The following is a 57,500-nucleotide window of genomic DNA, read 5'->3' as shown; positions in this document are numbered from 1 at the left end:
CCGCGTAGGATGAGGGGTTCCCAGGCAGCTCCGAGCTGCCAGTAACACCCTCACCCCAGCCCTCTCCCAGAGGGAGAGGGGGTTGTTCTGTGTGGCCTTAGCCTGGTTTGCCCGGCGCACGCCAGGAGTTCACGTATTCGGGCACGTCCACCGCGGCGGCAGCCTCGGCCACCTCCAGCGCGCGGCGGGTGTCGATCATCACCGCCACTTCCTCGGCGAAGGTGGCCGGGTCTTCCTGGGCCTTCTTCAGTGCCTTGGGGTGCGGGCCGTGGGGGAAGCCGCAGGGATGCAGCGTGACCATGCCGGCCTCAATGTTGTCGCGACTGAAGAAGTTGCCGCGGTGGTAGAACAGCACCTCGTCGTAGTCGTCGTTGTTGTGGAAGAACGGCACCTTGAGCGCGCCGGGGTCGCTCTCGACCGGGCGCGGGGTGAAGGTGCAGACCACGAAGCCGTTGGCGACGAAGGTGGTGTGGGCCGATGGCGGCAGGTGGTAGCGGTGGCTCATCAATGGGCGGATGTCGCGCCAGTTCAGGCGCACCACTGTGTTGTCGCCATGCCAGCCCACCGCATCCAGCGGATTGAACGGATAGGTGACGGTGCTGATCTGGTTGCGCCGCTTGATACGCACCTGCCAGGTCTGCTCGTCCTGCTGGGCCTTGAAGGCGTCGTCGATATGCGGGTGGTCGAGCACCGCCGGGTCGAAGATTGCCTGCGGGCCGAGCAGGCCCTTGTCCGGCAGCTGGTAGGCGCCGTCGGTATTTTCGATCAGCAGGAAGTGGCTGGGCGCCGTCGGCTCGATGCGCCAGGCAGTGCCACGCGGGATCAGCAGGTAGTCGCCGTCGCGGTATTCCAGGTGGCCGAAGTCGCAGTAGAAGTGCCCGGCGCCGTCATGCACGAACAGCAGCTCGTCGCCGTCGCTGTTGCGCACCAGGTGGCGCATGGCGCCGTGGGTCTTCCACACGCGCAGCTTCATATCGGCGTTGTGCAGGGTCAGTGGCGCTTCCAATGGGCAGTCGCGCTCGCTGGCGATCCGGTTGAAGTTGAAGGCGTGCGGGCGCAGCGGCCCTTCCCAGTCGACCCAGCCGGTGGGCGGGTGCTTGTGGTGCAGGTGGGTCACCGGGCCGAAGAAGCCCTCGCGGCCCATCTCCCGCTCGTAGGTGCCCTCGGGGAAATCGCAGTGGGCCTGGCGCGAGTGCTCGCCCTCGCGCAGGGGGAAGCTGATCCATTTGCGGCTCATCGCATCACTCCTCGGAGATCACACCACGACGCAACTGATCCTCTTCAATCGATTCAAACAGCGCCTTGAAGTTACCTTCGCCGAAGCCCTGGTTGCCCTTGCGCTGGATGATCTCGAAGAAAATCGGGCCAATCACGGTATTGGTGAAGATCTGCAGCAGGATGCCGTCGTCGCCCGGAGCGCCATCGATCAGGATATTCAGGTCGCGCAGGGTGGCGGTGGGCTCGCCATGGCCGGCCACGCGGCTGTCGACCTTCTCGTAGTAGGTGTCCGGCGTGGTCATGAAATCCACACCGTTGGCGCGCAACTTACGCACCGTCTCGTAGATATCATCGGTGCTCATGGCGATGTGCTGGATGCCTTCGCCGTGGTACTCGCGGATGAATTCCTCGATCTGCGACTTGTCGTCGGCCGACTCGTTGATCGGGATGCGGATCTTGCCGCAGGGCGCGGTCATGGCGCGGGAGAACAGGCCGGTGAGCTTGCCTTCGATGTCGAAGTAGCGAATCTCGCGGAAGTTGGCGATGCGCTCGTAGAAGCCGGACCAGACGTCCATCTGCCCGCGCTTGACGTTGTGGGTCAGGTGGTCGATCTGCTGCAGGCCGACGGCGTTGTCGCCCGGCTTGCGGCCTTCGATGTACTCGAAGTCGACGTCGTAGATGGTCTTGTCGCCGTAGCGGTCGACCAGATACAGCAGCGAGCCGCCGATGCCCTCGACGCAGGGGATGTTCAGCTCGCCGAAGTTGGCGTGGCTGCCGACCAGCTTGGCGCCCTGCTCCTTCACGTAGGCGGCGGCCTGGGCGGCGTTCTTCACCCGGAAGGCCATGGCGCAGGCGCTCGGCCCGTGCTTTTCGCCGAAGGCGCGCACATGGCCGGTGGGGCTGCCGTTGAGCACGAAGTTGATGTCGTTCTGCTGGAACAGCCAGACCTGCTTGGAGCGGTGCTTGGCCGTTTCGGTGAAGCCCATGGCGCTGAACAGCTGGCGCAGCTGCTCGATGCCCTCGGGCGTCGGCGCGGTGAATTCGACGAACTCGAAACCGTCGGTTCCGATGGGGTTGTGCTGCTCGATCTTGGCCACGGCGTTCATCCGGCCTCCCTGATTGTTGTTGTGGGCAGTCGCCCGCCGTCGCGGCGGTGCGGTTGGATTGCCCTCATCACAGCGCCTGCCCCGATGCCGAGCAAGCTGTCTATCTGGCTTGGAGGCGGGCCTGCCGCCGGAGGTTCGGCAAGTTTTCCTTACACGCTTTCGGCTCGCCGGAGTCGCTGCCCACAACCCCTGCCTGGCGTAACGTTTTCTTGCCAAGGTGGTTCAGTCTGCTGCCAGTCCCGCGGTGAGTTGTAGCGCCGGCGTGGCCAGCAGGCTGTCGAACGGCTGCGGTTTGCCCAGGTGGTAGCCCTGGGCGAAGTCCACGCCGAGTTCGCGCAGGGCCTCCAGCACCTCGGCCGTCTCGACGAACTCGGCGATGGTGCGCTTGCCCATGACGTGGCCGATCTGGTTGATCATCTCGACCATGGCCCGGTCGATGGAGTCGTCGAGCAGGTCGCGGACGAAACTGCCATCGATCTTCAGGTAGTCCACCGGCAGGTGCTTGAGGTACATGAACGAGGACATGCCGGCGCAGAAGTCGTCCAGCGAGAAACGGCAGCCGAGGGCCTTCAGCTCGTTGATGAAGTGGGTGGCATCGGCGAGGTTGGCGATGGCCGCCGTCTCGGTGATCTCGAAGCAGATGGCCTGGGGCAACACCGGCTGGCTGGCCAGCTGCTCACGGATGAAGTTGAGGAAATCGCGGTCGCCGATGCTGGCGCCGGACAGGTTGATTGCGCAGTGCAGCGCAGGCGCATGCGGGTGCTCGGCATGAAAGCGCGCCAGAGCCGCCAGGGTGTGGTGCACCACCCAGCGGTCGATCTGCGGCATCAGGCCGTAGCGCTCGGCGGCCGGGATGAAGGTGCCGGGAGCGATCAGCTCGCCCGCCTCGTCCTGCAGGCGCAGGAGGATTTCCACATGACCGCCGTCCTCGCCGCTGCGCAGCGGCACTATGGGCTGGGCGTAGAGGCGGAAGCGGTTCTCCTCCAGGGCCCGGTGGATGCGCTGCACCCAGCTCATCTCACCGACCCGCTGGGACAGTTCGGAATCGTCCGGCTGGTAGGCGTGCACCCGGTTGCGCCCGCGCTCCTTGGCCGAATAACAGGCCAGGTCGGCGGTGCGCAGCAGCTCCACCAGACTGGTCTGCCCCGGCGGAATCTGTACCAGGCCGATGCTGGCGCTGACCGAGAACAGCCGCCCACCCCAGACGAAGCGCAGTTCCTGCACCGCCTTGCGCAACGCCTCGGCCACGCGCAGGGCGGCCTCGGCCGGGCAGTTTTCCAGGATCACGCCGAACTCGTCACCGCCCAGGCGGGCCAGGGTGTCGCCCTCGCGCAGGTGCAGTTGCAGCTCCTGGCAGACCTTGCGCAGCAGCTCGTCGCCAGCAGCGTGGCCGCAGGTGTCGTTGACCAGCTTGAACTGGTCCAGGTCGATGAACATCAGCGCATGCCGGCCCGCCTGGCGCAGCATGCGCGCCAGCAGCTGGGCCAGGCGGTATTCGAACTCGCGGCGGTTGGCCAGGCCGGTCAGGGCATCGTGGCTGGCCTGCCAGGACAGGCTGGCGACGAACTGGCGCTCGCGGGTCATGTCGTGCAACACCATGACCACACCGCTGACCAGGCCACGTTCCTGAATCGGCGCGCCGACTAGGTTGACCGCCACCTTGCTGCCGTCCGGGCGCACCACCAGCTTGGCGTAGTCGCCATCCTCCTGGCCGGCGAGGATCTGCTGTACCGGCGAGACGACATTGGCCTCGGAATGCTCGTCGACGATGGAGAACAGCTGATCGAAGGCGCGCCCCTCGGCCTGGGCCAGGGCACAGCCGGTGAGCTGCTCGGCGGCGGCGTTCATGTAGGCGATGCGGCCGTCGCGGTCGAGGCTGATCACCGCATCACCGATGGAGGCGAGGATGGTCTGGGCGCGCTGCTTGACCGCTGCCAGGGCCTGATCGACCTCCGCGCGCTGGATCAGCAGGTGCCGCGTGCGCAGCACCGCCAGGCTGATCAGCAACACCCCGGTGCACAGATTGCCCAGCACCAGCAGCCACAGCACCGCCCGCGAGGCCTCGCCGAGAATCTGCGAGAACTGCTCGGCGGCGCGGGTGGCGCCGAGGTTGACGCCTTCGATCTGCCCGCGCCAGAAGGTGCGCTGCACATCCGACGCCGCATCGAGCAGGATCTGCTGCTCGATCTCGCCGGCCAGCAGGGTCAGCTCGAACACATAGCGATCGCCGCGCTCCCACTGCTCGATGGCGCGCCGCAGGTAGCTGAGCTGGTTGAAGTTCTTGTACAGCCAGATCATCCCCTCGATATCGTCCGGATGATTCTTGCCTTGCAGGAGGCCGCTCCGGGCCCGCTCCAGATCGGGCTCCGGCTGGTCCATGGCCACGCGGAAGTCGTTATCGCCGAGCGGTACATCGATGGCCTCGTGGTACAGGCGCAGGTGGCGGTCGGCGCCGCTCTGCACATAGAGCTCGAGGTAGTGGATGGCGTCCTTGAGGCCCTTGGACCACAGGCTCTCGCCGGCCACGTAGCTGCGCACCGCCGAGTGCAGGTAAAGACTGCCGCCGGCCAGCAGCGACTGCAGCAGCACCACCAGCACGAAGGGCCAGACCAGGCGCAGCAACTGCGAAGCGATGCGCGCCCGCGGGGCGCCCGTCTCCTGACTCATCGATCCCTGTCTCCCCGGGGGCGAAGCTGGCGGGCATGCCAGGACCGCAATATGGGTACTGGCGTACCAGTCAGGTATAGATGGCTTTCTGCCGGGTCGCAGAGCCCTCAGCTTTCTGCACTAGATGGCGCCGAGCGGTGCCTCACGCGCTGACGAACTGCATGTTGGCGTCGTTGAGCTGATCGGCCACCACGCCGAGCACGAACACCCGGCTCTGGCTGTCCAGGGTGATCAGCGTGCCGCTGTTGCCGGCGCTGGACTGATAGTCGGCGATACGCAGCGAATCGAAGCTGCTGCGCTGGCCGACGAACACCAGCAGGTCTTCCTGCGGATTGAAGTCCAGCACGCTGTCCAGACCGAAGTTCCGCCGTTCATAGTCCTGCGCGGCATCCCCCGGCCCGCTGAGGCGCAGATCCATGGTGAACTCGAAGCGATCACTGCCCGCTCCGCCGGTGAGCAGGTCGCGACTATCGGCCACGCCGGCGGCAGCTATTCCGCCATTGAGCAGGTCGTTGCCGTCGCCGCCGTACAGCCTGTCGGCACCCGCCCCGCCGTACAGGTCGTCATCGCCATCCCGGCCGACCAGGCGGTTGTCGCCGCCGTCGCCATCCAGGGTATCGGCATGCTCGCTGCCGGAGAGGTATTCGATGCCGACCAGCACATCGCCGTCGGCCTCGCTGTCGTCCACCAGTGCCGATAGCGGCCCCAGTTGCACGCGCACGCCCGAAGCGGCCGCGCCGTAGTCGGCGGAGTCCTCGCCTAGGCCGCCTTCCAGGTAGTCGGCGCCTTCGCCGCCGCGCAGGATGTCGTTGCCCCAGCCTCCATACAGGCGATCGTCGCCGGCATTGCCGGACAGCACGTCGTAGCCACCCACCAGCTGCGAGTCGCCATGGATGGCGTCGTTGCCGCTGCCACCGCTGATGCGATCGGCACCGCCCTCCCCGTGCAGCTCGTCATCACCGCCACCACCGCTGATCACGTCGTTGTCATAGCCACCGCGCAACCAATCGCGCCCATTGCTACCCGTCAGGTGGTCTGCGCCGAAGCCGCCCCAGGCGTAGCCGGCCGCCTGCAGCAGCAGGGAATCGTCGCCACCACGGCCATACAGCAGGGGCAATTCGCCATTGCCCGTCAGCGTGTCGTTGCCGTCGCCACCGATGACCTGGTCGACCAGCTGGCCATCCGGTACCCAGGCGCCGTACAGGAACATCTGCTTGTCATCGTCGTCGCGGAAGAAGAAGCCGCCGACATCGGCCTGGTCCATCCAGAAGTTCGGCCCGTCCGGATCATCCTGGGAGAACAGGAAGGCCTGGGCATCGGCCAGCGGAACATCCAGGCCCTGGCTGGTCAGCATCAGCGTCGGGGCAGCCCAGGGTGTGAAGTCGGCCTCGTCGAGGCCTCCCACTCGCGGCACCGGCAGAGAGAAATCCACTCCCGCGCTGGCATCCAGGGTCAGGGTGCCGCGCCCCGCGCCATCCAGCGCGGCCAGGTAGGCGACCAGCGCGGCGCCGCTAAGCGCCAGGTGGCCCTCGACCAGCTCTCCCGGGCTGAAGCCGTAGGCGGCGGGATCCATATACTTGTAGCCGTTGCTGTCGCGAAGGCTATCCTCGACCAGACCGTAGAAGGTCCAGCCCATGCTGCTGTCGGTAGGCATAGCGAGCTCCTTGCAGTGATCAACCTGACCGGGCTGGCGCATGATCCGTAATGCGCCCGGGTGGAATCCTTCATGCACGCCTGAAAGCGCAGGGCCAAAGCCCTCGCCAGCGCATTGGACCGATCTCACAGGCAGAAGCTCGGCGTGTTCCGACGGAAGGTGGGCGGGCATCTGATACGGTTTTTCTCGATAAACCTGAGTCTGTTATCCAAACCGCCCGACGCGCACAGTTCGCTCAGCCTGATTAGAAGCCCGAGAGGCCCACCATGAGCGAGCGCATACCGGCGCAGATCATCGACACCATCGACCCGCGCCAACCCCTCCGCCTGACCCCGGCCCAGGCCGGCGGGCCGATCCACACCCGCAGTTTCAGCGGCCGCTTCCGCAACCTGCGCCTGTATGGCGCGGGCCTGCTGTTCCTGATCTTCTTCGGCACCGCCTGGCTGGACTGGGACGGTCGCCAGGCCGTGCTGTGGAACCTGGCCGAGCACCGCTACTACATCTTCGGCGCCACCTTCTGGCCACAGGACTTCATCCTGCTCTCGGCGCTGCTGATCATCTGCGCCTTCGGCCTGTTCACCATCACCGTGTTCGCCGGCCGCGTCTGGTGCGGCTACAGCTGCCCGCAGAGCGTGTGGACCTGGGTGTTCATGTGGGTGGAGAAGGTCACCGAGGGCGAACGCAACCAGCGCATCAAGCTCGACGCCGCGCCCTGGGGCCCGGCCAAGCTGCTACGGCGCGGTGCCAAGCACGGCCTGTGGCTGGCGGTGAGCCTGCTCACCGCGCTGACCTTCGTCGGCTACTTCACACCGATCCGCCCACTGGCGCTGGAACTGTTCGGCGGCCAGCTGGAAGGCGCCGCGCTGTTCTGGATCCTGTTCTTCACCGCCGCCACCTACCTCAACGCCGGCTGGCTGCGCGAGAAGGTCTGCGTGTACATGTGCCCCTACGCGCGCTTCCAGGGGGTGATGTTCGACAAGGACACCCTGATCGTCTCCTACGACGCCGCCCGCGGCGAAGGCCGTGGCCCGCGCAGGAAGGACAGCGACTACCAGGCCGAAGGCCTCGGCGACTGCATCGACTGCACCATGTGCGTGCAGGTCTGCCCCACCGGCATCGACATCCGCGACGGCCTGCAGGTGGACTGCATCGGCTGCGCCGCCTGTATCGACGCCTGCGACAGCATCATGGACAAGATGGGCTACGCCCGCGGCCTGATCCGCTACGGCTCCGAGCGCGAGATGCAGGGCGGTCGCACCCGCCTGCTGCGGCCGCGCCTGGTCGGTTACGCGGCGGCCCTGCTGCTGATGATCGGCGCCTTCGCCTGGGCTCTGCAGGCCCGCTCGCTGGTGTCGCTGGACGTGGCCAAGGACCGCGGCATGTACCGCGAGAACGCCAGCGGCCAGATCGAGAACGTCTACCGCCTCAAGCTGATCAACAAGACCCAGCAGGCGCAGCGCTACCACCTGCGCCTGGTCGACGGCCAGCCGTTCAGCCTCGGCGGCCCCGGCGACCTCAGCCTGGCCGCCGGCGAGATACTCGAAGTGCCGGTCAGCGTGGCCCTGGTCCACGAGCCGCTGGCCAGCAGCCCGGCGCCGGTGCAGTTCGAGGTGGTCAACCAGGCCGATGCCAGCGAGCGCAAAGTGGCGAGCAGCACATTTATCGCGCCGAGCGGGCGCTGATGGCCGAGGCCCGCTCACTGCCCGTAGACTGTGGCGCACCTGCGGCCACAGTCACGGACAAGATGAAGCGCTACGAGCAATTCGCCGACCAGATCGCCGGGCTGATCCGCTCCGGCGTGCTCGCCCCCGGCGAGCGGGTGCCCTCGGTGCGCCATGCCAGCCGCACCTACGGAGTCAGCCCGTCCACCGTGTTCCAGGCCTATTACCTGCTGGAGGATCGCGGCCTGATCCAGGCCCGCGCGCGGTCCGGCTACTTCGTCCGCGAGCTGGCCCGCCACCCGCTGGCCGAGCCGCAGGTAAGCGCCACGCCGGCCACCAGCACCGAGGTGGATGTCAGCGAGCTGGTGTTCTCGGTGCTCGGCTCGCTGAAGGACCCGCACACCGTGCCCTTCGGCTCCGCCTTTCCCAGCCCGGAACTGTTCCCCCTGCCGCGCCTGGCCCGCTCCATGGCCCACGCCCTGCGCGACATGCCGAGCCACGCGGTGATTGCCGACATGACCGCCGGCAACCCCGACCTGCGCCGGCAGATCGCCCTGCGCTACATGGTCGCCGGCGTGCGCCTGCCGCTGGAGGAACTGGTGATCACCAATGGCGCGCTGGAAGCATTGAACCTGTGCCTGCAGAGTGTGACCCAGCCGGGCGACCTGGTAGCCATCGAGTCGCCGGCCTTCTACGCCACTCTGCAGGTGCTGGAGCGCCTCAAGCTCAAGGCGGTGGAGATTCCCGTGCACCCGCGCGAGGGCATCGACCTCGGCGTGCTGGCCGAGCGTCTGCAGCAACTGCAGATCAAGGCCTGCTGGTTCATGAGCAGCCTTCAAAACCCCATAGGCGCCAGCCTCGCCGAAGCCAGGAAGGCCGAGCTGTATGGGCTGCTGCAGCGGCACCAGGTGCCGATGATCGAAGACGACGTATACGCCGAGCTGTACTACGGCGCACAACCCCCGCGCCCGGTGAAGAGCCTGGACGATGACGGCCTGGTGATGCACTGCGGCTCCTTCTCCAAAAGCCTGGCGCCGGGCTACCGGGTGGGCTGGGTGGCCGGCGGGCGCTATGCGGAGCAGATCAGCCGGCTCAAGCTGATGACCACCATCTCGCCCTCGGTGCCGGCCCAGGCGGCCATCGCCGACTACCTGCAGCACGGCGGCTACGACCGTCACCTGCGCAAGCTGCGCATCGCCCTGGAGACCCAGCAGGCGGCGATGCTGGCCTCCGCCGCGCGGCACTTCCCGGCGGAAACCCGGGTCACCCGCCCCAGCGGCGGCTACTTCCTGTGGTTCGAGTTTCCCGAGCGGGTCGACTCGCTGCAGCTGTTCCAGCTCGCCCTGGCCCAGGGCATCAGCCTGGCGCCGGGGCCGATCTTCTCCGCCACCCGACGCTTCCGCCATTGCGCGCGACTGAACCATGGCCACCCCTGGGATGCCCAAAGCGAGAGGGCGATGGAAGTGCTCGGGCGCATCCTCGCCTCGTTCTAGAGCCCGGCGGCTATGCTGCGGATAGGCAGCGGGCCCGCCATCGGCGATACTGGCAACGCGCCATCAATACAAGGAAAGACCGCATGAGCAGCGACACCGAAGCCGTCAGCACCGACGCGCTCCTCACCGACCAGCAACGCATCGAGAAGCTGGAGAAGGCCGGCAAGCTCAATCGCCTGCTGATCTTCGGCCTGGCCGGCGCGCTGCTGCTGACCCTGCTCACATGGCTACTGGTCGCCCTGCTCTCCTCCTCCGCCGAGGAAGCCGCGGAAGACCAGGCCCAGCTGGCCAGCCTGGCCAGCGTCGAAGCCCTGCAGAAGGAGCTCGGCGCCCTACAGCTGCAGATCGCCCCGCTGCAACAGCAGATCAAGGACCAGCAGAAACTGATCCTGCTGCAGGCCCAGCAGCAGATGGCCCCGCCGGCCGAAGCCGCGACCGGAGATGCCCCGGCGGCGGACGAGACACGCGAGCGCGATCGGGAGAACGTGCGCATGCTGGCGCGCACCCTGATCGGCCAGGAGAACAACTACCAGCACACCCTCAACGCGCTGAAGGAAGGCATGCGCGAGCTGGCAGGCATGACGCCGGGCTCGCGCAGCTGGCTGGACTTCTACGAAGAATCCCTGGCCAAGCCGATGGCCGACAGCCAGGCGCGGGTCAAGGCGCTGCAGAAATGGTCGGAGGAACAGAGCAAATAATGGGGCGAGCGCGACGCCCTGCGCATAGGCGGCGGGCTGGCACTGCTCAACCCTCGGAAGACGGTTGGGGTGGGGGAAACAGTGTGCAGGTCTAACCGCCCCCTAGTCGTAGCCCGGATGCAATCCGAGCTACGCCTGCAGAAGTGGTCCGCCGACGCCCAGTGAGCCGCACCTGACTCAGTCGTGCGGATGGTCGTTGAGGTCGCGGTCCTCATGATTGGCGAAGGCCTTGTCCAGGCCCAGTGCTCCGGCGATGGCGGCTGGCGTGCTGGCCACCACGGCCATGGCCTTGGCCAGGCCGGTGGTCTCATCGGAGCGAGCGGCCGCCGAAGTGGCCGCACCGTGGCCCTGTCCCTTGCCCTGCCCGACGCCGGGCGCTCGACCCGATCCATGGCCGAGTCCCGGGCCGTGATCGCCGCCGGCCAGACCATGGCCCTGGCCACCACCGACACCACCACCGTGACCGCCGCCATGCCCACCACCATTGCCGCCACCATTGCCACCGCCGCCATCGCGGGCGTAGGCGGAGTCGATCAGCGGATTGAGGTCGGGCGGAACGGCGGCCGCCAGCATCAGGACGCTGGCCGGTATGGCCAGCACAGTGCCTAGTCTCAACATGGGAACCTCCCGAGGAGCTCCTCAGACAGTTTCAGTCTAGGGCGGCCAGCGACACGGCCGAAACCACCCGACACAAGGTTGAGACAAGCGCAGCGCGGCTTAGTGCTGCAGGTGGCCGTAGAGCTTGGCGTACAGGCCGCCCTCGGCGATCAGCTGCTGGTGGTCGCCGTCCTCGGCAATGCTGCCACCGTCGAACACCAGTACCCGGTCGGCCTGCTTCACCGCGCTCAAGCGGTGCGCCACGATCAGCGTGGTGCGGCCGTTGAGGAAACGCCCCAGGGCCTCATGCAGGGCGTACTCGGTGGCGGCGTCCAGGGCAGAGGTGGCCTCGTCGAGAATCACCACCTTGGGCTCGGCCAGCACCATGCGGGCAATCGCCAGGCGCTGGCGCTGACCGCCGGAGAGACGCACGCCGGAGCGGCCGACCATGCTGTCCAGGCCATCCGGTAGCGCGCGGATGGTGGCCGCCAGCTGGGCGATCTCCAGTGCCTGCCAGCAGGCCTCGTCGCTACGCTCGCGGCCCATGCACAAGTTGGCGCGTACGGTGTCGTTGAACAGCGCCGGGTGCTGCAGCACCACCGCCACGTGCTCGCGCACCCGCTCCAGGCCGATCTCCTCCAGGCTCGAACCGCCGAAACGAATGGTCCCGGCCTGGGCCGTGTAGAGGCCGAGCAGCAGCTGCACCAGGGTACTCTTGCCACCACCGCTGGCGCCGACCAGGGCGACCTTCTCGCCGGGGGCGATGGCCAGGTCGAGGTCATGCAGCACCGGCTCGTCGCGGTAGGCGAAGCTCAGCCCGCGCACCTCGATGCCCACCGTATCGCGGCCCTTGAAGGGGTCGCTGCGCTCTTCGTGCTGCGGCTCGTCGGCGCGCGCCAGCAGCTCGTTGATCCGCGTCATCGCGCCGCCGGCGGCGTAGTAGGCGTACTGCAAGCTGAGCAGTTGCTCGACCGGACCGATCATGTACCAGAGGTAGCTGAACACGGCGAGCATCTGGCCGATGGACAGGTCCGAGAGCAGCACGGTGAGCATGGCGGCGGCGCGGAAGATGTCGATGCCGAACTGGAACAGCAAGCCGCTGGTGCGCCCGGCGGCGTCGCTCTTCCACTGCGAGGCCACCGCGTAGTCGCGCACCTCGCGGGCGCGCAGGCCGAGGCGGCCGAGGAAGTAGCCCTGGCGGTTGCCGGCGCGCACCTCCTGGATCGCCTCCAAGGTCTCGGTCAGCGCCTGGGTGAAGCGCGAGGTGCTGTCGTTCTCCAGCTTCTTCAGGTGCTTGACCTGCTTGCCCAGCTGCACGGTGGCGAAGATCACCAGCGGATTGAACAGCAGGATCAGCAGCGCCAGCTGCCAGTGCATCCAGATCAGCACGGCGGCCGTGCCGGTCAGGGTCAGCACGGCCACCAGCACCTTGCTCAGGGTCTCGCCGATGAACTTGTCGAGGGTATCCAGATCGGTGACCAGGTGCGCGCTGACGGTGCCGCCACCGAGGTTCTCGTACTCGCCCAGGGCGATGCGCTTGAGCCGTTCGATCAGGCGCACGCGCAGGCGGTAGATCACGTCCTTGGACAGGCGGGCGAACAGGCGCGCCTGCAGCACGTTGCTGACCAGGGCACCCAGGCGCAGCATCAGGGTCAGCACCAGCATCAGGCCGATGTAGCCGGCGGCGGTTTCCCAGCCCGCAGGTAGCAGACGGTCCATCACCTTCAGCGCGGCGTCGCCCTGCTTGAGCAGCACCTCGTCGACCAGCAGCGGCAGCAGCAGCGGAATCGGCACGCTGCACAGGGTGGCGACGAAGGCGATCAGGTTGGCCAGGATCAGGCCCTTGCGATGGCGCAGCGCGAGGCGACGAATCTCCGCCCAGGTCAAGCGATCAGGCATGGACTCGCTGCTCCAGCCAGCGCCCCAGCAGCGGCGCCAGCGCCTCCAGTGGCTGGTAGCCGTTGGTCAGCAGGGCCAGGCGGCCATCGCGCTCGGCCAGCAGGGTCGGGAAGCCGGAAATGCCGAGGTCCTGCACCCAGGTGAAGTCGGCGGCGGTGGCCTCGGCGGCCTCCACGCTGTCGAAGGCGGCGGCGAACTCGATGCGCGGGATGCCGGCGCGCTCGGCCAGCTCCACCAGCACTTGGGCGCGGGTGACGTCGCGGCCCTCGGCGTAGAAGGCCTCTTGGATCAGCTCCAGCAGCGGCCAGACGCTCTGCTCGTCCAGGCCGCGGGCGGTGACCAGTGCGCGGCAGGCGGGCTCGGTGTCGTAGACGAAGCCTTCGGGCAGCGCATCGTTGAAGTTGAACAGCTGGCCGGTGCTGGCGTTGACCGCCTGCCAGTGGGAGAGGATGCGCACGCGCATCGCCGGGTCCAGCGCCGCACGCTCACGGCGCAGGCCGCCGAGCACCAGCTGCAGCGGCACACCGTGCGCGGCGGCCTGCTCGGCCAGGGCCTGCACCACCGGGGCGAAGCCCCAGCACCAGGAACACATGGGGTCCATCACGTAGAGCAGGCGGTCTGGGCGCACAACGCGGTCCTTAGTCAGGCGACGAGATGAGGATGGCTGCAGTGTACGTACAGAGCAACCATCAGCGGCAGCGGTTCAGCCTTCCTGCAGCGCCTTGTAGTTGAAGCCGATGGGATGCGGCAGGTTGCGCGCCTGGGCGATCTCGATCTGCTTCTGCCGCTCGCGCGCGGCCTGGCGAGTTTTCTCCGGCAGCGAGTCCCAGCAGTGCGGGCAGCTGATGCCCGGCGAGTAGTGCTGGCTCTGCCGGTCCTCGACGGAGATCGGGTTGCGGCAGGCGTGGCACTGGTCGTAGTCGCCCTCGGAGAGGTCGTGGCGCACGGTCACCCGGTTGTCGAAGACGAAGCAGTCGCCGCGCCACTTGGTCTGATCCTGCGGCACCTCTTCGAGGTACTTGAGGATGCCGCCCTTGAGGTGGAACACCTCCTCGAAGCCTTCGCCAAGCATGTAGCTGGAGGCCTTCTCGCAACGGATGCCGCCAGTGCAGAACATGGCGACCTTCTTGTGCTTGGCCGGGTCGTAGTGGGCCTTGATGTAGTCGGGGAACTCGCGGAACGACTTGGTCTTCGGGTCGATGGCGCCCTCGAAGGTGCCAATGGCCACCTCGTAGTCGTTGCGGGTGTCGATCAGCAGCACCTCGGGATCGCTGATCAGGGCATTCCAGTCCTGCGGCTCGACATAGGTGCCGACCCGCTGGTTGGGGTCCACTCCCGGCACGCCGAGGGTGACGATTTCCTTTTTCAGCTTGACCTTGGTGCGATAGAACGGCTGCTCGTCGCAGTAGGATTCCTTGTGGTCGACATCGGCCAGGCGCGGGTCCTGGCGGAACCAGGCGAACAGCGCATCGATGCCGGCGCGGCTGGCGGACACGGTGCCGTTGATGCCTTCCTCGGCCAGCAGCAGGGTGCCTTTGACATTGTTGTCGAGCAGGGTTTGCAGCAGGGGTTCACGCAGCGCCTGGTAGTCCGGCAGGGAGACGAACTTGTACAGCGCCGCGACGACGATCTTGTCGGTCATGCGGACTCTCTCCAGTGGTCACCCTCGCAAAGGGCGGACCGGGGATGAAATGAAAGCGCCGGCTGGGGCCGGCGCGGGGCGATTCTAACGCAGCCGCGCACCCGAGGGCACGCGGGCGGGATCAGTGGTCGTGCTTGCTGCCGCCGCGGCAGGTCGGCGAATCCGGGGCCATGCCCTGCTGCGCCCACTCCTCGGGGGTGTAGGTGTGCAGCGCCAGGGCGTGGAACTGCTGCATCAGTTCGCCGAGGGTGGCGTAGACCTTCTGGTGGCGCTTGACCGAATTGAGGCCGGCGAAGGCCGTGCTGACGATCACCGCCTTGTAGTGGGTCTCCTGGCCACGGCTGTGCATATGGCTCTCGTCCAGCACGTCCAGGTGTTCGGGTTGCAGGTCGCTGAGGGCCTGCTGGATCTTGTCGCGCATGCTCATATCCGGCACTCCTTACTGCTTGGCGGGCTGCAGTTCGGCGGTCATCTCGCCGAGCAGCTTGTCCACTTCCGGCACGGCCTGCTGCAGGCGCTCCTGGGTCAGCTGGGCGGCGTGGGCCATCAGTTGCGGCATCTGCTCCAGCACCTTGCGCCCGACCGGAGTCTGGTAGAAGGCCAGCAGCTCCTTCAGCTCGGCCTCGGTGAAAGCATCGGTGTACAGGCTGACCAGCTCGGACTCCAGCTTGCCCTTGCCGACCACACGTTCGATGGCCGCATCGGCCTGGGCCTGGTAGCGCTCCAGCACGGCCTTCTTCGCCTCGCTGCCACCGGCCTGGGCGAAACGCTGGGCGAACATCTGGCGCACCTGCATGTGCGCCGGCACCGCCAGCTTGTCGGCGCGGCTTATCTCGATGAAGCGCTTGGCCTCGGCGGCGTGACTGCTAGCGTCGGCCAGCAGCGGGCCGCTGGCGACCAGCAGCAGGCAGGAAAACAGGGCGCGCAGGCGGGTCATGGGTACGTCCTTCAGGAAAATCGCGGGCGGCCATTCTGCGCGCCCAGCTCGCGCCGCTCAAGCGCGCCGCACCGGGCAAAAAGCCAGCACTTGCCTCACAGCCCTGCAAATGGGCATGCTTACCATTCTCCCAAGACCCTGTTCAGGATCTTGCGGGCTAGCCAGGCTGTTTCAACGCCGCATGGCAGGCGCCGCAGATCGCCAACAGGCTCTGAGGCCGCACCAGCGCTAGCGGCCCCACACACGGACGTGTCTGATGAACAGCTTCACCAATCCGCTCGCCCCTCTTTCCCAGCCGCTGTGCGACGCCCGAGGCCGCCTGGCCGAAGACGCCGTCGGCTGGTCGCCGCGGCCGCGCGTGCACTGCGCCCTGCCTGGCAACCATGGGCGGCGCAAGCGCTGGAATCACTGGTGCATCACCACGCCGGACTGGATGCTGGCGCTGACCTTCGCCGACCTCGACTACCTGGGCTACGGCGCCGCCTATTTCCTCGACCTGCACAGCGGCAAGTCCGCCAGCCGCACCCAGCTGCGCCCGTTCGGCCTGGGCTGCACCCTGCCCGACTCGCCACTCGATAGCCACGAATTCAGCCACAGCCACCTGCAGCTGCGCGCCGACGATCGCGGCAGCTCGGTCCGCCTCACCGTGATGGCACCGGACATCGGCGGCCAGCCGCTACAGGTGGCCCTGGACATCCAGCGGCCCCCGCACCTGGATTCGGTCAATCTGGTCTGCCCCATGGGCCGCCACACCTTCCACGCCACCAGCCGCCAGCTCGGCCTGCCGGTCAGCGGCAACCTGCAGCTGGGCAGGCAGCAGTACCTGTGCACGCCGGGGCAGAGTTTCGCCTCGCTGGACTTCGCCCGCGGCGTCTGGCCGCTGAACAGCCACTGGACCCGCGCCGCCTTCGCCGCGCCCGGCGGCATCGCCGGTAACTTCGGCAGCGGCTGGTGCGACTACAGCGGCTTGTCGGAAAACGCCCTGTGGTTCGGCGGCGAACTGCTGCACCTGGAAGAACGCGTAGAGATCGCCCAAGGCTCGCCGAACTCGCTGGAGCCCTGGCGCCTGTCCAGCCCCAGCGGCCAGGTCGACCTGTGCTTCACCCCGCGCCAGCTGCACCAGGCCTGCCCCAAGTTCGGCCCCTTCTATGCCGATACCCGCCAGTGGTTCGGTCGCTTCGACGGTCTGCTGCGCGGCCCGCAGGGCGAAAAAGTGCCGGTCAGCAGCGCCTATGGCTGGCTGGGCGCGACCCACGCCCGCTGGTAATACCCGGTCAGGGAACCCGCCTCGGTAGCGGCGGCCTAAACTGCCGGAAACAATCCGGAGAGAGTTCATGAGCCGCATCGAAACCGACAGCCTCGGCGCCATCGAAGTACCCGAAGACGCCTACTGGGGCGCCCAGACCCAGCGCTCGCTGATCAACTTCGCCATCGGCGAGCAGCGCATGCCGCTGGCCGTGGTGCACGCCCTGGCGCTGATCAAGAAGGCCGCCGCGCGGGTCAACAATCGTATCGGCGAGCTGCCGCCGGAGGTCGCCCGCCTGATCGAACAGGCCGCCGACGAGATACTGGCCGGCCAGCACGACGATCAGTTCCCGCTGGTGGTGTGGCAGACCGGTAGCGGTACGCAGAGCAACATGAACGTCAACGAAGTGATCGCCGGTCGCGCCAACGAGCTGGCCGGCCAGGGCCGAGGCGGCAAGAGCCCGGTGCACCCCAACGACCACGTCAACCGCGCGCAGAGCTCCAACGACAGCTTCCCCACCGCCATGCACATCGCCGCCGTGCAGGCCGTGCAGCAACAGCTGCTGCCGGCCATCGCCGAGCTCTCCGGCGCGCTGGCGGACCAGTCGACCCGCCACATGCAACTGGTGAAGACCGGTCGCACCCACCTGATGGATGCCACCCCGGTGACCTTCGGCCAGGAGCTGTCGGCCTTCGTCGCCCAGCTCGAATATGCCGATCGCGCCATTCGCGCCGCCCTGCCGGCCGTGTGCGAGCTGGCCCAGGGCGGCACCGCCGTCGGCACCGGGCTCAATGCTCCCAAGGGCTTCGCCGAGGCCATGGCCGCGGAACTGGCCGCGCTGGCCGGACTGCCGTTCATCTCGGCGCCGAACAAGTTCGCCGCCCTCGCCGGCCACGAGCCGCTCACCGCGCTGTCCGGCGCACTGAAGACCCTGGCCGTGGCGCTGATGAAGATCGCCAACGACCTGCGCCTGCTCGGCTCCGGCCCGCGTGCCGGCTTCGCCGAAGTGAAGCTGCCGGCCAACGAGCCCGGCAGCTCGATCATGCCCGGCAAGGTCAACCCGACCCAGTGCGAGGCGTTGTCCATGCTGGCCTGCCAGGTGCTGGGCAACGACGCCACCATCGCCTTCGCCGCGAGCCAAGGCCACCTGCAGCTCAACGTGTTCAAGCCGGTGATCATCCACAACCTGCTGCAGTCCACGCGCCTGCTGGCGGACGGTTGCCGCAACTTCGCCCAGCACTGCGTGGCGGGGATGGAGCCGGATGCGCGGCAGATGGCCGAGCACCTGGAGCGCGGCCTGATGCTGGTCACCGCGCTGAACCCGCACATCGGCTACGACAAGGCCGCGGAGATCGCCAAGAAGGCCTACGCCGAGGGCCTCAGCCTGCGCGAGGCGGCGCTGCAGCTCGGTCATCTGAGCAACGAACAGTTCGACGCCTGGGTTCGCCCGGAAAACATGCTGGAGTCCGGACAACATGGCTGAGGAAGCGAAGAGTGGCGCCACCCCGCTGGAAGGCGACGGCAAGCGCATCCTGATGATCCTCGGCACCTCGAAGAGCGACAGCCTGTGCCACGCTATCGCCGAGGCCTACAGCAGCGGTGCCCGCGGCGAGGGCCATGTGGTGCGCCAGCTGAAGCTCGGCGAGCTGCAGTTCGACCCGATCCTGCGTGAGGGCTATGGCCAGCACCAGGCGCTGGAACCGGACCTGCTGGAGGCCCAGCGGCAGATCCACTGGGCCGAGCACCTGGTGTTCGTCTACCCGGTCTGGTGGGGCGGCGTGCCGGCGCTGCTCAAGGGTTTCTTCGACCGCACCTTCCTGCCCGGCTTCGCCTTCAAGTACCGCAACCGCTCGCAGCTGTGGGACAAGCTGCTGACCGGACGCACCGCCGACCTGCTGGTGACCCTGGACACGCCGCCCTGGTACTTCCGCTGGATCTACGGCGCGCCGGCGCATCGGCAGATGGTGCGCACCATCCTCGGCTTCTGCGGCATCAAGACCCGCCGCCTGACCGAGTTCGCCCCGGTACGCCCCTCCTCCGAGGAACAGCGCCAGGGCTGGCTGCGCAAGGCCGAGAGCCTGGGCGTCAGGGTCTGACAGCGTTTACCTGAGAGCCAGGCGCGCGCGCCGCGCCCGCCAGCCGGCCAGCAGCGACGGGCCCAGCGCGGTCAGTGCCGAGCCCAGCACCACCAGCAGCGCACCAGCGTAGCCGAGCAGGTTGATCTGCTCCGGCTGCACGTGGTCCGGCCACCAGACGGCGGCCAGGGCCACGGCGACGAAGGTCACCAGCGGCGTGATCGACAGGGTCGCGCTGACCCGCGAGGCCTCCCAGTGCGCCAGCGCCTCGGCGAAGGCACCGTAGGCCACCAGGGTGTTCAGGCAACAGGCCAGCAGCAGCCAGAACTGCAGCGGGTTGAGCTGCAGCACCTGCAGCGGATGGGCCCAGGGCGACAGCAACAGTGCGCAGGCCAGGTAGATCACCATCATGATCTGCGGCGAGCTCCACTGGGTCAGCAGCTGCTTCTGCGCCAGGCCGTAGAACACCCAGAGAAAGGCCGCCAGCAGGATCACCAGCACGCCGGTGGTGTAGGTGGTCAGCGAGGTCAGCAGCTCTTCCAGGCGCTGGTTGAAGAACAGGCCGAAGCCCAGCAGCAGGATGGCCATGCCGATGCCCTGGCCGAGGCTGAAGGATTCGCGGAACACCAGCAGGCTGGCGACCAGGAACAGGATCGGCGCCATCTGGATCACCAGCTGGGTGGTGCCGGGGCTGAGCATGTTGAGGCCGATCAGGTACAGCACGTAGTTGCTGGTCAGCCCGGCGATGGCCAGCGCCAGCAGGCCCTGGCCACGGCGGCCCAGGGGTGCGAAACGCGGCAGGCGCCGGGTGGCGCCCAGCCAGATCAGCAATAGCAGGCCGGAGACCAGCAGGCGGTACCAGGTGACGGCGACCGGGTCCATCACCTGCAGCACTTCCTTGAGCTTGATCGGCAGAATGCCCCAGAGCACCGCGGTGGTCAGGGCGAGCAGCAGGCCGAAGAGCCAGCGGCCGGAGGAAACGTGCATGACAGCCTCGACAGCGCAACAGCGAAATGGCCCAGCATTCTAGGCCCTGGCACGCGGCGGCGGCAGCCACAGTTGACCATGTGGACAGAATGAAACTGTGCTGCGCGCCGACCCGATATGGCTAAAAAATGACCACTTGTCGCATGCCCCGGCTCGCCTGGGGCCAGCCACTACACTCACAACAGTGCACGCTGTTGCAGGAGGCTTCGCCATGTTCGGTCAACGCCATATCGACCCCACTCCCGGCACCCATTACCGGAGCGAGCGGGTCAGCGCGGTCAACGGTCAGTACTTCTTCTCCACCCGCGAGGGCACGCTGGAAGGCCCCTACTTCACCCGTGTCGATGCCGAGCGGGAAATCGCCTTCTATATCCGCCGCATGCGCCAGGCCAGCGACATCATCGAGAGTCGCGCCTTTTAGTCAGTCTTCGGCGAAGGCCCGTTCCAGGGCCTCGTTGATGGTGCGCAGCACCTTCACCCGGGCGAAGCGCTTGTCGTTGGCCTCCACCAGCGTCCAGGGCGCAATCGAGGTGCTGGTACGGTCGACCATGTCGCCCACCGCATCGCGGTACTCGCCCCACTTGTCGCGGTTGCGCCAGTCCTCTTCGGTGATCTTGAAGCGCTTGAAGGCGATCTGCTCGCGCTCCTGGAAGCGCTTGAACTGCTCGTCCTGGTCGATGGCCAGCCAGAACTTCACCAGCACCACGCCGGCATCGCTCAGCTGTTCCTCGAAGTCGTTGATCTCGCCGTAGGCGCGCAGCCAGTCGATCGGCTCGCAGAAGCCCTCCACCCGCTCCACCAGCACCCGGCCGTACCAGGAGCGATCGAACACGGTGAACTTGCCGCGCGCCGGAATGTGCCGCCAGAAGCGCCACAGGTACGGTTGGGCGCGCTCCTCTTCGGTCGGCGCGGCGATCGGCACGATGCGGTACTGGCGCGGGTCCAGCGCCGCCGCCACCCGGCGGATGGCGCCGCCCTTGCCCGCCGCGTCGTTGCCCTCGAACACCGCCACCAGGGCATGCCGGCGCATGCGCTTGTCGCGCATCAGCATGGCCAGGCGCGCCTGCTCGACGGCGAGCATGTCCTTGTACTCGTCCTTCTCCAGGCTCTGCGTCAGGTCCAGGCAGTCCAGCAGGCCACGGTTGTCCAGGCTGGCGATCAGCGGCGCCACATGCGGCTGCGCGGCGCGCGGGCCGGTGTTGCGCAGGGCGGCCTGCAGGCCGTCGAGCAGGATGCGTCCCACCGTCAGGTTGCGATAGCACTCGTCGCTGCCCTCCACCACGTACCAGGGCGCGAAGTCGCGGCTGCTGCGGCGCAACACCCGCTCGCCGTGGTGCACGAACTTGTCGTAGGTCTTCGACTGCTGCCAGTCCAGGGGGCTGATGCGCCAGGCGCGTTGCGGGTCGTCCTGCAGCTCCTTGAGGCGCGTCTTCATGCGTTTCTTGGACAGGTGGAACCAGAACTTGAAGATCAGCGCGCCCTCGTTGCAGAGCATCTGCTCCAGGGCCAGGGCGCCGTCGATGGCCTGGTCCAGCACCGCGTCCTTGAAGTGACCGTGGACCCTGCCCTGCAGCATCTGGCTGTACCAGTTGCCGAAGAAGATGCCGATCTGCCCCTTGGGCGGCAGCTGGCGCCAGAAGCGCCAGGCCGGCGGCCGCGCCAGCTCCTCGTCGGTCTGCACGTCGAAGGTGCTGACCTGGATCAGCCGCGGGTCCATCCACTCGTTGAGCAGCTTGACCGTCTCGCCCTTGCCGGCGCCCTCGATGCCGTTGATCAGGATGATCACCGGGAAGCGCCCCTGCTGCTTCAGCTCGAACTGCGCCTCCAGCAGCGCCTCGCGCAGCGCCGGCACCTCCTTGTCGAAGGTCTCCTCGTCGATTGCATGCCCCAATTCGGCGGACTCGAACATATCCATCTCCCTGCCAAGAATCCGCTCAGCCTAGCGGATTCCCAGCGCCCCCGGGCATGTCGTTACAATGCGCAACCTTGCATACGGATGCGCGCATGACCGATTTCCACCACGCCCAGCTCGATTGGGACGACCAGGGCCAGCCCCGCTCGCGCCAGTTCGGCGACATCTATTTCGCCAGCCAGGACGGGCTCGGCGAGACCCACCACGTGTTCATCGAAGGCACCGACCTGGCGGCCCGCTGCGCCGCCCTGCCCGCCGGCGGACGCCTGGTGATCGGCGAGACCGGCTTCGGCACCGGCACCAACTTCCTCTGCGCCTGGCGTCAGTTCGAGCGCAGCGCGCCGGCCGATGCCCAGCTGCATTTCGTCAGCGTCGAGAAATACCCGCTGGCCGCCGTCGACCTGCAACGCGCCCTGGCCCTGTGGCCGGAACTGGCGCCCTGGTCCGCGCAGCTGCTGGAGCAGTACGTCGCCATCCACCCCGGCTTCCAGCGCCTGGCGCTGGGCGGCGGCCGGGTGATCCTCACCCTGCTGATCGGCGATGCGCTGCAGATGCTGCCGCAGCTGGATGCGTGCATCGACCTGTGGTTCCTCGACGGCTTCGCCCCGGCCAAGAATCCGGAGATGTGGACGCCGCCGCTGTTCCAGCAGCTGGCGCGGCTGTCCGCCGCTGGCGCCAACCTGGCCACCTTCACCAGCACCGGCTATGTGCGCCGCGCGCTGAACGATGCCGGCTTCGTCATGCGTCGCGTGCCGGGCTACGGCAAGAAGTGGGAGATCCTGCGCGGCCATTTCGAGGGCCCCGCCGCCCCGGCGGAAAAGCCTTGGTACGCGCGCCCGCCGCAACAGGAACGACGCCAGGCCCTGGTGATCGGCGCCGGCCTGGCCGGTTGCGCCACGGCCGCCAGCCTGGCCAGCCGCGGCTGGCAGGTAACCCTGCTGGAACGCCACGACGCGGTGGCCCGCGAGGCCTCGGGCAACCCCCAGGGCGTGCTCTACCTCAAGCTGTCCGCCCACGGCACCGCGCTGTCGCAACTGGTGCTGGCCGGTTTCGGCCATACCCGGCGCCTGCTGCAGCGCCTGCAGCCGAGCGACTGGGCGGCCTGCGGCGTGCTGCAGCTGGCCTTCAACGCCAAGGAGGCCGAGCGCCAGGCCAAGCTGGCCGAGGCCTTCCCCACCGACCTGCTGCAGAGCCTGGATCGCCAGCAGGCCGAGGCCATCGCCGGGGTCGAGCTGCCGGCCGGCGGCCTGTTCTACCCCGAGGCCGGCTGGGTGCATCCGCCCGCCCTGTGCCAGTTGCTGGCCGAGCATCCGGGCATCCGCCTGCTGCCGCACAGCGAAGCACTCGACCTGCGCCGCGTCGACGGCCGCTGGCAGGCCATGGACGGCGAACGCCTGCTGGCCGAGGCGCCAGTGGCGGTGCTGGCCGGCGCCGCCGAGGTGCAGCGCTTCGCCGCATTGCCGCTCAAGCGCATCCGCGGACAGATCAGCCGCCTGCCGCAGACCGCGGCCAGCGCCGCGCTGGGCTGCGTGCTGTGCGCCGAGGGTTACGTGGCGCCGCCGCGCGCCGGCGAGCACACCCTCGGCGCCAGCTTCGACTTCCATGCCGAGGACCTGGCGCCGACCGCCGCCGAGCACGCCGGCAATCTCGATCTGCTGCGGGAAATCTCCACCGACCTGGCCGCACGCCTGGGCGCCGATGCCCTCGCCCCGGAACAGCTGCAAGGCCGCGCCGCGTTCCGCTGCACCAGCCCTGACTACCTGCCGATAGTCGGACCACTGGCCGATCCGGCCGCCTTCGCCGAGGCCTATGCGGTGCTGGGCAAGGACGCGCGCCAGGTGCCGGATGCCCCCTGCCCCTGGCTGGACGGTCTGTACGTCAACAGCGGCCACGGCTCGCGCGGGCTGATCAGCGCGCCGCTGTGCGGCGAACTGCTGGCCGCCTGGCTCAGCGGCGAGCCGCTGCCACTGCCGCGCGCGGTCGCCGAGGCCTGCCACCCCAACCGCTTCGCCCTGCGCCGGCTGATCCGCGGCTAGGCCGCCAGGCCGTGATGGCATCGCCGCACATATAACCAAATGGACTAGACCTTTCCGGGAATACGCCTGTCGGAAGCTGTGCCCCTGCCCTTGGCGGGGCCATCCCCAACGGCAAAACCGGTAAGGAACCATGTGCGGAATAGCTGGAGAACTACGTTTCGATCACCAACCGGCCGACCTGGCCGCCCTCGCCCGAATCACCCACCACCTGGCCCCACGCGGCCCCGATGCCTGCGGCTTCCATAGCAGCGGCTCGCTGGGCCTCGGCCACCGCCGCCTGAAAGTCATGGACCTGGCGCCGGCCTCCGGCCAGCCGATGGTCGACCAGCAGCTCGGCCTGGCCATGGTGTTCAACGGCGCCATCTACAACTACCCGGAACTGCGCGACGAGCTGCGTGCCCTGGGCTACCAGTTCCACTCCGACGGCGACACCGAAGTCCTGCTCAAGGGCTACCACGCCTGGGGCGAAGCCCTGTTGCCGAAACTCAACGGCATGTTCGCCTTCGCCATCTGGGAGCGCGACACGGAGCGCCTGTTCCTCGCCCGCGACCGCCTCGGCGTCAAGCCGCTGTACCTGAGCGACGACGGCACCCGTCTGCGCTTCGCCTCCAGCCTGCCGGCCCTGCTGCAGGGCCGCGACATCGACTCGGCGCTGGACCCGGTCGCACTCGACCATTACCTCAATTTCCACGCCGTGGTGCCGGCGCCGCGCACCCTGCTGGCCGGCGTGAAGAAACTGCCACCGGCCACCTGGCTGCGCATCGAGCGCGATGGCCGGCGCGTCGAGCACCGCTGGTGGCAGCTGGACTTCGGCCCGCGTGCCGACGAGAGCGGCCTGCAGCTGGAAGACTGGAGCGAAAGAGTGCTGGATGGCCTGCGCCAGGCCGTGCAGGTGCGCCAGCGTGCGGCACTGGATGTCGGCGTGCTGCTCTCCGGCGGGCTCGACTCCAGCCTGCTGGTCGGTCTGCTGCACGAGGCCGGCGTGGCCGACCTGGCGACATTTTCCATCGGCTTCGAGGATGCCGGCGGCGAGCGCGGTGACGAGTTCCACTACTCGGACCTGATCGCCCGCCACTACGGCACCCGCCACCAGCAGCTACGCATCGCCGAGGCGGAAATCCTCGCCGAGCTGCCGGACGCCTTCCGCGCCATGAGCGAGCCGATGGTCAGCCACGACTGCATCGCCTTCTACCTGCTCGGCCGCGAGGTGGCCAAGCACTGCACCGTGGTGCAGTGCGGCCAGGGCGCCGACGAGCTGTTCGCCGGCTATCACTGGTACCCGCAGGTGGATGGCGCCGCGGACCCGCAAGCCGCCTACCGCGCAGCCTTCTTCGACCGCTCGCGGGAGGAGACCCTGGCCACCCTGCGTCCGCAATGGCACGGCCCGGACTGGGCCGGCGAATTCCTCCGCGAGCACTTCGCCATGCCCGGCGCCGAGGCGGCGGTGGACAAGGCCCTGCGCCTGGACGGCACGGTGATGCTGGTCGACGACCCGGTGAAGCGGGTCGACAACATGACCATGGCCTGGGGCCTGGAGGCCCGTACGCCGTTCCTTGACTACCGCCTGGTGGAGCTGGCGGCGCGCATCCCGGCGCGCTTCAAGCTGCCGGACGGCGGCAAATACGTGCTCAAGGAAGCCGGGCGCAAGGTCATCCCGCATGCGGTGATCGATCGCCCCAAGGGCTACTTCCCGGTACCCGGCCTCAAACACCTGCAGGGCGCCACCCTGGACTGGGTGCAGGAGCTGCTGCTCGACCCCAGCCAGGACCGTGGCCTGTTCGAGCCGGCCATGCTCGATCGCCTGCTCAGCGAGCCGGATGGCCAGCTCACCCCCTTAGGCGGCTCCAAGCTCTGGCAGCTCGCCGCACTCAACCTGTGGCTCAGTGAACAGGGCCTCTGACCGACTCAAGGAGCTTCATCATGCGTGCATCCGCCTACAACCAACGCCTGCAGCGCGGCCAGCCACCGTCCTATCAGCGCCTGCAGGCGCACCTGGCCAAGGACGGCATTGAGCAGCCGGAACCGCAGAGCGTGCGCTGCGGCTGGGGCCGCCTGCTGCTGGGCCACACCTACCCGGACGCCGAGGCCCTGGCCACCGCGCTGCTGGAGGAGCGCCCGGGCGAGCGCGACATCGCCCTGTACGTGGCCGCACCCCAACAGGTGCTGGCCCAGGCGCCGCAGCAGCTGTTCCTCGACCCTTCCGACACCCTGCGCCTGTGGTTCACCGACTACCGCCCGGCGCACTCCAGCTTTCGTGGCTTCCGCATTCGCCGGGTGCAGAACGAACAGGACTGGGAGGGCATCAACGGCCTGTACCTGCAGCGCGGCATGTTGCCGATCGATACCGAGCAGCTGACCCCGCGCGAGGCCGGCGGCCCCGACTACTGGCTGGCCGAGGACGAGGCGGATGGCCGGGTGGTCGGCGCCGTCATGGGCCTCAACCACCGTGAGGCCTTCGCCGACCCCGAGGGCGGCAGCAGCCTGTGGTGCCTGGCCGTGGCGCCGAACTGCCAGCGCCCAGGCGTTGGCGAGGCCCTGGTGCGACACCTGGTCGAGCATTTCAGGGGCCGCGGCCTGAACTACCTGGACCTGTCGGTGCTACACGACAACGACAGCGCAAAGAGCCTGTACGCCAAACTCGGTTTCCGTGAACTGCCGACCTTCGCGGTGAAGCGCCGCAACGGCATCAACCAGCCCCTGTTCCTCGGCCCGGGGCCGGAGGCGGAGCTCAACCCCTACGCGCGGATCATCGTCGATGAGGCACGCCGCCGCGGCATCGAGGTGCGCGTGGACGATGCCGAAGGCGGCCTGTTCACCCTGGCCCAGGGCGGCCGGCGCATCCGCTGCCGCGAGTCGCTGTCCGACCTGACCAGCGCAGTGAGCATGACCCTGTGCCAGGACAAGCGCCTGACCCATCGCGCCCTTGAGCGCGCCGGCCTGCGCCAGCCGGCCCAGCGCCTGGCCGGCAGCGCCGAGGAGAACACCGCCTTTCTCGCCGAGCACGGCAGCATCGTGGTCAAGCCGGTGGACGGCGAACAGGGCCAGGGCGTGGCCGTCGACCTACGCACGGCGCAGGCGGTGCAGGACGCCATCGAGCGTGCCCGGCGCTTCGACCAGCGCGTGCTGCTGGAGAGCTACCACTGCGGCCAGGACCTGCGCATCGTGGTGATCGGCTACCAGATGGTGGCCGCGGCCATCCGCCACCCGGCCGAGGTGATCGGCGACGGCGTGCACACCATAGGCGCGCTGATCGAGGCGCAGAGTCGCCGGCGCCAGGCCGCCACCAGTGGCGAGAGCCGCATTCCGCTCGACGCCGAGACCCAGCGCACCCTGCACGACGCCGGCTACGACTACTCCAGCGTGCTGCCCGCCGGCACCCGCCTGGCCGTGCGCAAGACCGCCAACCTGCATACCGGCGGCACGCTCGAGGACGTCACCGAGCGCCTCCACCCCACCCTGCGCAAGGCCGCCGTGCAGGCGGCGCGTGCCCTGGACATCCCGGTGGTGGGCCTGGACATGCTGGTGGAGTCCGCCGAGGGCGAGGACTACGTGCTGATCGAGGCGAACGAGCGGGTCGGGCTGGCCAACCACCAGCCGCAACCGACGGCCCAGCGCTTCATCGATCTGTTGTTCCCGCTCAGCCGCCCGCATCCGTGACCCGAGGAGGCCCCATGCATCGCCTGCCCGACCCCGACCTCGCCTATCTGCGCCAGGTGCTGCTGGAGCTGCTGGCCATCCCCAGCCCCACCGGCTTCACCGACACCGTCGTGCGCTACGTGGCCGAGCGCCTGGAAGAGCTCGGCATCCCCTTCGAACTGACCCGCCGCGGCACTATCCGCGCCACCCTCAAGGGCCGCCAATCCAGCCCGGACCGTGCGGTGTCGGCGCACCTGGACACCATCGGCGCCATCGTCCGCGAGCTCAAGGACAGCGGCCGCCCGGCCCTGGCCCCGGTGGGCTGCTGGTCCAGCCGTTTCGCCGAGGGCAGCCGGGTCAGCCTGTTCACCGACAACGGCGTGCTGCGTGGCAGCGTGCTGCCGCTGATGGCCTCCGGGCATGCCTTCAACACCCAGGTCGACAGCCTGCCGGTGAGCTGGGAGCACATCGAGCTGCGCCTCGACGCCCCCTGCGCCAGCCGCGCCGAGTGTGAGGCGCTAGGCGTGGCGGTGGGCGACTTCGTGGCCTTCGACCCGCTGCCCGAGTTCACCGAGAGCGGCCATATCAGCGCCCGTCACCTGGATGACAAGGCCGGCGTGGCGGCGCTGCTGGCGGCGCTCAAGGCGGTGACCGAGAGCGGCCTGGAGCCGCAGATCGACTGCCACCCGCTGTTCACCATCACCGAAGAAGTCGGCTCCGGCGCCGCCGCCGCCCTGCCCTGGGACGTCAGCGAATTCGTCGGCATCGACATCGCCCCGGTCGCCCCCGGCCAGCAGTCCAGCGAGCACGCGGTGAGCGTGGCCCTGCAGGATTCCGGCGGGCCCTACGACTATCACCTGTCGCGTCACCTGCTGCGCCTGGCGGCCGAGAGCGACATCCCGGTACGCCGCGACCTGTTCCGCTATTACCACAGCGATGCCCAGTCGGCGGTGACCGCCGGCCACGACATTCGCGTCGCCCTGCTGGCCTTCGGCTGCGACGCCACCCACGGCTACGAGCGCACCCATATCGACAGCCTGGCCGCCCTCACCCGCCTGATCGGCGCCTACCTGCTCAGCCCACCGGTGTTCGCCAGCGACGCCAAACCGGCCCAGGAGCACTCGCTGGAACGCTTCAGGCACCAGATCGAGCATGACGCGCAGATGGCCAGCGACACCCAGGTGCCCACCGTCGAGAGCGTGCTCGGAGCACGCGGCGAGTCTTCCGACTAAGCTTCAGCGCGGGGCCGCGCAGGCTCTGCAATGCTCTCTTGAAGCCTGGGCGGCAACTAGGCAAAGTGCAGGCAATAACCAATAAGAAGCATGAGGTTGCGGATGCCTCGCGTGTGTCTGGCTGTGCTGTTGCTCTGCCTGAGCGGGCCGCTGTGGGCACTCTCCCCGGCCCCCCTGGACCGCGACGAGCTGCGCCTATCGCTGGCGCCCTACATGGGCTACTACGAGGACCGTGACGGCAAGCTCGACGCCGAAACGGTGCAACGCCTGCCGGACGATGCCTTCATCCCGGTGCAGGGCGACCACGCCAACCTGGGCAAGAACGCCTCGGTGTGGTGGTTCAAGGTACGCCTGGTCAACGGCCGCCCGCAGCCGCTATCCGGCTACCTGGAAGTCAATTACGCCCTGCTCGACCACATCGACGTCTACCTGCAGGACGGCGACGGCAACCTGCAGCGCCAGCACAGCGGTGACAGCTTTGCCTTCGCCCAGCGCCCAGTGCAGGTGCGCCACTTCTGGTTTCCCCTGACCCTGCCCCACGGCAGCAACACCGTGCTGCTGCGGGTAGAGAGCACCAGCACCATCTTCGTGCCGCTGTTCTTTAGTACCTACGGGGCCAGCGCGGCGGCCCAGGAAAACCTGATGGGCATCAACGGCGCCTTCTACGGCGTGCTGTTCGCCATGTTCATCTACAACCTGTTCCTGTTCATCTCGCTGCGCGAGCGGGCCTACTTCTGGTACCTGGTGTACAACGTCAACGTCGGCCTGTTCGCCGCCTGCTTCGACGGCATGCTGTTCAAGCTGCTGCCCAACAGCGTGGGCCTGCAGTCGGTGAGCATCTACGTGCTGATGTTCCTGCACTGCCTCACCGCCGCCCAGTTCAGCCGCCACTTCCTGCACATCCCGCAGCACTTCCCGCGTCTGGACAAGGGCCTGCGCCTGCTGATGCTGGTGATCGTCGGCTGCCTGCTGTCGGTGCCGCTGATCGGCCTGGCCGCCTGGAACATCCTGGCCAGCGTGGCGGTGCTCGGCATATCGCTGATCCTGCTGCTCACAGGCATCTACGCCTGGCGCCGCGGCGTACGCCATGGCTCCTACTACGTGCTGGCCTGGAGCGTGCTGCTGGTGGCCTTCATGCTGGTCACCAGCGGCTCGCTGGGCCTGGAGATCTTCGGCATCTACGGCTCGGCGGTGGTCAAGGTGGGCGTGACCATCGAGCTGCTCAGCCTGTCCATCGGTCTGGCCGATCGCATCAACCTGCTCAAGGAGGAAGGCTTCCGCTCGCGCCAGGCGGCCGAACAGGCGGAGTACGAGAACCAGGCCAAGGGCCGCTTCCTGGCCAAGATGAGCCACGAGATCCGCACCCCGCTCAACGGCGTGCTGGGCATGCTGCAGCTGCTGCGCGAGACGCCGCTGGAGCGCAACCAGCGCTTCTACGTGGACACCATCAGCAGCTCCGGCAGCTCGCTGATGGCGGTGATCAACGACATCCTCGACTACGCCCGCATCGAGTCCGGCAAGCTCAGCCTGGAGGAGATCGAGTTCGACCTGGAGCAGATGGTCTCCGAGACCATGGCGCTGTTCACCGCCCAGGCCCTGGAGAAGCGCCTGCGCCTCTATGTCAGCCTGGAGGGCGGTGTGCCGCGCCGGGTGCGGGGCGATCCGACCCGCCTCAAGCAGGTGCTGATGAACCTGCTGGGCAACGCCCTGAAGTTCACCCAGGAAGGCCATGTGGCGCTGACCCTCAGCCGGCGCAGCGACAGCCAGGGCCAGCAGCACCTGGTGTTCGCCGTCAGCGACAGCGGCATCGGCATTCACGACGACTCCCTCACCCAGTTGTTCAAATCCTTCGCCCAGGGCGACTCCAGCACCACCCGCCGCTACGGCGGCAGCGGCCTGGGCCTGGCCATCAGCAAGGAACTGGTGGAGATGATGGGCGGCCGCATCGAGGTGCAGAGCACGCCGGGCCAGGGCTCGCGCTTTGCCTTCGACATCCCGCTGCGCGCCGCGACCGCCGGCGAGGACGACCTGGCCACCCTGCTGGAGAACCGCATCGCCCTGCTCTGCTCGCTGGACGGCCAGGGTCTCGACTGCCTGGGCCACCTGCTCGGCCGCTGGGGCATGCGCACTCAGCGTTGCCAGGACCCGGAGCGCCTGCAGGACTACCTGGAAGACTTCGCCACGCCACCGCTGCTGGTGCTGATGTCGCCCTGGCCGGGTAGCAGCGGGCACTGGCTGGACAGCCTGCGCCCGCACCTGCAGCAGGGTCAGCGCGTGCTGCTGCTGAGCCCGCCGGAGCAGCACCAGCAGCTGCCGGAAAGCCAGGGCCTGCGCCTGCTGCACCTGGCCCTGCCGCTGTCGGTCACCGGCCTGCGCGACACCCTGCTCGAGCTGTACAGCGAGCGCCGCCAGGAATCACCGGCACAGCCTCCCGCGCTGGACCAGCGCAGCGGCAACACGCCGTGCATCCTGGTGGCCGAGGACAACCGGGTAAATCAGATGGTGGTGCAGGGCTTCCTGCGCAAGCGCGGCTACTCGGTGCGCATGGTCGCCGACGGGCAGAGCGCGGTGGACGAGTACCGCCGCGATCCAAACGCCATCCAGCTGATCCTGATGGACTGCGAGATGCCCGAGTTGGATGGTTTCGAGGCCACCCGGCAGATCCGCCGCCTGGAGGCCAGCCGGCACCTCTCGGCCGTGCCGATAGTCGCCCTCACCGCGCACATCCTCGACGAGCACCGCGACCGCGGCATGGCCGCCGGCATGAACGAGTTCCTCGGCAAGCCGCTGGACTGCCAGCAGCTATACGCCCTGCTCGACCGCTATCTGCTCGCCCAGGCGCGCGACCGATTAGCATGACCGCCCGCCGTCGAGCCCGTTGAAGGGCCCGCGCAGAAACTGGCCCCAGGAGCCGCCATGCTGATCCCCCACCAGATGCTCGAAGCCGAGACCCTGACCCGCCTGCTGGAAGACTTCGTCACCCGCGAAGGCACTGACAATGGCGACGAGACGCCGCTGGATATCCGTGTCGAGCGGGCCCGCCGTGCGCTGGAAAAAGGTCAGGCGGTGATCGCCTTCGACCCGGACAGCCAGCAGTGCCAGCTGATGCTGCGCGAGGAAGTGCCGAAGGAGTGGCTGGAGGACTAGCGGCCCGCGCGAGCGCTACTGACTGGTGAAGCGCGGGCCGAGCAGGATGACGCCCGCCCCGATCAGGCACAGCAGCGCGCCCAGCCAGTCCGACAGCAACGGTCGGGTTCGCTCGATCGCCCCGAGCCAGAGCAGCGAAGCCACCACATAGACCCCGCCATACGCCGCATAGGCGCGCCCGGCATAGGCTGCCTCGACGCGGGTCAGCAGCAGGGCGAACAGGCTCAGGCTGAGCAGCCCGGGGGCGATCCACCAGGCGCTCTTGCCCAGGCGCAGCCACATCCAGAAGGCGTAGCAGCCGCCGATCTCGAACAGCGCGGCGAGGAAGAACCACAAGTAGTTGAGCATGGCGTTATCCGTCAGCCGCGCAGGCTGCCCTCGCGCTCCCACACGCAGCGCATGCGCAGGTCTTCTTCCTGGGGGCTGTGGAAGCCGCTCTCGGACTCCCAGCGGAAGGTGTGCAGGCCGTTCAGTTCGGTTTCCAGGTGCACCACCGCGCTGGCCCAGTACAGGCGCTTGAGCAGCGCCTCGAACTCCTTGACCCACAGCGCCCACTCGTACTCGATGGCCTGGTAGCTGGCGCCGAAGTGGATCACCTGGGTCTGGTACAGGCCCTCGCCCTCGGTGCCGCAGAAGGAGAACATCTCGCGGCCGAGGAATGGCCAGGCGTCGCCGTCGGGCAGCTGCTGCAGCACCCGGCGGTTGGTGCCGCGGCGCAACTGGCGTTGCTCGCGGTCACCGGATGGCCAGTCGCGGATGCAGCCATAGACGATGGATTCGGACTCCACGCGGGTACTCCAGAAAGTGCAGGCTGCCTTCTAACACAGGGCACCGGCCCTGCAAAGGAACCATGCGCCGCTTTTGCAAAAAGCCGCAGGCGCTAGGCCGGGCGTTTCGGCGTGCGCAGGGCCCAGGCGATGAGGGTCATCAGCACGCCCAGGCCGATCAGCACCATGAACGGCGCTTGGTAGTGACCGGCCAGGTCGCGCCCGAGGCCGGCCAGGATCGGCGCCAGGCAGGCCATGCAGTAGCCGGCGCAGAGCATCATCGCGGTCCAGCGGCTGACCGCCAGCGGCGTGTGCACCTCGTACAACGGCAGCACCAGCGACAGGGCGAAGGAGCCGCTGAGGGCGAAGCCCATCAGCACCGCCCAGACCTCGGGCAGCAGGATCGGCTGGAAGGTGATCATGGTCAGGCACAGAGTCAGGCTCAGGCCGCAGGCCACCAGCAGCGGCTGGCGGATATCAAAGCGCTGGGCCAGCCAGGGCATCAGCCAGGAACTGGGCAGGCCGACCAGCATGAACAGGCTGAACAGGCCGTTGCTGTACAACAGGCTCAGCCCCGCCTCGTGGTAGCGCGCCACCAGCCAGGTGGCCATGGTGTAGAAGAAGCCGGCCTGGATGGCGAAGAAACCGGTCACCAGCCAGGCCCGTGGTTCGCGCCAGGGCAGGCCCTGGCCATCGCTGGCCACGGCCTCCTCGGTACGGTTCGGCAGGCGCAGCCAGAGCAGACCGGCGAGCAGGGCCGGCACGAACCAGGCGGCCAGGCCCAGGCTCCAGTCATCGCCCAGGTTCTGGGTCAGTGGCACGGTGAGCACCGCACCGCCGGCACCGCCGATGGCCATGCTGAAGGAATACCAGCCGACCACCTGGCCGACGTGGTCACGGAAATGCCGCTTGATGAAGCCGGACAACAGCGGCCCGGCCACGGCGATACCGGCGCCGAGCAGCACGGCGCTGCCGATCAGCAGCACGCTGGTGTGGCCGCCGAAACGCAGCAGCAGGGCCAGCATGATCAGCCCCAGGCAGCAGGTGATGGTGCGTTCCAGGCCGAAGCGCACCGCCAGGCGCGGCGCCAGTGGCGCCAGCAGGCCCATGCACAGGACCGGCAAGGCGGTGGTCAGGCTGATCAGGCCGCGGCTCAGCGAAAGCTCGGCGGCAATGCGTTCGATCAGCGGGGCGAAGGAGGTGATGCCGGGGCGCAGGTTGATCGCCGCCAGCACCAGCGCCAGCATCAGCAGAGCCCGGGATACAGGTTTCACGGTACATCCAACAGCATGGCGGCCGGTCCGGCCGGGGCAGCAACCCTACTCCCCGGCGAACACCTCAGGCAAGACTTGGGGCGGAAAAATCTGACCGCCCGGACAGCCTCAGTGGAACGGGAAGATGTAGTTCATCCACGCCGCCATGCGCAGCAGGATCTTGCGCATCACCGCCACATGGTGGAAGTGCTGGCTATACAGCGCCGCCTGGCCATAGGCGCCACCCGGCACCTGGGCGCGGTACTTCTCGAAGTCGGGATCGTCGATCTCGATCTGCACCGGCACTCGCCCCGGGGGCGGCGAGCCGGTGAAGCCGACCAGGTTGCCGGAGGGCTGCACCTGGCCCTCGGCGATCACCCCGACCACCGTCTTGACCTTGCCGCTGAAGACTTCGCCGGGAATGCCGTCGAAGGCCACTTCGGCCTCGTCACCCACGGTCAGACGCAGCTGGCTGTTCTGGCGCATCCAGGCGACGAAGTAATGACTCTCGGCCGGCACGAACACCATCGAGGGCCGCAGCGGCAACCTGGCCGCATACATGCCCGGACGCAGCGAGACGTGGGTGACGAAGCCGTCCGACGGGGCGCGGACCGTGGTGTTGTCCAGCTCGTACTGGGCGATGTTGATCTGCCCTTGCAGGTCATCCACCCGTGCGGTGGTGATATCCAGGTCGCGGCGGTTACCGACGTTGCGCTTGACCAGCTCGCTGGCACGGAACTGATCGGCCTTGGCCGAGACCATCTGCGCTTTCAGCGACTTCAGCTTGTTCTCGAACGGAATCGGGTCCAGGCGGAACAGCACGTCGCCTTTCTTCAGCGCCTGGTTGCCCTGCACCGGCACCTCGATCACGCGACCACTGACAACTGGAATCACCGGCGTCGAGACGAAGTACATCCGGCTCACTTCCGAGTACGGATGGTTGTAGTTCATGAGGAAGATCAACGCGCCGATCAGCACAATCCCACCCAGGGCGGCGGTGGGTACCGACCACTTGTTCAGCGGGATGCGGAAGATCTTGAAGATGGCAACGCAGATGGCGGTGTAGGTCAGTATCAGTAGAAGATCCATGGCTCACACCTCCTCTGCCGGTGCGGATTCGACCGGCGGCTCGCCAGCGCCCTGGCGCTGTTCCAGTACTTGCAGACGCTCACGCAGTTCGGCGACCTGCTGCTCCAGCCCTGCCACATGACTCTCGGTGGACTTGCCATCGCTGAAGCCCCAGCCGCGGTCGGGGCGATAGAGGGTGGCCCAGATCCACAGGAAGGGCCACAGCGCGTGGAGGGTGAACAGGCTGACCCAGCCGGTGGCGTGGATCGCATCCTGGTGCGGATGCTTGCGGTGCACCGCGATCTCGTAAGGAATGTCGTGAATCACGATGATGCCGTAGAACAGCACCAGCCCCACGAACACCAACAGGCCAAGCGCAAAATAATCGAGCATGTAGGTCTTCCCCCAGAAACAACCAAATCGGTTGAAAGGCTAGCCAGGATCGGCCAAGGGTCGAGCGGCATAGCGTTTCGCCATGCTTTTCGTGCTAACACAGAGCGGACGGGGCGTGAAGCGGTGAAAAAGAGCCTGCATCCGCCTCGAACAATGCCGGTTCGCTGTATATAGTGCTAGCTCATGTAACCGAGCATTTCCCTGCTCCAGTTCTATTTAATAAGAAAGCTGCCGCCAACAGCCCGGAATGTCGACGATGAAAACAACTAAAGACAAAGACGCAGATTCCACCGTTTCCGAACCCCGCACCGTTGCACATACCGAGATCGAGCCCCTCCCCCTGCCAGTCAGCAACGCGCTGCAGGTCGGCGGCGAGCAGTACATGTACTTCACCGAGCGCGACATCGACCGCATCCTGGAGAATCTGGACGGCCTGCGCGAGCGGGTATTTCCCAAGCTGCACGGCGAAGATGCCCTCGATGCACGGCACGCCCAGCATTTCCCGTCGGTGTGCCTGATCGGCCTCGGCCGCTGCGGCTCCAACATCGCCCTGGACGTTGCCTCGCTGGTGTACAACGCGCGGCGCTTCTACCTCAACGAGTTCAGCAACCTGGAAAAGAACGGCGGTGAACAGCGCCCGGCCGGCTGGCTGCGCAGCAACCTGCGTTTGGCCGGCAGTCGCGCCGCCAAGCCGGTGTTCCTGATCGAGCCGCTGGTGATGCTGGGCGACCTGGACAAGGACATCGAGGGGCGCATCCGCTTCTCGCGCAAAGCAGAGACCAGCGGCTTCCTCGACGACTACAGCAAGATGAAGATCATGGACCTGTCCGAGGTCCACGCCGGTGGCGCCGGTAACGCGCCGATCCTCGGCCAGTACCTGGCCAAGATCATCCTCAACAAGGACACCCAGCGCTTCTCCAATGCAGACTGGAAGTTCATCCATAGCTACCTGATCGATTCCTGCGGCATCAAGGCCAACCAGTCGCGCCTGTACTTCTACATCTTCAGCGCCGGTGGCGGCACCGGCTCGGGCATGGCCTCGGAGTTCGGCCTGGCCCAGCAGTTCGCCTACATGAGCAAGACCTTCGAGACCAAACAAGAGAGCAGCAGCGAGGACAACCGCGGCCACTCCTTCGTCTTCGAGCCGATCTTCACCAGCGGCATCTGCATCCTGCCGAACATCTCCGATCAGCGCATCGAGATGTCCGAGGCCCTGCACATCAACGCCGGCCGCCTGCTGTGCAAGTACCTCGCCGAGGAGTGGGACTTCTCCTACAACTTCGACAGCGAGGAGACCGGCGAAGAGAGCGTGATGCGCCGCATCCGCCCGTGGAACGCCATGATGCTGATCTCCAACGACATCATGCGCTACGCCGAAGAAAGCGATGGCGGCAACGTGCAGAACATCGACGTGAACGCCATGGAGCGCCACGCCAACCAGTACATCTCGCAGCAGATCTTCAACATCCTCACCGCCCAGGCGGTGACCACCGACTACGACCAGAACTACTTCCGTCGTGCCGGCATCGACATCGGCGAAACCATCCGCCTCGACGCCAACGACCTGTTCATGAGCCTGGCCGGCCCGGTGGCCGTGGCCTATGCCGAGTCCGTGGTGGCCGAGCAGACGCCACCGACCACCACCGAGAAATTCAAGGTGTTCGAGAAGGAGCAGCCCAAGCTCAATATCGACGACCTGTTCTTCCGTTCCATCGACCTGCCGCACTTCAACAAGGTGACCCAGGCCATCGAGGGCATCAGCCTGCTGCCGATCGAGGCCAAGCGCTACCGCGCGGCCCTGGAGCAGTACAAGAAGTCCAACTTCGACGCCAGCGCCCTGAGCGACCTGCACTTCTTCAAGAACTGCTCCTCGGTGGTGTCCATCGTCTCGTTGCCGAAGGACTACAAGCTGTCCTACATGGACCTAAACCGGCTCAAGACCCACCTCAACAGCCTGTTCCCCAACACCACCCTGAAGCGCTACGCCCTGGTCATCGGCGCCTCGGCCAACCTGTCGCTGACCACCCTGATCGTCAAGAGCCCGTGCCTGTCGGACGACTTCCTGACCCTGATCGTCGCCTTCATCAAGCGCTGCTTCGCCCGCGACCAGTACCGCTACGACGAGAGCCTGGACAACGCCATGCTCGACTTCATCGTCTCCGAGGAGTTCGACGAAGAGCGCATCGAGGCCATGCTCAACGAGTACGAAAACCCGGCGAAGATCCTCGATACCAACTGGTACGCGATCAAACCGATGTACGAGAAGAAGTACCGCGAGCTGATCCACGACCAGGACAAGTTCGTCTCGATCAACGACATCCGCCTATCGCGCGACAGCGTGAAGAAGGCCATCAAATACCTGCGCGAGATCTACCGCCACCGCGTCGGCAAGACCCGGGTCATTTCGCTCAATGACTATGAAGGTGGCAAGGACTGAGTTCCTAGCACGGCTCTCAGAGATGCCATTCGGCCAGCCACCCCAGACTGGCCGAAGTGTCACCAGCCGGGCGGTATTCAGCACCGAGCCAGTCTCGGTACCCGGCAGCCTTCAGGGCCTCCAGCAAAGGGGCGAAGACCAGCTCACCCGTTCCCGGGGCTCCCCGCCCCGGGCAGTCGGCGAACTGCACATGACCTAACCTGCCCTTCAGACGAGCAATGCACTCGGCAATATTCAGTCCCTGTCGGGCCATGTGATAGAAGTCGAGTTGCGCCAGGCAATTGGGGTGATCGACCCGGTACAGCAACTCTTCCAGTTGCTCTGCGGTGTTGATCAGGAAACCGGGCATATCCAATGGATTGATGGCCTCGCATAGCACGCGAATGCCCAGCGCCTGGAATTGCTCAGCGGTCTTGCGCAGATTGGCCTCCAGAGCGGACAGCGCCTCCTCTTGGGCCACGCCCGCGGCGAGCCGCCCGGGTAATACATTGACGCAAAGTGGGCGAGCTATTGCCGCGTAGCTCAGTGCTTCCCGCAGAGCCGCATCGAACTCACCCTGGCGATTCGGTACCGCGGCCAGCCCGGGACCACCGGACATCAGATCGCCCGCGGGCAGGTTGATCAGCACCAGCGGCATCGCGCATCGCTTCAGCTCCTCGCGCATTACCGGCGCGGGTACCTCATAGGGGAACTGGATCTCCACTCCGTCGAAGCCAGCCGCAGCAGCCGCCTGAGGACGCTGCCGCATTGGCAGCTCGCCGAATAGAAGAGACAGATTGGCGCTTACCTTCATGGCAGATCCCCGCGCAGCATTTGAATCAATGTCGAGGGATCCTGCTCGAGATAGCCCTGGTTGCCGTGTAGGCGCATTAGCTGGGCTGCCAGGCCACTCATGGGGATTGCCCCCTCCTTTTCACGAGCCAGCTTGACCGCCGTATCCAGGTCCTTCAAAAGAGTCCTTACGTGCCATTTGACGGGCTCGAAGCGACTCTCAGCCATCTGCGGAGCCAGTATCTGTAGCGGCTTGGAGTCGGCAAAGCCGCCGGCCAGAGCCTGTGCGAGCAAGGCGGCGTCGACTCCCGAACGCTCCGCCAGAGCCACCACCTCGGCAATTACCAGAGCGTTGCAGGCGACCAGCATCTGATTACAGACCTTGGTGACCTGGCCGGCGCCGACAGGCCCCATGCGCGTAAGGCGCTGCCCCAGGTGTGACAGGATCGGGCGAACCCGTTCTATGTCCTCAAGGTTCCCCCCGGCCATGATTGCCAGAGTACCGGCCTCGGCGCCAGGCGTTCCGCCGGATACCGGCGCATCCACCCAGCGCATGCCGGTGCGAGCCTGCAACTCCGCTGCCATCTCACGCGTAGCCGTAGGCTCGAGGCTGGAGAAATCGATCAGCAACTGGCCGTGCTGCGCCCGCTCGACTATTCCTGTCGGTCCGAAGACCACTTGCTGCACGGCGGCCGTATCGGCCAGGCAGAGCATCACGACATCCGCCTGCTCGCATAACTGGCCGGCAGAAGGCACAATCACCGCGCCCCCCTCTGCCAAGCCAGCACATTTCTCCGCTGAGCGATTCCAGACACTCAAGGAATAGCCTGCCGCAAGTAGGCGCCGCGCCATCGGAAGCCCCATCAGACCGATACCGGCAAATCCGAGCGATGGTTGCATTGAAGGCACGGCCAACTCCTGACAGCTTGTGATGAGGCATTGTATCTCTGCCCCACCGAAAGCAAAAAAGCCGGTCATAGACCGGCTTTCTCAGGACATCGGATGTCTAGTTGACGCTGATCCTGTCGCGGTTCTTTTCCAGCGTCGCCGGGCCAATCCCCTTGACCTCCAGTAGCTCATCGATCGAAGCGAAGGGACCATTGCTATTGCGGTGATCGATTATGGCCTGCGCCTTGGCCGGGCCGATCCCCAACAACCCCGCCTCGAGGGTTGCGGCGTCGGCAGTGTTGAGATTGATCTGGCCTTCGAGCTGCTGGACCTGCTCTGCAGGCGCCTCAGCGGCCTTGGTGGACTCGGTGGTCGCGGCATTGACAGACAGTGATGCAAAGCAGGAGAACAACAGAACGGCGAGTGACTTCTTGTACATGGCGAAGCTCCATTTCGTTGAGGGGAACGTGAACTTCCTGATCACGTCTCCGAAAGGCTAGCCCTCGCCAGAAAGCTGTCAAACAGCCACTATCTAGGTTCTGTGCGGTGCTGCACATGCATCCAGTCGACTATCTCTCCTTCCGGAGCATATCCGCTCACAGTTTCGCGTAACAGTTGCCGGACCCTGTCGTAATCGTCCCGAGCCAGGGCGGTCAATATTTCGTCGAGAACCCCCTTCAATGCCTCCCAGGACAGATGTTCCTCGCTCGCTCTCATGATCATCGGATGGCAGGTAGGGCTGACGTTGTCGCCAATCAGCAGTTCCTCGTAAAGCTTCTCACCCGGCCGCAAACCGGTGAATTCGATATCAATATCGCCCTGCGGATTGCGCTCCGAACGAATACTCAGGCCGGAGAGGTGGATCATCTTCTCGGCCAGCTCCAGAATCTTTACGGGCTGCCCCATATCCAACACGAAGACATCCCCACCCTGCCCCATGGCTCCAGCCTGGATCACAAGCTGAGCCGCCTCGGAAATAGTCATGAAATAACGAGTAATGGACGGATGGGTCACCGTAACCGGCCCGCCCCGCTTGATCTGCTCACGGAACAATGGGATGACCGAGCCAGAAGAGCCCAGCACATTACCGAAGCGGACCATGGTGAAGTGCGTCTTGTTGACCTGGTGTACTGTCCCGGAATCGTTGAACAGTACGGGCGCGGACTCCAGGCTCAATGCCTGCAACACAAGTTCCGCCAAACGCTTGGTGCTGCCCATGATGTTGGTAGGCCTGACCGCCTTGTCGGTGGAAATCAGCACGAAGTTCTCGACACCTGCTTTGAGCGCCGCCTGCGCAGCACTCAAAGTGCCAAACACGTTATTGCGAACACCTTCAGCGATGTTGTGCTCGACCATGGGCACATGCTTGTAGGCCGCAGCGTGATACAGGGTGTGAACCCCCCAGGCGCGCATTACCTCCAGTAGGTACTCCTGCGAGCGCACAGAGCCGAGTATCGGCACCAGGCGGATGGGTAGAGACTCCCGCCGAATGGCCGCTTCCAGCTCGCTGTGGATGCTGTAGAGATTGAACTCGGCATGTTCGAACAGCACCAGCGTGCGAGGCTGGCTGCCAATCAGCTGGCGGCATAGCTCCGATCCGATCGAACCACCGGCGCCAGTGACCATGACAACCTTGTCGCGAATGCAACGCTCGAACAGTTCGACCTGAGGAGGGACCGCATCACGGCCAAGGAGGTCGGCAATGTCCACCTCTTGGATATCGTCGACTCGCACCCGCCCACTAGCCAAATCCACGATGGCTGGCACGGAGCGAATGTGCAGGGGGAAAGCCTCGAGGTGGTGCAGAATCTCCTTGCGCCGAGCCCGACTGGCAGACGGAATTGCAAGGAGAATTTCCTGTGCACCGGTCTCGTTGATCAATTGGGCAATATGCTTGGGCTTGTAGACCTTCAAACCTGCGATCACACGAGTAGCAATGCTGCCATCGTCATCAATGAAAGCCACCGGTCGCATCGAGCGCCCCATGCGCAAGGCCGCCACCAGCTGATTACCAGCGGTACCCGCACCATAAATGGCGACACGAGGCAGGGCATCATCCTTGCTCGAAAAATTCATGGCCGCACGGACGTTGAACCAGTCACCCATGAAGTACTGGCGCATCAGCAGGCGCAGGCCACCCGCCAGGACCAGGCTCAACCACCAGTAGTTGAATACCAGGGAGCGAGGAACAACCGCAGGTGCCGTCTTGTGCCAATAAACCACAAGAGCAAGCAATAGCGCCGAGACGGTCACCGCCTTGAAGATGGTCACCAGGGCATCATTGCCCAGATAGCGCAATACCGCCCGATACATTCCGGATCGGATATAGATTGGGATGGCAATAAGCGGAGCCGCTGCGAATAGCCACAGATACTCACCCAAGGGATTGATCAGCTTTTCGGATCCCAGGCGCACCCAGAAAGCCAACCACAGGGCCACCCAGCAGATCAGGACATCGGCGCTAAGCTGCAGTAGACGCTTGTAGCGGCGCGGCCAGCTCACTAGCCAAAGACGCACATTCATAGGCTCCATGCCTCTATCGATTCAGACTACTCTGCAAGACCAGCACGATACCTAAGAGCCAAGCAGATCAACGGTACATATGCTAGGGGCAACGCCACCCAGGCATTCCCATCTAAAGCAACCCAGACAGCCAGCGGCGTCAGCCAGCATAAATTAATAGCGGCCACCGCCAGGGTAACAGGCAGATGCTTCCCATATAGGCGAGAGGCATGCTGATAGGCATGGCTGCGATGCGCCTGATAAATCTTCTCTCCTCGCACGAATCGGCGCAGCAGTGTAATGCTGGCATCGACCAGAAAGACGCCAAGCACGATCAGCCAAGCCAGGAACAATTGCGGCTCGAGCCAGGTCATGTACAGCGAGATCAGCCCCAGTATCAGACCAAGGAAGCCGCTGCCGGCGTCCCCCATGAAGATTTTCGCCGGCGGGAAATTCCATATCAGGAAACCCATCGCAGCCAGCCCTAACGCAGCGGGCAACAGCGCAGCCTGCCAGTTATCCAGCAAGATGCAAATCAATACCGCAGACAGGCAACATGTCACTGCCTCGACACCTGCGATACCATCGATACCATCCATGAAGTTATACAGATTGAGCAGCCAGACCAGATACACCACCCCGAACATGCCGCCCAACCAGCCTAGCTCGATATTTACATCGCCGAGCTTCATGGGGGGCATACCGCCAAGCCAGTAAAGGCCCCAGATAGCGGCCGTAAAATGGACCAACAGGCGCCAGCGAGCCGGCACATGGCCGTGATCGTCGAGAAAGCCAATCACAGCCACCAGGGATCCAGCCCCCAGCAGCGCCATAGCTGGCTCAAGCGTCAGCCACCCAAGCGCCAACGCCGCCAGCAAAGCCAGCAAAAAGCTCATCACTATGGCCATGCCCCCACCCCGTGGAGTGGGCACGCTATGGGAGCTGCGCTGATTGGGCATGTCCAGGACATTGCGCTGCAGGGCATACCGCCGCAGCCCGCCAGTCATCCCCCAGGAAAGCAGCAACACCGCAGACAGGAGCAGGACCGAGGTCAGCATGCATTCATCCGAAAGCTCTCTGCGGTCAGGCGCAAAGCTTCATCAGAGCTAATCGGCGGAGCCCAATCTAATAGCGCCCGAGTCTTGTCGATATCTACCTGCAGGGAACCATATAGTCGCTGTATCAACGCAGCGCGCCCCGTTATCCGCAACAGCGTACGCAATAGGGGAGTTGCCCAGCTCCAAAGGTGGGCCGATCGGTTCAGGGCAAGACCGAGGCGACGCAACAACTCGCTAGTGGAGAGATCCTCGCCATCACTGACGAGGAACACTTGATTGGCCGCGGCCGGATGTTCGAGGCAGCACACCATTAGGTCGACGAGATTATCCAGAGCCACCAGACTACGACGGTTATCGATCCCACCAAGCGGCAGCGGGATACCTCGATGCAGCCAGCGCATCATGCTGAGGAAGTTGGCACGCACACCCGGTCCGTAAACCAAGGGGGGGCGGATTATTACCACCTCCATTTCGGATTCGCATGCAATCTGAAGCAGCCCCTGCTCAGCCTCGAGCTTGGAGACTCCATAAGGATCCATAGGCGCAGGCAAGTCATCCGCCCGGAAAGGTGAGTTAGCCGGTGTCGACTCTCCATTGACCTTGATGGAGCTGACAAACAGGAATCGTCGAACGCCAGCCGCTGCAGCAGCCCTGGCGAGAGCAAGAGTGCCGTCGACATTGACCCGCCGGAACTCCGTCATTGGATCAGCGGAGCACTCGCGCATCACATGGACACGAGCCGCGGCATGCACGACAACCTGTATGTTCTGTAGCTGCTGGGCCTCGAGCCGACCGTCTTCCAGATTACCTAATTCCAAGAAATCGCATGCCATACCGACCGGCGCATAAGCTAGCGCGCGCACGCCTGCAACCGCCTGGATTTCCGGCTCAGTGATAAGACGGCGAACCAGCGCGCCACCTACAAAACCGGAGGCCCCCGTCACCAGCACTCGCATCATTGGTCAGGTCCTAACGAGAAGACCCGAATAGCCGCTCGCCATTCATTCGCAAGGAGCCCAAAGGCGCAACAACTCATAAAACTCAATCAGCCTTCGGCTTCGTCCGGATAGCCCAGCGTCTCGCGGCCAAAAGACTCAACAACAGCGAGCCGACGGCGCCGAGCACAAAAGCCAGAATCAGGAAAACAGAAAAAGGTAGTTCCGGGGTAACCCAGAATAGGAAGTGGAACTCGGAACGCTGCGGATTTTGCAGCATGAGCAGCAGGATCGCTACTCCAACCAGCAAAAGCGTTCCCAGCAGAATCAAACGCTTAATGCTGCCAAACATATTCAGCTCCTTGCGAGCCGTGACCAGCCCAACTCACTCATCCTCGTTGACACGATCACGCAATTCCTTGCCTGGCTTGAAATGCGGCACGAACTTGCCATCCAGGCGTACGGACTCTCCAGTCTTGGGATTACGCCCCACGCGAGGTGCACGGTAATGCAGGGAAAAACTGCCGAAGCCGCGGATCTCGATGCGATCGCCGGTCGCCAGAGCCTGGGACATCTGCTCCAGCATGGTCTTGATCGCCAGTTCCACATCCTTGGAGGACAGCAGTCCCTGGTGGGTAACTATGCGCTCGATCAACTCCGACTTGGTCATGGTTTTCCCTTCTTTTTCAAGCGGCTAGATCATCTAGTAGGTGTTTTTAGCACGCCTGCCAGTGTTTGGGTAGCCCGAATGTCAAGAGGGGAAATACGAATCTCTAGGAAATGAAAAAGGGCGACCGAAGTCGCCCTTTTTCCAGAAGCACCGGAACTTAGTTCTGGTTCATCTGGGCACGGATCAGATCACCGATGGTGGTCGGACCGGTGCTTTCACTTTCCTGCTTGGTGCGCAGCTCTTTCATCGCGTCCTTTTCGTCTTCGACGTCTTTGGACTTGACGGACAGGCTGATCACGCGGGACTTGCGGTCGATGCTGATGATCTTGGCTTCGACTTCGTCGCCTTCCTTCAGCACGTTACGGGCGTCTTCAACGCGGTCACGGCTGATTTCGGAGGCTTTCAGGATGCCCTCGATATCGCCGCCCAGGCTGATTACAGCGCCTTTGGCGTCCACTTCCTTGACGGTACCGCGCACGATGGTGCCTTTCTCGTTCAGGGAGGCGTAGTTGGAGAACGGATCGTCTTCCAGCTGCTTGATGCCCAGGGAGATACGCTCGCGCTCCGGATCAACGGAGAGGATGACGGTTTCCAGCTCGTCGCCCTTCTTGAAGCGACGTACGGCTTCTTCGCCCACTTCGTTCCAGGAGATGTCGGACAGGTGAACCAGACCGTCGATGCCGCCGTCCAGACCGATGAAGATACCGAAATCGGTGATCGACTTGATGGTGCCGGAGATCTTGTCGCCCTTGTTGAACTGGCCGGAGAAGTCTTCCCACGGGTTCGACTTGCACTGCTTGATGCCCAGGGAGATACGACGACGCTCTTCGTCGATGTCGAGAACCTGAACTTCCACTTCGTCGCCGACCTGAACGACCTTGGACGGGTGGATGTTCTTGTTGGTCCAATCCATCTCGGACACGTGCACCAGGCCTTCCACGCCTTCTTCCAGCTCGGCGAAGCAGCCGTAATCGGTCAGGTTGGTGACTTTGGCGGTAACACGGGTACCTTCCGGGTAGCGCGCTTTGATGGCGACCCATGGATCTTCGCCCAGCTGCTTCAGACCCAGGGAGACGCGGTTGCGCTCGCGATCGTACTTCAGAACCTTGACATCGATCTCGTCGCCAACGTTGACGATCTCGGACGGGTGCTTGATGCGCTTCCAGGCCATGTCGGTGATGTGCAGCAGACCATCTACGCCGCCCAGGTCAACGAACGCACCGTAGTCGGTGAGGTTCTTGACGATACCTTTGACCTGCTGACCTTCCTGCAGGGATTCCAGCAGAGCTTCGCGCTCGGCGCTGTTCTCGGCTTCCAGCACGCTGCGACGAGAAACGACAACGTTGTTGCGCTTCTGGTCCAGCTTGATGACCTTGAACTCCAGCTCTTTGCCTTCCAGGTGAGTGGTATCACGCACCGGACGGACATCGACCAGGGAGCCCGGCAGGAACGCGCGGATGCCGTTGACGTCAACGGTGAAGCCGCCTTTGACCTTGCCGTTGATAACGCCCTTGACCACTTCCTCAGCATTGAAAGCGGCTTCCAGAACCAGCCAGGACTCGGCACGCTTGGCTTTCTCGCGGGACAGCTTGGTTTCACCGAAGCCGTCTTCCACTGCGTCCAGCGCAACGTGGACTTCGTCACCTACCTTGATGGTCAGCTCGCCCTGTTCGTTGAAGAACTGGTCGAGCGGGATGACGCCCTCGGACTTCAGGCCGGCATGCACGGTGACCCAGTCACCGTCGATGTCGACCACGATGCCGGTGATGATGGCACCCGGCTGCATGTCGAGGGATTTCAGGCTTTCTTCAAAAAGTTCTGCAAAGCTTTCGCTCATGTTGATTCCTGTCGATCAAGGGCAGGGAATCTGCCCAAACCACACTCCAGACAATGTGGGTTCGTTCATGTAAAAAGAGGCCTGCGGGACTATGACTGGTCTCCCGCCTGCCTCCTTGTCGGCCGCGATGGTGCGGCCTGGGCTTACCCGGCGAGATCGCGGCTGGCGACCTCGCTGAGAATTCTTTCCATTACCTGCTCGATGCTCAGCTCGGTGGAATCCAGTTGAATGGCATCGACTGCCGGCTTCAAGGGAGCCACCGCACGCTGCATGTCGCGCTCGTCGCGCGCACGAATCTCGTCTAGCAGACGAGGCAGGCTAACACCTTCGACCTTGTCTTTCAACTGCAGGTAGCGGCGACGGGCCCGCTCCTCGGCGCTGGCGGTCAGGTAGATCTTCAGCGGCGCGTCCGGGAACACCACGGTTCCCATATCGCGACCGTCGGCCACCAGGCCCGGCGCCTCGCGGAAGGCGCGCTGGCGCTGTAGCAGCGCTTCGCGCACCGCCGGCAGGGAGGCGACCATGGAAGCGCCGGCGCCGACCTGTTCATTGCGGATGTCGTCGGTGACCTCGTCACCTTCGAGGATGATGCGCTTGCCGATGAACTGTACGTCCAGGTGGGCGGCCAGGGTCTTCAGCGCTTCCTCGTTGGTCAGATCGATGCCGTGATTGCCGGCGGCGAAAGCCAGCAGACGGTAGAGGGCGCCGGAATCCAGCAGATTCCAACCCAGCTTGGCGGCCAGCAGGCCGGCAACAGTGCCCTTGCCGGAGCCGCTCGGCCCGTCGATGGTGATGACTACGGCGCTCATGCCTTGCCCTCCTCCGCCACACGGATACCGACCTGCGCCGCCAGCCCGAGGAAATTGGGGAAGGACGTGGCGACGTTGGCGCAATCATGGATACGGATGGCGCCGCCGGCACGGAGCGAGGCCACGCTGAAGGACATGGCGATGCGGTGATCGCCATGGCTCCATACCTCGCCACCACCGAAGGCGCCGCCCTCGATGATGATGCCGTCCGGGGTCGGCTCGGCTTTCACGCCCAAGGCGATCAGGCCGTCGGCCATGACCTGGATGCGGTCGGATTCCTTCACCCGCAGCTCCTCGGCACCACGCAGCACGGTGCGCCCTTCGGCGCAGGCGGCGGCGACGAACAGCACCGGGAACTCGTCGATGGCCAGCGGCACCAGGTCTTCCGGGATATCGATGCCCTTGAGCTTGGCGGCGCGCACGCGGATATCCGCAACCGGCTCGCCGCCGACTTCGCGCTGGTTTTCCAGGGTCAGGTCGGCGCCCATCAGCTTGAGGATGTCGATCACGCCGGTACGGGTCGGGTTGATGCCGACGTGCTCCAGCACCAGTTCGGAACCCTCGGCGATGCTGGCGGCGACCAGGAAGAAGGCGGCCGAAGAGATGTCCGCCGGCACTTCGATATGAGTGGCGCCGAGCTTGTGGCCGGACTGAACGGTGGCGACATTGCCGTCCACGCTCACCGGATAACCGAAGCCGCGCAGCATGCGCTCGGTGTGGTCGCGGGTCGGCGCCGGCTCGGTCACCGAGGTCTCACCGGCAGCGTACAGACCGGCCAGGAGCAGACAGGACTTGACCTGGGCACTGGCCATTGGCATCTCGTAGCTCATGCCGGTCAGGCGCTGGCCGCCACGAATGGTCAGAGGCGGACGACCTTCCGGGCCGGTCTCGATCACCGCCCCCATCTCGCGCAGCGGCTTGGCCACCCGATTCATCGGGCGCTTGGACAGCGAGGCGTCGCCGGTCAGCACGGTATCGAACGGCTGCGCGGCCAGCAGGCCGGAGAGCAGGCGCATGGAGGTGCCGGAGTTGCCCAGGTACAGCGGGCCGGGCGGCGGCTTCAGGCCATTCAGGCCCACACCGTGAATGGTCACCTTGCCGTGATGCGGACCTTCGATCACCACGCCCATGTCGCGGAAGGCCTGCAGGGTGGCCAGGGCGTCTTCGCCCTCGAGGAAGCCTTCCACCTGAGTGGTGCCCTCGGCCAGCGAGCCGAGCATGATCGAGCGGTGCGAGATGGATTTGTCGCCCGGCACGCGGATGCGACCGGAGAGAGAGCCACCGGGATTGGCGAGGTAGATCAGATCATTCGAGTGCATGGCGTCCACATAGGCCCTGCGGGCCAGGATTTTGCTGAAATGCTCGCGGGCATGCCGGGCGCGGGTGAACACGCCAAGCAACTGATGCCCGTCCCCTGCGTCGACCGCGCCGCGTAGGGCGTCGAGGTCGTCGCGAAATGCGTCTAGTGTGCGCAACACCGCCTCGCGGTTGGCGAGGAAGATGTCGTGCCACATCACCGGATCGCTGCCGGCAATGCGCGTGAAGTCGCGGAAGCCGCCGGCTGCGTAACGGAAGATCTCCAGGTTCTCGCTGCGCTTGGCCAGCGAGTCGACCAGGGTAAAGGCCAGCAGGTGCGGCAGGTGGCTGGTGGCGGCCAGCACCTGGTCGTGATGCTCCACCTCCATGTGCTCCACGTCGGCACCCAGGGCGCGCCACAGACCGTCGACCAGCGCCAGCGCCTCGGCATCGGTGCCGGCTTGCGGGGTGAGGATCACCTTGTGGCGACGGAACAGCTCGACGTTGGAGGCCTCCACCCCGCTCTGCTCGGAACCGGCGATGGGATGGCCCGGAACGAAACGCGCCACATCGCCACCGAAGGCCGAACGCGCGGCGCGCACCACATTGCCCTTGGCGCTGCCGACATCGGTGAGCACGGCATGGCCCAGATCGAGGCGCGCCAGCTGGGCCAGGACTTTTTCCATGGCCAGAATAGGCACCGCCAGCTGGATCACCGCGGCGCCCTGACAGGCGGCGGCCAGCTCGGTCTCGCAGCGGTCGACCACGCCCAGCTCCACGGCCAGACGACGCGACTCGGCGTCCAGATCCACTCCCACCACTTCGTCGAACAACCCCTTCTGGCGGATGCCCTTGGCGAAGGAGCCGCCGATCAGGCCTAGCCCCACCACCACCAGGCGACCGAGCTTGCTCGATACTTGTTGCAGCGACATTGCATCAGCCACGGAGGATCTGCCCCAGCGCCTCGAGGAAGCGGGCATTCTCCTGCTCGGTGCCGATGGACACCCGCAGGAAGGTCGGCATGCCGTAACCGGCCACCGGACGCACGATCACCCCGGCGCGCAGCAGCGCCTGGTTGATCGGCGCGGCGTCGCGACCGAAGTCGACGGCGATAAAGTTGCCCTTGCTGGGAATCCACTGCAGACCCAGGCGGCGGAAGCCGTCTTCCAGCTGCGCCATGCCGGCGTCGTTGGTGCGGCGACTGGCGGCCAGGTAGTCGGCATCCTCCAGCGCCGCACAGGCGGCGGCAAGGGCCAGGCTGTTGACGTTGAACGGCGCGCGCACGCGGTTGAGCGTATCGGCCACCTGCGGCGAGCTCAGCGCATAGCCAACGCGCAGCGAGGCCAGGCCATAGGCCTTGGAGAAGGTGCGCGAGACCAGCAGGTTCGGGTAGCGCGCCAGATAATCGAGGCCATCCGGCAGCTCATCGCCTTCGGCATACTCGATATAGGCCTCGTCCAGCACAACCAGCACGTTCTGCGGCACGCGAGCGAGGAAGGACTCCAGCGCGGCCGGGCCGAACCAGGTGCCGGTCGGGTTGTTCGGGTTGGCGATGAACACCACGCGGGTGTTGGCGTCGATGGCCGCCAACATGGCTTCCAGGTCGTGACCATGTTCCTTGGCCGGTACCGCCTTGCCCTGGGCGCCGACCGCCTGGGTGGCGATCGGGTACACGGCGAAGGCGTATTGGCTGAACACGGCGTTCAACCCCGGTGCCAGCCAGGCGCGGGCGACCAAGTCGAGAATATCGTTGGAGCCGTTGCCCAGCGTCACCTGAGCCGCAGTCACGCCGCAGCGCGCCGCCAGCTTGGACTTCAGCTCGAAACCGTTGCCGTCCGGGTAGCGGGTCAGCTCGGCCAGTTCGGCGCGGATCGCTTCCAGCGCCTTGGGCGACGGGCCCAGCGGGTTCTCGTTGCTGGCCAGCTTGACGATGCCGGCCGGGTCGAGATTGAGCTCACGGGCCAGCTCATCGACCGGCTTGCCCGGCACATAGGGCGAAAGTTTCTGCACGCCCGGCACGGCCTGGGCGAGGAAATCGCAACTCATGAGCTCTCCTCAGACACTCACGCGGTTCAGAGAACCGCTTTCGGGTAGGAACCCAGCACTTTCAGGGCGACGGCTTCGCCGTTGATCTTTTCCAGCACGTCCTTGATCAGCGGATCCTGGTGGTGGCCGACGAAGTCGATGAAGAACACGTAGGTCCACTTGCCGCTGCGCGACGGGCGGGTCTCGATGCGGGTCAGATCGATGCCGTTGGTGTGGAACGGCACCAGCAGCTCGTGCAGCGCGCCCGGCTTGTTGCGCATGGAGACGATGACGGAAGTCTTGTCGTCGCCGGTCGGCGGCACTTCCTGGCTGCCGATGATGAGGAAACGCGTGGAGTTGTCCGGGCGGTCCTCGATCTTCTCCTGCAGCTTGGTCAGGCCGTAGAGGTTGGCCGCCATGTCGCCGGCGATGGCCGCCGAGTTCCACTCGCTCTTAACCCGCTTGGCCGCGTCGGCGTTGCTGGGCACCGCCACGCGCTCGACGTTCGGATAGTGCGCATCCAGCCACTTGCGGCACTGGGCCAGGGACTGGGCGTGGGAATAGATGCGGGTGATCTTGTCGGTCTTGGTGGTGTCGCCGACCAGCAGGTGGTGGTGGATGCGCAGCTCCACCTCACCGCAGATGACCATGTCGTGCTCGAGGAAGCTGTCCAGGGTGTGGTTGACCGCACCCTCGGTGGAGTTCTCCACCGGCACCACGCCGAAGTTGACCGCGCCGGCGGCCACTTCGCGGAACACCTCGTCGATCGCCGCCATCGGCTGGCTGATCACCGCATGACCGAAATGCTTGAGCGCCGCGGCCTGGGAGAAGGTGCCCTCCGGCCCCAGGTAGGCGATCTTCAGCGGCTGCTCCAGGGCCAGGCAGGAGGACATGATTTCGCGGAACAGCCGCGCCATTTCCTCGTTGTCCAGCGGGCCCTTGTTCAGCTCCATGATGTGCTTGAGCACCCAGGCCTCGCGCTCGGGGCGGTAGAAGACCGGCTTCTCGCCTGCCGGCAGGGAGGCCATCTTCACCCGCGCCACGTCCTGGGCGCAGCGCGCGCGCTCGCTGATCAGATCGAGAATCTTCTCGTCGAGGCTGTCGATGCGTACCCGCAGCGCCTTGAGCTGATCGGCGTCACTCATCAGGCGTGCTCCTTCTCGAACTCCGCCATATAGGCAACCAGGGCCTCGACCGCGTCCAGACCGGTGGCGTTATAGATGGAGGCGCGCATGCCGCCCACCGAACGATGGCCCTTGAGGTTGAGCAGGCCGCGGGCATCGGCACCGGCCAGGAAGGCCTTGTCCAGTTTCTCGTCAGCCAGACGGAACGGCACGTTCATCCAGGAGCGGGCGCTCGGCTGGATCGGGTTGCTGTAGAAGTCGCTGGCGTCGATGGCCTTGTACAGCAGGTCCTTCTTGGCCTTGTTGCGCTGTTCCATGGCGGCGACGCCGCCCTGCTCCTTCAGCCACTCGAAGACCAGGCCGGAGAGGTACCAGGAATAGGTCGCCGGGGTGTTGTACATGGAGCCGTTGTCGGCGGCGATCTTGTAGTTGAGCATGGTCGGGCAGACGCTGCGGGCACGGCCCAGCAGGTCCTCGCGGATGATGGCGACGACCAGACCGCTCGGACCGATGTTCTTCTGCGCGCCGGCGTAGATCAGGCCGAACTTGGAGACGTCGATCTCGCGGGAGAGGATGTCCGAAGACATGTCCACCACCAGCGGGGTGTCGCCCACTTCGGGAATCCAGTCGAACTGCAGACCGCCGATGGTCTCGTTGCTGGCGTAGTGCACGTAGGCAGCGTCCTTCGACAGCTGCCACTCGTTCTGCCCGGGGATGGCGAAGTAGTCGTAGCCCTTGGCGCTGGCGGCGACATTGACGTTGCCGTAGCGACGCGCTTCGTCGATGGCCTTCTTCGACCAGATACCGGTCTCGATGTAGTCGGCGGTGCCGTCTTCCGGCAGCAGGTTCAGCGGAATCTCGGCGAACTGCTGGCTGGCGCCGCCCTGCAGGAACAGCACCTTGTAGTCGTTCGGGATGCTCAGCAGGTCGCGCAGGTCCTGCTCGGCCTTCTCGGCGATGGCCACGTACTCGTCGCTGCGATGGCTCATCTCCATCACGGACAGGCCCTTGCCCTGCCAGTCGAGCATCTCGGCCTGGGCGCGTTGCAGTACTGCGGTCGGCAGCGCGGCCGGGCCGGCGCAGAAGTTATGGGCGCGTTTGCTCACGTCAATCTCACTCTTCGTCGCTAGGGGCGTCTACCGAGGTCTCGCCCTCGTCCGCCACTTCCACTTGTTCGGTCTCGGCACCTTCGGCAAGCACTTCGCCTTCGATGTCGTCGTCATCCGAGCCGGACGGCTCCTGGACCCGCTCCAAGCCGACCAGGGTCTCGTCGTCGGCCAGCTTGATCAGGATCACGCCCTGGGTGTTACGGCCGGCGCCGCGGACTTCATCGACGCGGGTACGCACCAGGGTGCCCTGGTCGGAAATCAGCATGATCTCCTCGCCATCCAGCACCTGCACGGCGCCGACCAGCTTGCCGTTACGCTCGTTGATCACCATGGCGATCACGCCCTGGCCACCACGACCGCGGCGCGGGTAGTCGGCCAGCGGGGTGCGCTTGCCGTAGCCGCGCGCAGAGGCGGAGAGGATCTGCGCACCGGCTTCCGGGATCAGCATGGAGATGATGCGCTGCCCGTCAGCCAGGCGCATGCCGCGCACACCGCGAGCGATACGACTCATGGTGCGCACCTTGCTTTCCTTGAAGCGGATCACCTTGCCGGCGTCGGAGAACATCATCACGTCCTTCGAACCATCGGTGATGGCGGCGGCGATCAGCGAGTCGCCCTCTTCCAGCTTCAGGGCGATCAGGCCGTTGGAGCGCGGCTTGGTGAACTGGATCAGCGGAGTCTTCTTCACCGTGCCGTAGGCGGTCGCCATAAAGATGTAGGCGCCGGTCGGCTCGTCCTGGCTGAAATCGGATTCGTCGCCTTCCTCGGCCTCCTCCACCTCGACCACTTCGCCGACCTGCTCGGCGACCACGTCGTCGTCATCGCTCTCTTCGTCGGCGAAGCGCGCACGCACGGCCTCCAGGTCGATCTGCAGCATGGCGGTGATGCGCTCACCCTCGTCCAGCGGCAGCAGATTGACCAGCGGGCGACCACGCGCGGTACGCGAGGCTTCCGGAATCTCGAAGGTACGCAGCCAGTAGACCTTGCCCTTGCTGGAGAACAGCAGCAGGGTAGCGTGGCTGTTGGCGACCAGCAGGTGCTCGATGTAGTCCTCGTCCTTCACCCCGGTGGCCGACTTGCCCTTGCCGCCACGACGCTGGGCCTGGTAGGCGGCCAGCGGCTGGGACTTGGCGTAGCCGCCGTGAGAGATGGTGACGACGCGTTCTTCCTCGGTGATCAGGTCGGCGATGGTCAGGTCCATCTGCGAGGCCATGATCTCGGTGCGGCGGGCGTCGCCGAACTCGGCCTTGACCTTCTCCAGCTCCTCGCGGATGACTTCCATCAGACGCTCGGGGCTGGTCAGGATGCGGATCAGCTCGCCGATCTGAGTGAGGATCTCCTGGTACTCGGATAGCAGCTTCTCGTGTTCCAGGCCGGTCAGGCGATGCAGGCGCAGCTCGAGGATGGCCTGGGCCTGCTCGGGGGACAGGTAGTACTTGCCGTCACGCAGGCCATACTGCGGGTCCAGGTCTTCCGGACGGCAGGAGTCGGCACCGGCGCGCTCGACCATCGCTTCCACGGCGCTGGAGGCCCAGGCGGTGGCGATCAGACGTTCCTTGGCCTCGGCTGGAGTCGGCGAGGTCTTGATCAGCTCGATCACCGGGTCGATGTTGGACAGGGCGACGGCCTGACCTTCGAGGATGTGGCCACGCTCACGGGCCTTGCGCAGCTCGTAGACGGTACGGCGGGTCACCACTTCGCGGCGGTGACGGACGAATACCTCGAGCATGTCCTTGAGGTTCAGTGTGCGCGGCTGGCCATCGACCAGGGCCACGACGTTGATACCGAACACGCTCTGCATCTGGGTCTGGGCGTAGAGGTTGTTCAGCACCACCTCGCCGACTTCGCCGCGGCGCAGCTCGATGACCACGCGCATACCGTCCTTGTCGGACTCGTCGCGCAGCTCGGTGATGCCCTCGATCTTCTTCTCTTTGACCAGCTCGGCGATCTTCTCGATCAGACGCGCCTTGTTCAACTGGTACGGCAGCTCGGTGACGATGATCTGCTGGCGGCTGCCGGACTTGTCCATGTCCTCGACCACCGCACGGGCACGCATATAGATGCGACCACGGCCGGTGCGGTAGGCCTCGATGATGCCCGCGCGACCGTTGATGATGCCCGCGGTCGGGAAATCCGGACCGGGGATGTACTGCATCAGCTCGTCGACGGTCAGCTCGGGGTTGTCGATCAGCGCCAGGCAGCCGTCGATCACCTCGGTCAGGTTGTGCGGCGGGATGTTGGTGGCCATGCCCACGGCGATACCGCTGGAGCCGTTGACCAGCAGGTTGGGGATCTTGGTCGGCATGACCGCCGGGATCTGCTCGGTGCCGTCGTAGTTGGGCACCCAGTCGACGGTTTCCTTGTCCAGGTCGGCCAGCAGCTCGTGGGCCAGCTTGGCCATGCGCACTTCGGTGTATCGCATGGCCGCGGCGTTGTCGCCGTCCACCGAACCGAAGTTGCCCTGGCCGTCGACCAGCATATAACGCAGGGAGAAGGGCTGGGCCATGCGCACGATGGTGTCGTACACCGCCGTGTCGCCGTGCGGGTGGTACTTACCGATCACGTCACCGACCACACGGGCGGATTTCTTGTAGGCCTTGTTCCAGTCGTTGCCCAGTTCGCTCATCGCGTAGAGCACGCGACGGTGCACCGGCTTCAGGCCATCGCGCGCATCCGGCAGCGCACGCCCGACGATCACGCTCATGGCGTAGTCGAGGTAGGACTGTTTCAGCTCGTCTTCGATATTGACCGGGAGGATTTCTTTGGCCAGTTCGCCCATGAGAAGCCAGGTTCCTTATTCTGGTGAAACCCCGTTCCTGCCCATCCTGGGTGGGATCGGAGTCCGCCGCGACCGCCCGTTCGGTAGCGATCCACAGCAAATCAACGAGTTAAGCCAACTATTCGCGCTGGTGAGGCGACCCCGACGGGGCCGTCGAAAAACTGCCGGAGCTTATCACAGCACACGCCCGGCACCTACCCCGCCCAGCGCCGGAGCGTGCGACTCAGTGCAGGCGCTTGCGACACATCAATTGCGCCATTTTCGCCGCATCCGGCCGCTCGACCACGCCCTTTTCGGTGACGATGGCATCGATCAGATCGGCCGGCGTCACGTCGAATACCGGATTGATCGCATCCACATCGGCGGCGATGCGCTGGCCGGCGACCTCCAGCAGCTCACGGCTGTCGCGCTCCTCGATCGGGATGTCTTCGCCGTCCTCCAGGTTCATGTCGATGGTCGAGCTGGGCGCCACCACCATGAAGCGCACGCCATGGTGCATGGCGTTGACCGCCAGCTGGTAGGTGCCGATCTTGTTGGCCACGTCACCATTGGCAGTGATGCGGTCGGCCCCGACTATGACCCAGGTGATGCCTTCGGTCTTCATCAGGTGCGCGGCGGCGGAGTCGGCATTCAGGCTGACCGGCACGCCCTCGCCCGCCAGCTCCCAGGCGGTCAGGCGCGAACCCTGCAGCCAGGGCCGGGTCTCGTCGGCGAACACCCGCTCGACCAGCCCACCCAGATGGGCGGCGCGAATCACGCCCAGGGCGGTGCCGAAACCGCCGGTGGCCAGGGCACCGGTATTGCAGTGGGTCAGCAGCTTCTGCGGGCTGTCCTGGTGCTTGCGGATCAGCTCCATGCCCAGCTGGGCCATGGTCAGATTGGCCTCGCGGTCGCTGTCGAAGATGCCGACGGCCTCCGCCTCCAGCGCCGCCAGGGCGTTTTCGCCCTCTTTCAGGCGCTGCAGGCGCTCGCGCATGCGATCCAGGGCCCAGAACAGGTTGACCGCGGTCGGCCGCGATTCGGCCAGTACCTTGAAGTCTTCCTCCAGCGCCGCCTGCCAGTCGCCGCCAGCCGCCAGGCGCGCCCGCGCACCCAGCACCAGGCCGAAAGCGGCGGCGATACCGATGGCCGGCGCGCCGCGCACCACCATGCTGCGGATGGCCTCGGCCACGCCGGCGGCCGAATCGTAGGCCAGCCAGGTTTCCTCGCGCGGCAATACGCGCTGATCCAGCAGATACAACGTGCCTTCGCGCCACTCGATGGCTTTTACCTTCTCTGCCGCCAACAGTTCGTCGCGCATGACATCCCCACAAGGTGAAACGAAAAGCCGCGGATTATAGCGAGCCGCCTGTTACATGGCTCAGTTATACTGCCGCCACCTCTTTATTGCCCGGATAAATGCCATGCCCGAACCGCGCCAGCCGCTCGATCTGCTGCTCCTGCCCACCTGGCTGGTGCCGGTCGAACCCGCTGGCGTGGTGCTGCGCGATCACGGCCTGGGCATCCGCGACGGGCGCATCGCCCTGATCGCGCCGCGCGCCGAGGCCCTGCGCCATCCGGCCACCCAAGTGCGCGAACTGCCGGACTGCGTGCTCACCCCCGGCCTGGTCAATGCCCACGGCCACGCGGCCATGACCCTGTTCCGCGGTCTGGCCGACGACCTGCCGCTGATGAGCTGGCTGCAGGACCATATCTGGCCGGCCGAGGCCAAGTGGGTCGACGAGGAGTTCGTGCGCGACGGCACCGAGCTGGCCATCGCCGAGCAGATCAAGGGCGGCATCAGCTGCTTCTCCGACATGTACTTCTTCCCGGAAGTGGCCTGCGAGCTGGTGCACAAGAGCGGCATCCGCGCCCAGGTGACCATTCCGGTGCTGGACTTCCCCACCCCCGGCGCGCGTGACGCCGAGGAAGCCCTGCGCAAGGGCCTGCGCCTGTT

The 57,500-nt window shown here is 65.8% G+C and carries 48 protein-coding genes (1 of these 48 running past the window's edge); 15 read left to right on the top strand and 33 right to left on the bottom strand.

The genetic code is table 11. The features are described from left to right. Window positions 1-97: 97 nt before the first annotated feature. The 4 genes from OH686_RS20545 to OH686_RS20530 all read right to left on the bottom strand — a co-directional run bounded on the left by OH686_RS20545 (window position 98) and on the right by OH686_RS20530 (window position 6,645). Window positions 98-1,237, bottom strand: coding sequence for a homogentisate 1,2-dioxygenase (locus OH686_RS20545; RefSeq protein ID WP_289534862.1), 1,140 nt, complete (start codon window positions 1,235-1,237; stop codon window positions 98-100). A 4-nt stretch (window positions 1,238-1,241) separates the two neighbouring features. Beyond that, complete coding sequence (gene hppD, locus OH686_RS20540; protein WP_289534861.1) at window positions 1,242-2,324, bottom strand: 4-hydroxyphenylpyruvate dioxygenase; 1,083 nt, start codon at window positions 2,322-2,324, stop codon at window positions 1,242-1,244. Between the two features lie 222 nt (window positions 2,325-2,546). Then, window positions 2,547-4,991 carry an EAL domain-containing protein gene (locus tag OH686_RS20535; RefSeq protein WP_289534860.1) on the bottom strand — a complete coding sequence of 815 codons (2,445 nt, stop codon included), beginning with the start codon at window positions 4,989-4,991 and terminating at the stop codon, window positions 2,547-2,549. A gap of 142 nt (window positions 4,992-5,133) precedes the next feature. Further along, the gene (locus OH686_RS20530; RefSeq protein ID WP_289534858.1) at window positions 5,134-6,645 is read right to left on the bottom strand and encodes a calcium-binding protein; all 1,512 of its coding nucleotides are present in this window, start codon (window positions 6,643-6,645) and stop codon (window positions 5,134-5,136) included. A gap of 266 nt (window positions 6,646-6,911) precedes the next feature. Here OH686_RS20530 and ccoG point away from each other — a divergent pair, with 266 nt between their 5' ends. The 3 genes from ccoG to OH686_RS20515 all read left to right on the top strand — a co-directional run bounded on the left by ccoG (window position 6,912) and on the right by OH686_RS20515 (window position 10,497). Further along, on the top strand, window positions 6,912-8,327 hold the full coding sequence (gene ccoG, locus OH686_RS20525; RefSeq protein WP_289534856.1) for a cytochrome c oxidase accessory protein CcoG: 1,416 nt from the start codon (window positions 6,912-6,914) through the stop codon (window positions 8,325-8,327). Between the two features lie 62 nt (window positions 8,328-8,389). Next, window positions 8,390-9,799, top strand: coding sequence for a GntR family transcriptional regulator MpaR (mapR, locus tag OH686_RS20520; protein ID WP_289534854.1), 1,410 nt, complete (start codon window positions 8,390-8,392; stop codon window positions 9,797-9,799). Window positions 9,800-9,882: 83 nt separating this feature from the next. After that, window positions 9,883-10,497, top strand: a complete 615-nt coding sequence (locus OH686_RS20515; protein ID WP_289534851.1) for a hypothetical protein — start codon at window positions 9,883-9,885, stop codon at window positions 10,495-10,497. 177 nt (window positions 10,498-10,674) lie between these two features. On the opposite strand, the gene OH686_RS20510 is transcribed toward OH686_RS20515, so the two are convergent. The 6 genes from OH686_RS20510 to OH686_RS20485 form a co-directional block, all read right to left on the bottom strand. After that, a complete protein-coding gene (locus OH686_RS20510) occupies window positions 10,675-11,115 on the bottom strand; it encodes a hypothetical protein (RefSeq protein WP_289534850.1) in 441 nt (146 codons plus the stop codon). Between the two features lie 99 nt (window positions 11,116-11,214). After that, on the bottom strand, window positions 11,215-12,993 hold the full coding sequence (locus OH686_RS20505; RefSeq protein ID WP_289534848.1) for an ABC transporter ATP-binding protein: 1,779 nt from the start codon (window positions 12,991-12,993) through the stop codon (window positions 11,215-11,217). Then, a complete protein-coding gene (locus OH686_RS20500) occupies window positions 12,986-13,585 on the bottom strand; it encodes a DsbA family protein (RefSeq protein ID WP_502942823.1) in 600 nt (199 codons plus the stop codon). Before OH686_RS20500 ends, OH686_RS20505 begins: the two co-directional genes overlap by 8 nt. Window positions 13,586-13,696: 111 nt before the next feature. Next, window positions 13,697-14,635, bottom strand: coding sequence for an oxygen-dependent tRNA uridine(34) hydroxylase TrhO (gene trhO / locus OH686_RS20495; protein ID WP_289534846.1), 939 nt, complete (start codon window positions 14,633-14,635; stop codon window positions 13,697-13,699). Window positions 14,636-14,756: 121 nt separating this feature from the next. Next, window positions 14,757-15,062, bottom strand: a complete 306-nt coding sequence (locus OH686_RS20490) for a BolA family protein (protein WP_289534844.1) — start codon at window positions 15,060-15,062, stop codon at window positions 14,757-14,759. 12 nt (window positions 15,063-15,074) lie between these two features. Next, window positions 15,075-15,572 (bottom strand): DUF2059 domain-containing protein, encoded by a 498-nt coding sequence (locus tag OH686_RS20485; RefSeq protein WP_289534843.1) that lies wholly within the window; start codon window positions 15,570-15,572, stop codon window positions 15,075-15,077. Between the two features lie 256 nt (window positions 15,573-15,828). On the opposite strand from OH686_RS20485, the gene OH686_RS20480 reads away from it, so the two are divergent. The 3 genes from OH686_RS20480 (at window position 15,829) to OH686_RS20470 (ending at window position 18,914) form a co-directional block, all read left to right on the top strand. Further along, window positions 15,829-16,839, top strand: a complete 1,011-nt coding sequence (locus tag OH686_RS20480) for a DUF2804 domain-containing protein (protein ID WP_289534841.1) — start codon at window positions 15,829-15,831, stop codon at window positions 16,837-16,839. 67 nt (window positions 16,840-16,906) lie between these two features. Beyond that, window positions 16,907-18,301, top strand: coding sequence for a class II fumarate hydratase (locus OH686_RS20475; RefSeq protein WP_289534839.1), 1,395 nt, complete (start codon window positions 16,907-16,909; stop codon window positions 18,299-18,301). Then, window positions 18,294-18,914: an NAD(P)H-dependent oxidoreductase gene (locus tag OH686_RS20470; protein ID WP_137971688.1), complete on the top strand. Its 621-nt coding sequence runs from the start codon at window positions 18,294-18,296 to the stop codon at window positions 18,912-18,914. The genes OH686_RS20475 and OH686_RS20470 overlap by 8 nt, the downstream gene beginning before the upstream one ends. Window positions 18,915-18,920: 6 nt before the next feature. Here the strand turns inward: OH686_RS20470 and OH686_RS20465 are convergent, their stop codons facing one another. Further along, window positions 18,921-19,880 carry a DMT family transporter gene (locus OH686_RS20465; RefSeq protein WP_289534836.1) on the bottom strand — a complete coding sequence of 320 codons (960 nt, stop codon included), beginning with the start codon at window positions 19,878-19,880 and terminating at the stop codon, window positions 18,921-18,923. A 211-nt stretch (window positions 19,881-20,091) separates the two neighbouring features. Here OH686_RS20465 and OH686_RS20460 point away from each other — a divergent pair, with 211 nt between their 5' ends. Continuing rightward, window positions 20,092-20,301: a DUF6316 family protein gene (locus OH686_RS20460; protein ID WP_137971686.1), complete on the top strand. Its 210-nt coding sequence runs from the start codon at window positions 20,092-20,094 to the stop codon at window positions 20,299-20,301. Here OH686_RS20460 and pap read toward each other — a convergent pair whose 3' ends face one another. Then, window positions 20,302-21,789 carry a polyphosphate:AMP phosphotransferase gene (gene pap, locus OH686_RS20455; RefSeq protein WP_137971685.1) on the bottom strand — a complete coding sequence of 496 codons (1,488 nt, stop codon included), beginning with the start codon at window positions 21,787-21,789 and terminating at the stop codon, window positions 20,302-20,304. A gap of 95 nt (window positions 21,790-21,884) precedes the next feature. On the opposite strand from pap, the gene mnmC reads away from it, so the two are divergent. The 6 genes from mnmC (at window position 21,885) to OH686_RS20425 (ending at window position 31,843) form a co-directional block, all read left to right on the top strand. After that, entirely contained in the window at window positions 21,885-23,828 is a 1,944-nt protein-coding gene (gene mnmC / locus OH686_RS20450) for a bifunctional tRNA (5-methylaminomethyl-2-thiouridine)(34)-methyltransferase MnmC2/FAD-dependent 5-carboxymethylaminomethyl-2-thiouridine(34) oxidoreductase MnmC1 (RefSeq protein ID WP_289534833.1), read from the top strand. Window positions 23,829-23,958: 130 nt separating this feature from the next. Next, entirely contained in the window at window positions 23,959-25,728 is a 1,770-nt protein-coding gene (locus tag OH686_RS20445; RefSeq protein WP_289534831.1) for an N-acetylglutaminylglutamine amidotransferase, read from the top strand. Window positions 25,729-25,748: 20 nt separating this feature from the next. Continuing rightward, window positions 25,749-27,485, top strand: coding sequence for an N-acetylglutaminylglutamine synthetase (ngg, locus tag OH686_RS20440; RefSeq protein WP_289534829.1), 1,737 nt, complete (start codon window positions 25,749-25,751; stop codon window positions 27,483-27,485). Window positions 27,486-27,499: 14 nt separating this feature from the next. Next, on the top strand, window positions 27,500-28,696 hold the full coding sequence (locus tag OH686_RS20435; protein WP_289534828.1) for an osmoprotectant NAGGN system M42 family peptidase: 1,197 nt from the start codon (window positions 27,500-27,502) through the stop codon (window positions 28,694-28,696). 102 nt (window positions 28,697-28,798) lie between these two features. Continuing rightward, window positions 28,799-31,555: a hybrid sensor histidine kinase/response regulator gene (locus OH686_RS20430; RefSeq protein ID WP_289534826.1), complete on the top strand. Its 2,757-nt coding sequence runs from the start codon at window positions 28,799-28,801 to the stop codon at window positions 31,553-31,555. Between the two features lie 57 nt (window positions 31,556-31,612). Then, window positions 31,613-31,843, top strand: coding sequence for a YheU family protein (locus OH686_RS20425; protein ID WP_289534824.1), 231 nt, complete (start codon window positions 31,613-31,615; stop codon window positions 31,841-31,843). Window positions 31,844-31,858: 15 nt separating this feature from the next. Here the strand turns inward: OH686_RS20425 and OH686_RS20420 are convergent, their stop codons facing one another. The 5 genes from OH686_RS20420 to OH686_RS20400 form a co-directional block, all read right to left on the bottom strand. Then, window positions 31,859-32,191 carry a YnfA family protein gene (locus tag OH686_RS20420; RefSeq protein WP_289534823.1) on the bottom strand — a complete coding sequence of 111 codons (333 nt, stop codon included), beginning with the start codon at window positions 32,189-32,191 and terminating at the stop codon, window positions 31,859-31,861. Between the two features lie 11 nt (window positions 32,192-32,202). Then, on the bottom strand, window positions 32,203-32,631 hold the full coding sequence (locus OH686_RS20415; RefSeq protein ID WP_137971677.1) for a hypothetical protein: 429 nt from the start codon (window positions 32,629-32,631) through the stop codon (window positions 32,203-32,205). A 92-nt stretch (window positions 32,632-32,723) separates the two neighbouring features. Then, complete coding sequence (locus OH686_RS20410; protein WP_289534822.1) at window positions 32,724-33,884, bottom strand: MFS transporter; 1,161 nt, start codon at window positions 33,882-33,884, stop codon at window positions 32,724-32,726. Between the two features lie 108 nt (window positions 33,885-33,992). Further along, on the bottom strand, window positions 33,993-34,952 hold the full coding sequence (locus OH686_RS20405; protein ID WP_289534820.1) for an HlyD family secretion protein: 960 nt from the start codon (window positions 34,950-34,952) through the stop codon (window positions 33,993-33,995). A gap of 3 nt (window positions 34,953-34,955) precedes the next feature. Further along, complete coding sequence (locus OH686_RS20400) at window positions 34,956-35,324, bottom strand: DUF3302 domain-containing protein (RefSeq protein WP_289534818.1); 369 nt, start codon at window positions 35,322-35,324, stop codon at window positions 34,956-34,958. Window positions 35,325-35,706: 382 nt separating this feature from the next. Here OH686_RS20400 and OH686_RS20395 point away from each other — a divergent pair, with 382 nt between their 5' ends. After that, window positions 35,707-37,761: a hypothetical protein gene (locus tag OH686_RS20395; RefSeq protein WP_289539099.1), complete on the top strand. Its 2,055-nt coding sequence runs from the start codon at window positions 35,707-35,709 to the stop codon at window positions 37,759-37,761. 16 nt (window positions 37,762-37,777) lie between these two features. On the opposite strand, the gene OH686_RS20390 is transcribed toward OH686_RS20395, so the two are convergent. The 16 genes from OH686_RS20390 to mtnA form a co-directional block, all read right to left on the bottom strand. Next, window positions 37,778-38,554 carry a hydroxypyruvate isomerase family protein gene (locus tag OH686_RS20390; protein ID WP_289534816.1) on the bottom strand — a complete coding sequence of 259 codons (777 nt, stop codon included), beginning with the start codon at window positions 38,552-38,554 and terminating at the stop codon, window positions 37,778-37,780. After that, window positions 38,551-39,432, bottom strand: a complete 882-nt coding sequence (locus OH686_RS20385) for an NAD(P)-dependent oxidoreductase (protein WP_502942822.1) — start codon at window positions 39,430-39,432, stop codon at window positions 38,551-38,553. Before OH686_RS20385 ends, OH686_RS20390 begins: the two co-directional genes overlap by 4 nt. Window positions 39,433-39,538: 106 nt before the next feature. Next, the gene (locus OH686_RS20380; protein WP_289534815.1) at window positions 39,539-39,859 is read right to left on the bottom strand and encodes a ComEA family DNA-binding protein; all 321 of its coding nucleotides are present in this window, start codon (window positions 39,857-39,859) and stop codon (window positions 39,539-39,541) included. Window positions 39,860-39,948: 89 nt separating this feature from the next. Continuing rightward, the gene (locus OH686_RS20375; RefSeq protein ID WP_289534814.1) at window positions 39,949-41,943 is read right to left on the bottom strand and encodes a polysaccharide biosynthesis protein; all 1,995 of its coding nucleotides are present in this window, start codon (window positions 41,941-41,943) and stop codon (window positions 39,949-39,951) included. 26 nt (window positions 41,944-41,969) lie between these two features. Next, window positions 41,970-42,980, bottom strand: a complete 1,011-nt coding sequence (locus OH686_RS20370) for an MraY family glycosyltransferase (protein ID WP_289534813.1) — start codon at window positions 42,978-42,980, stop codon at window positions 41,970-41,972. Beyond that, window positions 42,974-43,936 carry an NAD-dependent epimerase/dehydratase family protein gene (locus tag OH686_RS20365; RefSeq protein WP_502942821.1) on the bottom strand — a complete coding sequence of 321 codons (963 nt, stop codon included), beginning with the start codon at window positions 43,934-43,936 and terminating at the stop codon, window positions 42,974-42,976. Before OH686_RS20365 ends, OH686_RS20370 begins: the two co-directional genes overlap by 7 nt. An 85-nt stretch (window positions 43,937-44,021) precedes the next feature. Beyond that, complete coding sequence (locus OH686_RS20360; RefSeq protein WP_289534809.1) at window positions 44,022-44,267, bottom strand: lipopolysaccharide assembly protein LapA domain-containing protein; 246 nt, start codon at window positions 44,265-44,267, stop codon at window positions 44,022-44,024. A 33-nt stretch (window positions 44,268-44,300) separates the two neighbouring features. Next, window positions 44,301-44,585 carry an integration host factor subunit beta gene (ihfB, locus tag OH686_RS20355; protein WP_137971639.1) on the bottom strand — a complete coding sequence of 95 codons (285 nt, stop codon included), beginning with the start codon at window positions 44,583-44,585 and terminating at the stop codon, window positions 44,301-44,303. A 157-nt stretch (window positions 44,586-44,742) separates the two neighbouring features. Further along, complete coding sequence (gene rpsA / locus OH686_RS20350) at window positions 44,743-46,422, bottom strand: 30S ribosomal protein S1 (RefSeq protein WP_137971638.1); 1,680 nt, start codon at window positions 46,420-46,422, stop codon at window positions 44,743-44,745. Between the two features lie 143 nt (window positions 46,423-46,565). Further along, a complete protein-coding gene (gene cmk, locus OH686_RS20345; RefSeq protein ID WP_289534805.1) occupies window positions 46,566-47,231 on the bottom strand; it encodes a (d)CMP kinase in 666 nt (221 codons plus the stop codon). Next, a complete protein-coding gene (locus OH686_RS20340) occupies window positions 47,228-49,459 on the bottom strand; it encodes a bifunctional prephenate dehydrogenase/3-phosphoshikimate 1-carboxyvinyltransferase (RefSeq protein WP_289534803.1) in 2,232 nt (743 codons plus the stop codon). Before OH686_RS20340 ends, cmk begins: the two co-directional genes overlap by 4 nt. A 4-nt stretch (window positions 49,460-49,463) precedes the next feature. Next, window positions 49,464-50,573 (bottom strand): histidinol-phosphate transaminase, encoded by a 1,110-nt coding sequence (gene hisC, locus OH686_RS20335; protein ID WP_289534801.1) that lies wholly within the window; start codon window positions 50,571-50,573, stop codon window positions 49,464-49,466. A 26-nt stretch (window positions 50,574-50,599) separates the two neighbouring features. Beyond that, complete coding sequence (gene pheA, locus OH686_RS20330) at window positions 50,600-51,697, bottom strand: prephenate dehydratase (protein ID WP_137971635.1); 1,098 nt, start codon at window positions 51,695-51,697, stop codon at window positions 50,600-50,602. Continuing rightward, window positions 51,697-52,782, bottom strand: coding sequence for a 3-phosphoserine/phosphohydroxythreonine transaminase (gene serC / locus OH686_RS20325; RefSeq protein WP_289534799.1), 1,086 nt, complete (start codon window positions 52,780-52,782; stop codon window positions 51,697-51,699). Before serC ends, pheA begins: the two co-directional genes overlap by 1 nt. Before the next feature lie 7 nt (window positions 52,783-52,789). Next, a complete protein-coding gene (gene gyrA, locus OH686_RS20320; RefSeq protein ID WP_289534797.1) occupies window positions 52,790-55,564 on the bottom strand; it encodes a DNA gyrase subunit A in 2,775 nt (924 codons plus the stop codon). A gap of 223 nt (window positions 55,565-55,787) precedes the next feature. Continuing rightward, entirely contained in the window at window positions 55,788-56,864 is a 1,077-nt protein-coding gene (gene mtnA / locus OH686_RS20315; RefSeq protein WP_289534796.1) for an S-methyl-5-thioribose-1-phosphate isomerase, read from the bottom strand. Between the two features lie 103 nt (window positions 56,865-56,967). Here mtnA and OH686_RS20310 point away from each other — a divergent pair, with 103 nt between their 5' ends. Beyond that, window positions 56,968-57,500 carry the 5' end (the start) of a TRZ/ATZ family hydrolase gene (locus OH686_RS20310; protein ID WP_289534795.1) on the top strand. It continues 796 nt past the right edge of the window, so 533 of the gene's 1,329 nt are visible here — the first part of the coding sequence; the start codon lies at window positions 56,968-56,970; its stop codon lies beyond the right edge, outside the window.

The organism is Pseudomonas sp. SO81, from assembly GCF_030374125.1.
Lineage (GTDB): Bacteria > Pseudomonadota > Gammaproteobacteria > Pseudomonadales > Pseudomonadaceae > Aquipseudomonas.
This window is presented reverse-complemented; position numbering and strand designations above follow the sequence as displayed.

Bases quoted from the DNA above. Each gene is read 5' to 3' on its own strand.
- OH686_RS20545 (WP_289534862.1), bottom strand. From the start codon at position 1,237: ATGAGCCGCAAATGGATCAGCTTCCCCCTGCGCGAGGGCGAGCACTCG.
- hppD (WP_289534861.1), bottom strand. From the start codon at position 2,324: ATGAACGCCGTGGCCAAGATCGAGCAGCACAACCCCATCGGAACCGAC.
- OH686_RS20535 (WP_289534860.1), bottom strand. From the start codon at position 4,991: ATGAGTCAGGAGACGGGCGCCCCGCGGGCGCGCATCGCTTCGCAGTTG.
- OH686_RS20530 (WP_289534858.1), bottom strand. From the start codon at position 6,645: ATGCCTACCGACAGCAGCATGGGCTGGACCTTCTACGGTCTGGTCGAG.
- ccoG (WP_289534856.1), top strand. From the start codon at position 6,912: ATGAGCGAGCGCATACCGGCGCAGATCATCGACACCATCGACCCGCGC.
- mapR (WP_289534854.1), top strand. From the start codon at position 8,390: ATGAAGCGCTACGAGCAATTCGCCGACCAGATCGCCGGGCTGATCCGC.
- OH686_RS20515 (WP_289534851.1), top strand. From the start codon at position 9,883: ATGAGCAGCGACACCGAAGCCGTCAGCACCGACGCGCTCCTCACCGAC.
- OH686_RS20510 (WP_289534850.1), bottom strand. From the start codon at position 11,115: ATGTTGAGACTAGGCACTGTGCTGGCCATACCGGCCAGCGTCCTGATG.
- OH686_RS20505 (WP_289534848.1), bottom strand. From the start codon at position 12,993: ATGCCTGATCGCTTGACCTGGGCGGAGATTCGTCGCCTCGCGCTGCGC.
- OH686_RS20500 (WP_502942823.1), bottom strand. From the start codon at position 13,585: ATGTGTTCCTGGTGCTGGGGCTTCGCCCCGGTGGTGCAGGCCCTGGCC.
- trhO (WP_289534846.1), bottom strand. From the start codon at position 14,635: ATGACCGACAAGATCGTCGTCGCGGCGCTGTACAAGTTCGTCTCCCTG.
- OH686_RS20490 (WP_289534844.1), bottom strand. From the start codon at position 15,062: ATGAGCATGCGCGACAAGATCCAGCAGGCCCTCAGCGACCTGCAACCC.
- OH686_RS20485 (WP_289534843.1), bottom strand. From the start codon at position 15,572: ATGACCCGCCTGCGCGCCCTGTTTTCCTGCCTGCTGCTGGTCGCCAGC.
- OH686_RS20480 (WP_289534841.1), top strand. From the start codon at position 15,829: ATGAACAGCTTCACCAATCCGCTCGCCCCTCTTTCCCAGCCGCTGTGC.
- OH686_RS20475 (WP_289534839.1), top strand. From the start codon at position 16,907: ATGAGCCGCATCGAAACCGACAGCCTCGGCGCCATCGAAGTACCCGAA.
- OH686_RS20470 (WP_137971688.1), top strand. From the start codon at position 18,294: ATGGCTGAGGAAGCGAAGAGTGGCGCCACCCCGCTGGAAGGCGACGGC.
- OH686_RS20465 (WP_289534836.1), bottom strand. From the start codon at position 19,880: ATGCACGTTTCCTCCGGCCGCTGGCTCTTCGGCCTGCTGCTCGCCCTG.
- OH686_RS20460 (WP_137971686.1), top strand. From the start codon at position 20,092: ATGTTCGGTCAACGCCATATCGACCCCACTCCCGGCACCCATTACCGG.
- pap (WP_137971685.1), bottom strand. From the start codon at position 21,789: ATGTTCGAGTCCGCCGAATTGGGGCATGCAATCGACGAGGAGACCTTC.
- mnmC (WP_289534833.1), top strand. From the start codon at position 21,885: ATGACCGATTTCCACCACGCCCAGCTCGATTGGGACGACCAGGGCCAG.
- OH686_RS20445 (WP_289534831.1), top strand. From the start codon at position 23,959: ATGTGCGGAATAGCTGGAGAACTACGTTTCGATCACCAACCGGCCGAC.
- ngg (WP_289534829.1), top strand. From the start codon at position 25,749: ATGCGTGCATCCGCCTACAACCAACGCCTGCAGCGCGGCCAGCCACCG.
- OH686_RS20435 (WP_289534828.1), top strand. From the start codon at position 27,500: ATGCATCGCCTGCCCGACCCCGACCTCGCCTATCTGCGCCAGGTGCTG.
- OH686_RS20430 (WP_289534826.1), top strand. From the start codon at position 28,799: ATGCCTCGCGTGTGTCTGGCTGTGCTGTTGCTCTGCCTGAGCGGGCCG.
- OH686_RS20425 (WP_289534824.1), top strand. From the start codon at position 31,613: ATGCTGATCCCCCACCAGATGCTCGAAGCCGAGACCCTGACCCGCCTG.
- OH686_RS20420 (WP_289534823.1), bottom strand. From the start codon at position 32,191: ATGCTCAACTACTTGTGGTTCTTCCTCGCCGCGCTGTTCGAGATCGGC.
- OH686_RS20405 (WP_289534820.1), bottom strand. From the start codon at position 34,952: ATGGATCTTCTACTGATACTGACCTACACCGCCATCTGCGTTGCCATC.
- OH686_RS20400 (WP_289534818.1), bottom strand. From the start codon at position 35,324: ATGCTCGATTATTTTGCGCTTGGCCTGTTGGTGTTCGTGGGGCTGGTG.
- OH686_RS20395 (WP_289539099.1), top strand. From the start codon at position 35,707: ATGTACTTCACCGAGCGCGACATCGACCGCATCCTGGAGAATCTGGAC.
- OH686_RS20390 (WP_289534816.1), bottom strand. From the start codon at position 38,554: ATGAAGGTAAGCGCCAATCTGTCTCTTCTATTCGGCGAGCTGCCAATG.
- OH686_RS20385 (WP_502942822.1), bottom strand. From the start codon at position 39,432: ATGCAACCATCGCTCGGATTTGCCGGTATCGGTCTGATGGGGCTTCCG.
- OH686_RS20380 (WP_289534815.1), bottom strand. From the start codon at position 39,859: ATGTACAAGAAGTCACTCGCCGTTCTGTTGTTCTCCTGCTTTGCATCA.
- OH686_RS20375 (WP_289534814.1), bottom strand. From the start codon at position 41,943: ATGAATGTGCGTCTTTGGCTAGTGAGCTGGCCGCGCCGCTACAAGCGT.
- OH686_RS20370 (WP_289534813.1), bottom strand. From the start codon at position 42,980: ATGCTGACCTCGGTCCTGCTCCTGTCTGCGGTGTTGCTGCTTTCCTGG.
- OH686_RS20365 (WP_502942821.1), bottom strand. From the start codon at position 43,936: ATGCGAGTGCTGGTGACGGGGGCCTCCGGTTTTGTAGGTGGCGCGCTG.
- OH686_RS20360 (WP_289534809.1), bottom strand. From the start codon at position 44,267: ATGTTTGGCAGCATTAAGCGTTTGATTCTGCTGGGAACGCTTTTGCTG.
- ihfB (WP_137971639.1), bottom strand. From the start codon at position 44,585: ATGACCAAGTCGGAGTTGATCGAGCGCATAGTTACCCACCAGGGACTG.
- rpsA (WP_137971638.1), bottom strand. From the start codon at position 46,422: ATGAGCGAAAGCTTTGCAGAACTTTTTGAAGAAAGCCTGAAATCCCTC.
- cmk (WP_289534805.1), bottom strand. From the start codon at position 47,231: ATGAGCGCCGTAGTCATCACCATCGACGGGCCGAGCGGCTCCGGCAAG.
- OH686_RS20340 (WP_289534803.1), bottom strand. From the start codon at position 49,459: ATGTCGCTGCAACAAGTATCGAGCAAGCTCGGTCGCCTGGTGGTGGTG.
- hisC (WP_289534801.1), bottom strand. From the start codon at position 50,573: ATGAGTTGCGATTTCCTCGCCCAGGCCGTGCCGGGCGTGCAGAAACTT.
- pheA (WP_137971635.1), bottom strand. From the start codon at position 51,697: ATGAGTGACGCCGATCAGCTCAAGGCGCTGCGGGTACGCATCGACAGC.
- gyrA (WP_289534797.1), bottom strand. From the start codon at position 55,564: ATGGGCGAACTGGCCAAAGAAATCCTCCCGGTCAATATCGAAGACGAG.
- mtnA (WP_289534796.1), bottom strand. From the start codon at position 56,864: ATGCGCGACGAACTGTTGGCGGCAGAGAAGGTAAAAGCCATCGAGTGG.